43 protein-coding genes, 1 tRNA gene and 3 pseudogenes are annotated in these 47895 nt (G+C 61.3%); 18 read left to right on the top strand and 29 right to left on the bottom strand.

Annotation, left to right across the window (positions count from 1 at the left end):
• Positions 1–112 precede the first annotated feature (112 nt).
• Positions 113–313, top strand: a complete 201-nt coding sequence (locus LAN70_03305) for a hypothetical protein (GenBank protein MBZ5510177.1) — start codon at positions 113–115, stop codon at positions 311–313.
• A gap of 211 nt (positions 314–524) precedes the next feature.
• On the opposite strand, the gene LAN70_03310 is transcribed toward LAN70_03305, so the two are convergent.
• The 6 genes from LAN70_03310 to LAN70_03335 form a co-directional block, all read right to left on the bottom strand.
• Entirely contained in the window at positions 525–2264 is a 1740-nt protein-coding gene (locus LAN70_03310) for a chloride channel protein (GenBank protein ID MBZ5510178.1), read from the bottom strand.
• A 50-nt stretch (positions 2265–2314) separates the two neighbouring features.
• The gene (locus tag LAN70_03315; protein ID MBZ5510179.1) at positions 2315–3643 is read right to left on the bottom strand and encodes an amidohydrolase; all 1329 of its coding nucleotides are present in this window, start codon (positions 3641–3643) and stop codon (positions 2315–2317) included.
• Between the two features lie 52 nt (positions 3644–3695).
• The gene (locus LAN70_03320; GenBank protein MBZ5510180.1) at positions 3696–4163 is read right to left on the bottom strand and encodes a DUF1801 domain-containing protein; all 468 of its coding nucleotides are present in this window, start codon (positions 4161–4163) and stop codon (positions 3696–3698) included.
• Positions 4163–5248 carry an energy transducer TonB gene (locus LAN70_03325; GenBank protein MBZ5510181.1) on the bottom strand — a complete coding sequence of 362 codons (1086 nt, stop codon included), beginning with the start codon at positions 5246–5248 and terminating at the stop codon, positions 4163–4165. The genes LAN70_03320 and LAN70_03325 overlap by 1 nt, the downstream gene beginning before the upstream one ends.
• A 75-nt stretch (positions 5249–5323) precedes the next feature.
• Positions 5324–5764: an OsmC family protein gene (locus tag LAN70_03330; protein MBZ5510182.1), complete on the bottom strand. Its 441-nt coding sequence runs from the start codon at positions 5762–5764 to the stop codon at positions 5324–5326.
• 134 nt (positions 5765–5898) lie between these two features.
• Entirely contained in the window at positions 5899–6303 is a 405-nt protein-coding gene (locus tag LAN70_03335) for a nuclear transport factor 2 family protein (protein MBZ5510183.1), read from the bottom strand.
• A gap of 170 nt (positions 6304–6473) precedes the next feature.
• On the opposite strand from LAN70_03335, the gene LAN70_03340 reads away from it, so the two are divergent.
• Both LAN70_03340 and LAN70_03345 read left to right on the top strand, forming a co-directional pair.
• Complete coding sequence (locus tag LAN70_03340; GenBank protein ID MBZ5510184.1) at positions 6474–6653, top strand: hypothetical protein; 180 nt, start codon at positions 6474–6476, stop codon at positions 6651–6653.
• Positions 6654–6728: 75 nt separating this feature from the next.
• On the top strand, positions 6729–7586 hold the full coding sequence (locus tag LAN70_03345; GenBank protein ID MBZ5510185.1) for a hypothetical protein: 858 nt from the start codon (positions 6729–6731) through the stop codon (positions 7584–7586).
• 180 nt (positions 7587–7766) lie between these two features.
• Here LAN70_03345 and LAN70_03350 read toward each other — a convergent pair whose 3' ends face one another.
• The gene (locus tag LAN70_03350; GenBank protein MBZ5510186.1) at positions 7767–8348 is read right to left on the bottom strand and encodes a TraR/DksA C4-type zinc finger protein; all 582 of its coding nucleotides are present in this window, start codon (positions 8346–8348) and stop codon (positions 7767–7769) included.
• Positions 8349–8522: 174 nt separating this feature from the next.
• Positions 8523–9200 (bottom strand): hypothetical protein, encoded by a 678-nt coding sequence (locus LAN70_03355; GenBank protein ID MBZ5510187.1) that lies wholly within the window; start codon positions 9198–9200, stop codon positions 8523–8525.
• 150 nt (positions 9201–9350) lie between these two features.
• Between LAN70_03355 and LAN70_03360 the strand changes: the two genes are divergently transcribed.
• Positions 9351–10331, top strand: coding sequence for a response regulator (locus LAN70_03360; protein MBZ5510188.1), 981 nt, complete (start codon positions 9351–9353; stop codon positions 10329–10331).
• A 229-nt stretch (positions 10332–10560) separates the two neighbouring features.
• Here LAN70_03360 and LAN70_03365 read toward each other — a convergent pair whose 3' ends face one another.
• A complete protein-coding gene (locus tag LAN70_03365; protein ID MBZ5510189.1) occupies positions 10561–10827 on the bottom strand; it encodes a hypothetical protein in 267 nt (88 codons plus the stop codon).
• A gap of 344 nt (positions 10828–11171) precedes the next feature.
• On the opposite strand from LAN70_03365, the gene LAN70_03370 reads away from it, so the two are divergent.
• The 3 genes from LAN70_03370 (at position 11172) to LAN70_03380 (ending at position 14120) form a co-directional block, all read left to right on the top strand.
• Positions 11172–12887 (top strand): M20/M25/M40 family metallo-hydrolase, encoded by a 1716-nt coding sequence (locus LAN70_03370; protein ID MBZ5510190.1) that lies wholly within the window; start codon positions 11172–11174, stop codon positions 12885–12887.
• Positions 12888–13237: 350 nt separating this feature from the next.
• Positions 13238–13696 (top strand): hypothetical protein, encoded by a 459-nt coding sequence (locus LAN70_03375; protein MBZ5510191.1) that lies wholly within the window; start codon positions 13238–13240, stop codon positions 13694–13696.
• A gap of 109 nt (positions 13697–13805) precedes the next feature.
• Positions 13806–14120, top strand: coding sequence for a transposase (locus LAN70_03380; protein MBZ5510192.1), 315 nt, complete (start codon positions 13806–13808; stop codon positions 14118–14120).
• Positions 14121–14143: 23 nt separating this feature from the next.
• On the opposite strand, the gene LAN70_03385 is transcribed toward LAN70_03380, so the two are convergent.
• The gene (locus tag LAN70_03385) at positions 14144–15028 is read right to left on the bottom strand and encodes a ChbG/HpnK family deacetylase (protein MBZ5510193.1); all 885 of its coding nucleotides are present in this window, start codon (positions 15026–15028) and stop codon (positions 14144–14146) included.
• A gap of 79 nt (positions 15029–15107) precedes the next feature.
• On the opposite strand from LAN70_03385, the gene LAN70_03390 reads away from it, so the two are divergent.
• Together LAN70_03390 and LAN70_03395 are read left to right on the top strand one after the other, a co-directional pair.
• Positions 15108–15183: transfer RNA gene (locus LAN70_03390), tRNA-Ile, on the top strand.
• 956 nt (positions 15184–16139) lie between these two features.
• Positions 16140–18701: pseudogene (locus LAN70_03395) on the top strand (hypothetical protein).
• Positions 18702–18839: 138 nt separating this feature from the next.
• Here the strand turns inward: LAN70_03395 and LAN70_03400 are convergent.
• Both LAN70_03400 and LAN70_03405 read right to left on the bottom strand, forming a co-directional pair.
• Positions 18840–19190 (bottom strand): annotated as a pseudogene (locus LAN70_03400) (MBL fold metallo-hydrolase).
• 26 nt (positions 19191–19216) lie between these two features.
• Positions 19217–20428, bottom strand: a complete 1212-nt coding sequence (locus LAN70_03405; protein MBZ5510194.1) for a PLP-dependent aspartate aminotransferase family protein — start codon at positions 20426–20428, stop codon at positions 19217–19219.
• A 229-nt stretch (positions 20429–20657) separates the two neighbouring features.
• On the opposite strand from LAN70_03405, the gene LAN70_03410 reads away from it, so the two are divergent.
• Positions 20658–21863 (top strand): aminotransferase class V-fold PLP-dependent enzyme, encoded by a 1206-nt coding sequence (locus LAN70_03410; GenBank protein ID MBZ5510195.1) that lies wholly within the window; start codon positions 20658–20660, stop codon positions 21861–21863.
• Positions 21864–21885: 22 nt separating this feature from the next.
• Here the strand turns inward: LAN70_03410 and LAN70_03415 are convergent, their stop codons facing one another.
• The 9 genes from LAN70_03415 to LAN70_03455 all read right to left on the bottom strand — a co-directional run bounded on the left by LAN70_03415 (position 21886) and on the right by LAN70_03455 (position 28327).
• On the bottom strand, positions 21886–22281 hold the full coding sequence (locus LAN70_03415) for a rhodanese-like domain-containing protein (protein MBZ5510196.1): 396 nt from the start codon (positions 22279–22281) through the stop codon (positions 21886–21888).
• 45 nt (positions 22282–22326) lie between these two features.
• Positions 22327–24009 carry an FAD-dependent oxidoreductase gene (locus LAN70_03420; protein MBZ5510197.1) on the bottom strand — a complete coding sequence of 561 codons (1683 nt, stop codon included), beginning with the start codon at positions 24007–24009 and terminating at the stop codon, positions 22327–22329.
• A gap of 215 nt (positions 24010–24224) precedes the next feature.
• Positions 24225–24704 carry an OsmC family protein gene (locus LAN70_03425; GenBank protein ID MBZ5510198.1) on the bottom strand — a complete coding sequence of 160 codons (480 nt, stop codon included), beginning with the start codon at positions 24702–24704 and terminating at the stop codon, positions 24225–24227.
• The gene (locus LAN70_03430) at positions 24701–25417 is read right to left on the bottom strand and encodes a putative zinc-binding protein (GenBank protein MBZ5510199.1); all 717 of its coding nucleotides are present in this window, start codon (positions 25415–25417) and stop codon (positions 24701–24703) included. Before LAN70_03430 ends, LAN70_03425 begins: the two co-directional genes overlap by 4 nt.
• Positions 25410–25838, bottom strand: coding sequence for a putative zinc-binding protein (locus LAN70_03435; GenBank protein MBZ5510200.1), 429 nt, complete (start codon positions 25836–25838; stop codon positions 25410–25412). The genes LAN70_03430 and LAN70_03435 overlap by 8 nt, the downstream gene beginning before the upstream one ends.
• Positions 25835–26293 carry a glycine cleavage system protein H gene (locus LAN70_03440; GenBank protein MBZ5510201.1) on the bottom strand — a complete coding sequence of 153 codons (459 nt, stop codon included), beginning with the start codon at positions 26291–26293 and terminating at the stop codon, positions 25835–25837. The genes LAN70_03435 and LAN70_03440 overlap by 4 nt, the downstream gene beginning before the upstream one ends.
• Before the next feature lie 113 nt (positions 26294–26406).
• Positions 26407–26820, bottom strand: a complete 414-nt coding sequence (locus LAN70_03445; GenBank protein ID MBZ5510202.1) for an arsenate reductase ArsC — start codon at positions 26818–26820, stop codon at positions 26407–26409.
• Entirely contained in the window at positions 26817–27929 is a 1113-nt protein-coding gene (gene arsB / locus LAN70_03450) for an ACR3 family arsenite efflux transporter (protein ID MBZ5510203.1), read from the bottom strand. Before arsB ends, LAN70_03445 begins: the two co-directional genes overlap by 4 nt.
• A complete protein-coding gene (locus LAN70_03455; GenBank protein MBZ5510204.1) occupies positions 27926–28327 on the bottom strand; it encodes a metalloregulator ArsR/SmtB family transcription factor in 402 nt (133 codons plus the stop codon). The genes arsB and LAN70_03455 overlap by 4 nt, the downstream gene beginning before the upstream one ends.
• 121 nt (positions 28328–28448) lie before the next feature.
• On the opposite strand from LAN70_03455, the gene LAN70_03460 reads away from it, so the two are divergent.
• The 8 genes and pseudogenes from LAN70_03460 to LAN70_03495 all read left to right on the top strand — a co-directional run bounded on the left by LAN70_03460 (position 28449) and on the right by LAN70_03495 (position 39086).
• On the top strand, positions 28449–28883 hold the full coding sequence (locus tag LAN70_03460) for an arsenate reductase ArsC (GenBank protein ID MBZ5510205.1): 435 nt from the start codon (positions 28449–28451) through the stop codon (positions 28881–28883).
• A gap of 205 nt (positions 28884–29088) precedes the next feature.
• Positions 29089–29859: a sigma-70 family RNA polymerase sigma factor gene (locus tag LAN70_03465; protein MBZ5510206.1), complete on the top strand. Its 771-nt coding sequence runs from the start codon at positions 29089–29091 to the stop codon at positions 29857–29859.
• A 108-nt stretch (positions 29860–29967) separates the two neighbouring features.
• Positions 29968–30408 carry an OsmC family protein gene (locus LAN70_03470; GenBank protein ID MBZ5510207.1) on the top strand — a complete coding sequence of 147 codons (441 nt, stop codon included), beginning with the start codon at positions 29968–29970 and terminating at the stop codon, positions 30406–30408.
• On the top strand, positions 30405–31769 hold the full coding sequence (locus tag LAN70_03475; protein ID MBZ5510208.1) for a TolC family protein: 1365 nt from the start codon (positions 30405–30407) through the stop codon (positions 31767–31769). Before LAN70_03470 ends, LAN70_03475 begins: the two co-directional genes overlap by 4 nt.
• On the top strand, positions 31769–32878 hold the full coding sequence (locus LAN70_03480; protein MBZ5510209.1) for an efflux RND transporter periplasmic adaptor subunit: 1110 nt from the start codon (positions 31769–31771) through the stop codon (positions 32876–32878). The genes LAN70_03475 and LAN70_03480 overlap by 1 nt, the downstream gene beginning before the upstream one ends.
• Before the next feature lie 8 nt (positions 32879–32886).
• A pseudogene (locus LAN70_03485) lies at positions 32887–36128 on the top strand (efflux RND transporter permease subunit).
• Positions 36125–36346 carry a DUF2892 domain-containing protein gene (locus LAN70_03490; GenBank protein ID MBZ5510210.1) on the top strand — a complete coding sequence of 74 codons (222 nt, stop codon included), beginning with the start codon at positions 36125–36127 and terminating at the stop codon, positions 36344–36346. The pseudogene LAN70_03485 and the gene LAN70_03490 overlap by 4 nt, the downstream one beginning before the upstream one ends.
• Positions 36347–36524: 178 nt before the next feature.
• The gene (locus tag LAN70_03495; GenBank protein ID MBZ5510211.1) at positions 36525–39086 is read left to right on the top strand and encodes a DUF3536 domain-containing protein; all 2562 of its coding nucleotides are present in this window, start codon (positions 36525–36527) and stop codon (positions 39084–39086) included.
• On the opposite strand, the gene LAN70_03500 is transcribed toward LAN70_03495, so the two are convergent.
• The 8 genes from LAN70_03500 to LAN70_03535 form a co-directional block, all read right to left on the bottom strand.
• The gene (locus LAN70_03500) at positions 39077–39556 is read right to left on the bottom strand and encodes an NUDIX domain-containing protein (protein MBZ5510212.1); all 480 of its coding nucleotides are present in this window, start codon (positions 39554–39556) and stop codon (positions 39077–39079) included. The genes LAN70_03495 and LAN70_03500 overlap by 10 nt on opposite strands.
• A 213-nt stretch (positions 39557–39769) precedes the next feature.
• The gene (locus tag LAN70_03505; GenBank protein ID MBZ5510213.1) at positions 39770–41230 is read right to left on the bottom strand and encodes a CHAD domain-containing protein; all 1461 of its coding nucleotides are present in this window, start codon (positions 41228–41230) and stop codon (positions 39770–39772) included.
• Positions 41231–41299: 69 nt separating this feature from the next.
• A complete protein-coding gene (locus LAN70_03510; protein MBZ5510214.1) occupies positions 41300–42049 on the bottom strand; it encodes a nucleotidyltransferase family protein in 750 nt (249 codons plus the stop codon).
• Complete coding sequence (locus tag LAN70_03515; GenBank protein ID MBZ5510215.1) at positions 42046–43473, bottom strand: phosphotransferase; 1428 nt, start codon at positions 43471–43473, stop codon at positions 42046–42048. The genes LAN70_03510 and LAN70_03515 overlap by 4 nt, the downstream gene beginning before the upstream one ends.
• 81 nt (positions 43474–43554) lie before the next feature.
• Entirely contained in the window at positions 43555–43767 is a 213-nt protein-coding gene (locus LAN70_03520) for a hypothetical protein (GenBank protein ID MBZ5510216.1), read from the bottom strand.
• Positions 43768–43808: 41 nt separating this feature from the next.
• The gene (locus tag LAN70_03525; GenBank protein MBZ5510217.1) at positions 43809–44147 is read right to left on the bottom strand and encodes a P-II family nitrogen regulator; all 339 of its coding nucleotides are present in this window, start codon (positions 44145–44147) and stop codon (positions 43809–43811) included.
• 22 nt (positions 44148–44169) lie between these two features.
• A complete protein-coding gene (locus tag LAN70_03530) occupies positions 44170–45876 on the bottom strand; it encodes an ammonium transporter (GenBank protein ID MBZ5510218.1) in 1707 nt (568 codons plus the stop codon).
• A gap of 407 nt (positions 45877–46283) precedes the next feature.
• Positions 46284–47519 carry a porin gene (locus tag LAN70_03535; protein ID MBZ5510219.1) on the bottom strand — a complete coding sequence of 412 codons (1236 nt, stop codon included), beginning with the start codon at positions 47517–47519 and terminating at the stop codon, positions 46284–46286.
• Positions 47520–47895: the final 376 nt, after the last annotated feature.

A 47895-nucleotide genomic window follows, 5' to 3' on the forward strand; every position in this document is an offset into this window, starting at 1 on the left:
CGAGTCGCGAGCCAGCAGCGGAGGTTTCGTTCTTAAACTCGCGACTCGGGACTCGGGACTTTTTTCTGAACTTGCTGGACCGGCGCACGTATCTACGAGCAGGAGATCGACCGTGCTGACATTCATACTGTGGTGCATTCTTTTCGTGTTCTGCTGGCCGGTGGCGCTGCTGGCGCTGGTGCTGTACCCGCTGGTGTGGCTGCTGCTGCTGCCGTTTCGGATTATCGGCATCGCGGTGGACGGGGTGCTGAAGCTGCTGTGGGCGATCGTCACCTTCCCCGCCCGGCTGCTGGGCGCTCCGGGGCGGGTGTGACACCTCCCGGGGCTAAAGCCCCGAATATGGCCAACGAAATTCGCCGGGCTGAAGCCCGGCGCTTCCACCCTTCCCCGAGCTGCGGCGCTTAGCGGAAACCGTACAACTTCGCCGCGTGATCGTGCAGCACCATGCGCGCAAGTTCCAGGGCACGCGCGCTATCCGCCAGACAGTCTACCCCGGTGAGCCTCGGCTTCGAAGGCGGGTAAGCTTAGGCCCGGTCAGGCGGGCTGACGCCGTATGAATCCAGGACATCGCGCAGGGTCAGGATTCCTTCCAACTTGTGGAGATCGGCACGGCTCACTACCGGTAGGATTTCGATCTGGCTTGCACCCATGCGTTCGAGCGCCAAAGCAAGCCCTTGGTCCGGGTGGACGTGCGGAAAAGCACTGGCATTCACCAACTCCCCCAGCTGCTTGGCAGCACCCACTGCTACCTCTCGTTCGAGAGTCAGGAGGTTGATAACGCCAACTACGCCTCGTCGATCAGTTACTAGCCAGGTTCGGAATTCACTCGGGCGAACCCGTTCCAAAGCCTCCTGAACCGTGATCTCGGCTGGCAGTAGCTCAGTTGGAGTGCGCATGACTCGGACAACCAGACGGTGACCATGTCGTTGGTGAGTTTCCGGCCCGGGAAGGTGTATGCCATCCTGCACTGCCAGAGCTTCGTAGATGGGCTGCCGCTGCAGCCGTGAAGAAATGAACAGGCTCACCAAATTTGAAATCATCAGTGGAACGATAACCTCATAGTCCTGCGTCATCTCGAAGATCATCACCACCGAGGTCATGGGAGCGCGCACGATACCGGCGAAGACCGCGCCCATCCCGACAAGCGCGTAGGCGCCCGGTGACGCCGTGTAGGCGGGTAACCAATGATGTGCCAAGGTCCCCAGAGAACCTCCCAACATGGCACCAATGAACAGGGCTGGGCCGAAGATGCCGCCGGCATTGCCGGAAGCATAGCTCGTGGTCACCGTTACGACCTTCAGAACCACCAGTAGCGCCATCAGCTTTAGAGCCATGTTTCCATTAAGGGCGTAGCCCACATATCCATAACCCACGCCCAGGACCTGGGGCACAAACCATCCTGATAAACCGACTACCAAGCCGCCGGCCAAAGGTTGAAACCAGAGTGTCTTTTGCGGGAAGCGGAGAAATCGTTTCCGCATGCCGAGCAGAAGTTTCGTGAAGGCGACCGAAACCAGGCCTCCGGCGACTCCGAGCACGGCATAAACGGCAAATTCCGCGGAATGGACCAGTTGGTATTGCGGAACTTTGAATAGAGGGCTGTTACCGAGCAGCAGGCGGAGCACCCCCCAAGAAGTAGCCGACGCCAGCACCACCGAGCCTAGCACCGGCGCGTGAAGGTCTCCCACGATCTCTTCGAGCGCAAACAATACTGCCGCCAACGGCGTGTTGAATGCGGCGGCAATGGCTGCTGCCGCACCGACAGGTAGAAGCGCCTTCACCTTTTCGGGACGCAGCCCCAAGGAACGCCCGAGCACTGAAGCAATACCCGCGCCGACTTGAACGGAGGGCCCTTCGCGTCCGAGGGGGATTCCGCTAGCCAGTGTCGCGGAAGTACAAAAGAACTTTCCCAGCACGGTGCGCAGCGCGATACGCCCTTCGCGCGCATATAGCGCAGCCTTGGTCTGGGGTACTCCACTGCCTCGCGCATCAGGAAAATAGCGGAACAGGAGGTAGCCGATAGCAAGGGAGCCAGAGACCGGGAACAAGAAACGCCGCCACGGAGCACCGCCCGCCGGATACAGCCGCATCCCCATTCGTTCCGTCAGCAAGATGAAAGCGACGACCGCCAAGCCTGTGAATGCGCCTATAACCAGCGCCAGGACCAGAAATACCTGATCTTCATGTTGTTGCAGTTTGCTCCAGCGATGTAACAGCGGGGGTTTCCACGAAGTCTCGCTCGCTCGCTGGCCAGTTTCGCTCATCTCTCGAATGCCTCCAAGAGCATACCCAACTTGCGTCGGAACACGATACATCACTGGATTCCGTACAGCTTCGCCGCGTTATCGTGCAGCACCATGTGAGCGAGTTCCAGGGCGCGCGCGCGGGTGATTTCTCCATCCTCGATCATGCCGGCGAGGGCCACGGCCAAGGCCCAGCGCGCGCCTTGCGAGGTCTGCCAGCCCACCTCTTCCCAACCGATTTCCGGCGTAGCGGCGTACAGGTCGGTGCCGAACAGGATTTTCTCCGGGTACCACTCCATCCAGCTCCGCATGTAGTTGGCCAGTTCGTGGGGCGAGATCATCCAGCCTTCGGACGTGTCCGCCCACACGTTGGACTTGCCCATCAGGAACGCCGTCTCGCGGGTGAACGGCCAGCCGGCATGCAGCAGGACGAAATTCGTTTTTCGCAGCACAGGATCGTCGAGGTCGGCTTCCAGCAGCAGCGGGTTGGCGCCGCCGATTTGGAAGTACCCGCCACATCCCGCGCCGGTATGGAGGTGCACGGGCATGCCGAGCCGTCCAGCTTCGGCGGCGATCACGTGGAACAGGTAATCCTGCAGGATTTTGTATTCGGCTTTTGTGGGCGCCGGAATGAGCGACGACGGCCGGGCATCGCCCATCTGGCGAAAATAAATGCTTGCCGCAGCGTCATGAGGAGCGGGCGCAAAGTCCAGCGCTCGCAGGTATGCCGCCTCGAATTTCACCGCCACGGCACCGGCCTTCTTTTGACGTTGCAGCGTCGGCAAAACAATGCGGGACACATATTCATCCAGCGACACGGGCAGGCGTTTGATCTGCAGGTCCGACGCGTATCGCTTCAATAGAGCCTCTTCGCGCGCGAAGAAGATTTTTCGATCGGGCGTGTCGGCCATGGCCGCATTGTTCAAGGGAAACAGCAGCGCGTCGTCGTAGGGCACCCAGCGGAAGCGTGGCGGGGTGAGGCCGGGTCCCATGGCAACCCGGTTGGCAAGCATGGTTTCAATGCCGAGCCGGTCCAACACCCAAGTGGGAAAATTTTCGCCTTGCTGGCGGCGTACTTTTTCTTTTGCGGCCGTCAGTACCCGCAGGTGCTGCGGCGCCGCGTCGTCGTAGGGATAGCCGTACAGCTCTTTCCAGGCCTTGAGGAACGCGGGATTGTCGGCGCGCGTCATGGTGGGTGCGCCCGACGGCTCAAGAGGATCGCAGGGCAGCGCGTCGAATTCGGTGTCCTGCTGCCCAGGTTCAACGACCTTCATCACGTGTGTGTGGTTATCAATCGCTTTGATCTTCTGGATTTCCGCTAGCAAGACGGGGTCAGGCTGGGTTTGCGCAGCGGCACAACACGCGCACAACACGAGAGTGGCAATCATCAGGCGACGCATAGGTCAGTTGATATCACACTGGAGCAGGCATTTTTCGAGGCAGTTCAAGATTTCAATTTTGCCGCGGCCGGCGAGGCCGCTGTTTGGCTGAAATTGATCGGATGACAAGGCGGCGCCGGCAGCGGCCGTCAATGGGATTTGACGCGCGCCGAACGGCCTGGTCGATCAATTTGCGAACCTCCGGTTCGTCCAGTTCGCTAGCATCGCGCAGCACGGTATTGCGGACGAACTTGCCATTGCCCCGAAGACGCCTGTCAGGATCGGGGAGTGTTGCACCCTGGAGGAAGAACAAATTGACCCAGCGCGGGTAGAGTGCGACGGAGAAGATGGCCTCGGAGGCGCGCTCGCTGGGACCGAACCCGATCACCAGGGCATTGTAGTTGTCGTAAACCAGTTCCACCGCGCCCGGCAAACGGCGGCGCATCGTGGCGAGCGCGCGGCGGGCGCAGGCCGCCACTTCAGGCGTGTACCGGGAGATGAACGCTTCGAGTTGTTCTTTCCCGGTCATGGCCGCTGCCATCAGCCTCCAAACCGCACGTTGATATACCACTGCCTCTGCTGGGGAACGCCGTTCTCTTTCTGCGGCGAATAACTCGCTTTCCTGACCACGTCGAGTGCCTGCCGGCTAAGCACGGGATTGGAATCCTGGAGCACCTCGGCTTCCAGCACCTTGCCGTCTTCCCCGACTTCGACAACCACGATGACCGGCTGAACGGTGCCGACCGGGCCGATGGACAGCGGAACCGAGAGCGGAAACCGTCTGGGCGTCATCAGCATCGCTCCCGGACCGCGCGCCTTCATCTGTTCGGTGGGCGCGAAGTAGGCGGCATCGCTGGAAACCGGGTCGGTGATGCTGTCGAGCCGCGCCGAGATGACGGCGGTTTCGCCTTCCACAACCGTAACTTCCCGCGGCAGCACGCGGTTGTGGAAGTGCAGCGCGTCGCGGTAGTCATAGGTGATGTAGATCCCGGGCGCCTCGGAATAGAGCCGCAGCAGGCCGTCGTTCGTATCAATGCAATACTCCATCTCCTCCCAGCGCCGTCCCTGCGTTGCCGTAGCAGGGTTGCCCTGGCGAGAGAGCAGCACGCACATGAGATCCAAGCCATTCCATTTCGTGGAAGCGATGCGGATCAATGCGCCCGGCGAGAAACCCAGCACGGGCCAGAACACCGCCGTACGCAGCATGTGGATGCGCATGGGGATGGGGCCGGGCGTCTTCTCGTCGTACGCGACACCTCCGCCGCCCATGCGGACCATGGAGAAGCTGCCCAGATGCGCCGACCAGCGCCACCTCCGCCCTGACAGCCAGGTTTCTTCCATGTCGCCGGCGCCGGTGTAGCTCGACTGCCCGCCGGCGTTGAACGACAGCTTGAGCGTAAACGGCGACATGGTCGCCATGTGCAGATCGCTGTTCTGGCGCGCGCGTTCGACCAGCGACAGCACCAACGCGCGCTGCTGCGGAGTGTCGGGAACGAAGGTCGCGCCGGTGGAAGGCTCGAGTGGATCGCGCGGCGGAGACGCCACCTGCGGCGGCGCCTGACACATGGCGACCGTGGTGACCAGGAGCGGAAGGAGCAGCGATGAAACGCAGCGGACAAATTTCATACACACCTATCCCCTGCCCCAAGCAGCGGAGATTGTAGGACGGAGGGATCAGTGTTTCAACCAGTTGTCGACCGGTTAGTCCGCTGCCCGCGACTCTTCCAGCTTGGCGTCCAAGGTGATCTTGGCGTTCAGCAGCTTGGAAACGGGGCAACCGCTCTTGGCATTGTCGGCCGCCTGGCGGAAAGCTTCCGGCGAAGCTCCCGGAATGCGCGCCGTGGTTTGCAGATGGACCTGCGTAATGGCGAAGCCCGACTCCAGTTTCTCCAGCGTGACTGTAGCCTCGGTGGCAATCCGCTCCGGCTTCAGCCCGGCGTTGCCCAACTGCGCCGAAAGCGCCATCGAGAAACAGCCGGCGTGCGCCGCCGCGATCAACTCCTCGGGGTTGGTGCCCTTCTCGCCTTCAAATCGCGTGGCGAACGAATAGGGAGTGTTCGACAGCACACCGCTGGCGCTCGACACCGTTCCCTTCCCGTCTTTCAATCCACCGTTCCACACCGCACTGCCTTTGCGCTGCATGATGTCTCCTCTCTGAACTGTGATGGAAGTTGTGCATCGGTCAATCGGTCTGTCGGTGATTCGATGCGGGACGGCAGCGAATCGACCGAAAGACTGAGAGACCGATTGACCAAGCTGGCGACCAGCCGCTAGCCCTAGCCGGCAGCCGGTAAGTCGCTCGACCAGGTATCGGCCACGATGAGCCATTCGCCCTTGGATTGGCGACGCCACACCGTGAGGTATTTCCCGCGCTCCTGGCGCTTGCCGCCGGCACGCGGCACCGACATCGTATAGCGCCCGACGTCGTAGGCCAGGTCCCCGGAATGCTTGACGAAGGTGACCTCATAGGTGAGTTCGCCGACACCGTGCTGCATCGGCGTTTTCAGGTATTCATAAATGGCATCGCGGCCGTGCACGGCGGCATGATGGGGCGGCATGTAGACGGCATCGGGCGCGAACGCCTGGATGAGTTTGTCCAGGTCGCCCGCGTTCCAGTTCCGCGCCCATTGCTCGCCAATCTGGGTGATGTGTTGTTCCACTGCGTCGACGGTAGTTGGCATGGCTGGACCTCCGAAACGTGTAGCAAGCTCGCTTGCGAAAGGCGCCTGTGCCCGCATTCGTGGGCAGCGCCCCGAACAAATCAGATTGTACTGAAAATTCATGCTGAAAGTTGTCGCCGTTCAGGTATGCTTTTCTGCCCAAATCCCAAGCCCAATTCAGGAGGCTCTCAATGAAGTCCGCCATTCGTGGTGCCATTGCCGTCTTAATGCTGCTCGGATTGTCAGCCGCTGTGATGCCGAAAAATACCAAGCAGAATGCTCCGATCATGGTTGCCGGCGGCGGCGGCCCCATGCCGGTGTGCGATCCGGCCGACCCGAAGTGCCCGCCGGTGATGGCGCCGCCGCAGTAGTACTTACTGCGGTAACCGGAGGCCAACAAAAAGCTTGCTCGCATGGGGCGGCGGAGCTATGCTCCATTCCGACCCATGTCACGCGAGCTTGTTTACTACACATTGTGGATCACGCCGGCGGCCGGGTTTGTGTGGCTGTCGGCCATGATGCTGCGCCGGAAACTGCAAAAAGAACTTCCGCTGTTTTTTGCGTTCGTCGTTTTCCAGGTCGTGACCTTTGCTGTCGACTTCTATGCCTATAACCGCTCGCCGTCCCTCTATTATTTCTATGCATATTGGACGACGGCGGGACTCGGCATCGCCATCAGCTTTGGCGTGCTGTACGAGGTTTTCACTGGTGTTTTCCGCCCGTTTGTGGGCTTGCGTGAATTCGGAACCATAGTTTTTCGCTGGGCCGCCCTGATTCTAGCGTTGGCGGCAATTCTTCTCGCGGCTAGCTCACGACCGGTCCCGGGCAGCACCCAGTTGTTTACCGTGATTATGAATTCGATGCGCAGCGTGGAGCTCATGCAGTGCGGGCTGGTGTTGCTGATGCTGCTGTGCTCCAGCTATTTGGGAATCACGCTCCGCCACCGCATCTTCGGCATCGCCCTGGGCTTTGGCATCATCGCCGCTGTGGACTTGATCGTGGTCGCTGTCCTGTCCAATTTTGGTTTGCAGGCCAAGACGTTCGTTCAGGTTAGCAAGATGCTGGCCTACAACCTGTCCGCGCTGTTGTGGATGGGATACGTCTACGCCGGCGAGGTGGAGCGCCGGCCGGAGAAGCAGCTCATCTACGCGGAACGCTGGAACTTCGCGCTCGCCGCGGCCATGCATCCGGGGAACGACGCGGCTTCGCTGCCGCGGATCGAGGACACCGTGGAACGTGTGTGGAAGCAGGCGAACGGCCACTCCAAAAAACCGAAAGGTCCTGCGCACGGCGCCGATCAGTAGAAATCAGAACAACTCAGGAAGAAGCCGCAACGCGAGCACGCCAGCTTGCAGGTGAAACCCGCACTCATTGAGTGATTTACTGATTTGTGATTTGGTGATTCTCGGAGTTTCGCGTGGGTTCCGCAGGCAAATCACTAAATCAGCAATCACTAAATCAAGAATGCAACACACGCTCTTACGCTACGCGGGCCGGTAATACGCCTCTCCGGCGCAGGCCCGGCACAGCACCTGGTTATCGCGCACCACCTCGCGGCGGAAGTTGATGCCCTCGCCGCAGCGGGCGCACACGGCGCGCTCGCCCTTGTAGCCGGGAAATTCCTCAGGCGGAAGTTCCACGGTGACGGCCTGCACGTCGAACAGATCGTCATCCGCCATTTCGCGGTAGGCGAGCATCTGCTGCTGGTTCTTGTTTTCGATCTCGGGATGCAGGCTCCGGGCCAAGGCCTTGGACGATTCGCGGGCGGCAATGCGATAGGCGCGGCCGGCGGAGAGGTCAACGAAGGTGGCGGCGACCTTGCCCCAGTCGCGAAATTTCAGCGCGCGCTTGCCCAGGCGGCAGCCGGTCACGACGGCGACGGCGTCGGTGGCACAGCGGTCAATCTCGACGAAGGTCACGAGCCGCTTGCGGTCTTTGCCGCGCGGGTCCTCGATGCCCAGCTTCTGCAGGCCGAGCATCGCCATGCGCACGCCCAGCACCTGCCCGGCACAGAGGTGGCCGTGGGCAACTTCGGCTTCGCGGAGATACTCGTCGAGGGATTTCATGAGAGTTTCAGTTTCAGTTTCAGTTTCAGTTTCAGTTTCAGGTTGTCGGTTTTCGGTTGTCGGTTGTCGGTTGTCGGTTCTATTTCCAGATTGCTAGCTAGAGCGACGATTTCCCAGGCTCCTCCGGCCAATAACCCTCGTCCTCTTCAGGAAACACAACCACAGAGGATTTCATTATTTGTCTTCTTCACCGGACTCGCTCGTCATCGGCGCGAGATCGGCGGCGTGGCCGCGGATATTGAATGTCAGCTTCGCGGCGCCGGCGGGGGAAAACGTCACCCGCACCGGCTGCCGCTGCCAATCGGGCGCGAGGCACTGCGCGTCAGGCATGTCGGCGTCCTTCGCCGCCCCAAGCTCGCGCTTCAGGATTGGCTTCTTGCGTCCCAACTGCGCCACGATGGCGAACACCTTCGCGCCGTCGTCGGAGACACCACAGTAGGCGGCATAATCACGATACCAGCTTGCCAGGGAATAGAACGCATCGAAATTCGGCAGGTTGAGCTGGCTGATCCGTCCGCTGTCGCGGTCCACCAGCAACCACCCGCCGCGCTGCCATTTCCACTTGTGCGCCGTGCCCTGGTCCGACGGGAGCCAATCGTTCAGACGGTAGGCGCGGCGGACGACGAACATGCGCTCCGTGATGTCGTGCGGATCACCAGTGGTGAATTCCCGCAGACGGCCATCCACGTACAAAGACCGGACCTTCAGGTCCATGGCTTTGTCCTCGTCGGGACCGAGGAATAGTTGCACCGGCATCCACTTGCCAAAGGTGACAACGTGCTGCCGGGGCGCGGCCGCGGCGATCACTGCCAGGACGAGGCAGGCCACGGTGATGAAGCAAGCATGGCGCATGCGCAAAGCCTAGTCCCGGGCGGAGGAAATCCGCAAGTTTTACAGCGTGATCCAGCGCGGGAGCATAGAATTATGATCGGGAAAGAAATCGCACCGCGCGTGACAGGGATGCAACCAAAACCAGTACTCCTGTCGTCAACTACAGAACACATGAATTTCGTTCTCCAGCAGAAGCGCGTGGCGCGCATCCTGGTGGTTGATGACCACGTGGAAAACGCGTCGCTGATGGCACAACTGCTGCAGACGCGCGGATACGTGGTGCGCGTCTCGCACAACGCCGGCGATGCCGAACAGGAAATCCGCTCCCATTTGCCCGACCTGATCCTGCTGGACGTGATCATGCCGGGCAAGTCCGGCTACGATCTGTGCCGCGAGTTGAAGGCCGATCCCATGACCCGCCTGATCCCGCTGGTCATGATCACCGGCCTGACCGAACGGGAAGACAAAATCCGCGGCATCGAGGCCGGCGCCGACGATTTCCTGAACAAGCCCATCTTTCCGGAAGAGCTGTTCGCGCGCGTCCGTTCGTTGCTCAAGCTCAAGGAATTCACCGATGAGCTGGAGAGCGCCGAAGACGTGCTGTGCACGCTGGGGCTGAGCGTCGAGGCGCGCGACCCCTACACCGAGGGCCACTGCGAGCGGCTGGCGCGCTACGCCAGCGAGATGGGGCGCCACCTGAAACTCGGCGAGGAGGCGGTGGTTGCGCTGCGCCGCGGCGGGTACCTCCACGACCTGGGAAAGATCACCGTGCCCGACGAAATTTTAAAGAAGGGCACCGACCTCACGCCCGAGGAATGGCAGATCATGAAGCAGCACCCGATCACCGGCGAAACCATCTGCCAGCCGCTGAAGTCGCTGCGCCTGGTGCTGCCCATCATCCGCAGCCATCACGAACACTGGGACGGCAGCGGCTATCCCGACGGGCTCGGCGGCGAAGACATCCCGCTGCTGGCGCGTATCCTGCAGATTGTGGATGTCCACGATGCGCTGATCACCGCGCGCCCCTACAAACCGGCGCTGCCCCACCAGCAAGCGGCAGAAACCATGCGCCAGGAGGCTGCGGCGGGACTGTGGGACCCGAACCTGGTCGACGAATTCTTCCAGATGCTGCGCAAGGCGCAGGCGGCGTAGTTCCGCAAGAAATCGCGTGGCTTGTCTTCACCAGGGGAATGGACCGCCAATCGGTGGAGGCCCGGACAACAGTCCAGGGAGATCACACTTTAGGACTCCACGTTTTGGGAATGATCGCCATTGTTGCATAGCCCAGAAACAATGGATGACCCAATTCGCCGTACGCAATCCGAGTTGGACCCCATCAAGAGATTCTTCTGATCAATAGGGTACACGCGCCGGGTTGGCCCTAGGAGGCGGCGGCTTGGCGAGTGACCGCGGCCGGCAGCGGCACCATGACCACGCCTTTTCCGCGCTGGAAGGCAAGCGTCATCGTGGATGAACACTCGGCGCAGAGCCAGAAAAACTCGACCCGGTGAGGCTGCCCGGGTTCGGCGACCAATTGCGGCCCCGCGCTCTGCGGGCGGTTGAGCGAGGTGTCAATCTGGAACAGCTTGCCGTCGCGGAGATAGTGGAACGGCGTGGTGCACACGGGGTTGGCGCATTTCGACAGCATGGAGGTCTCCGACATCATTGGGGAACCGAAGCCTCAGGACCGGAGTTATTCCAGCCCCACTCGTTGCGAGAGCGAACCCTCCTAGAATGCACCCATTTTGTTCCGGAGGAGCAGGATAGTTTTCCACAGAAAATGCCGGCATGCCCAGACGGGCACACTTCCCAATCAGGGCCAGTTTGCACAATCGGTGATGCAAATTGAGTCGCGTAAACAGCGTTGCCGCAAACCGAGTTGCTGATTAACATCGTTGCTTCACGTCGGCACCGCATGATGAAATCAGGCCCGACGCGGGCCCCAAGCGATATTGTGCATTCTGATTGAACCGAAGCGAGGGACGATTGATGATGCGAAGCAAGCTCTCCTACACGGCCGCCGCGCTGGCGGTCGTCATCACCGCCGCGATGGCGATTCCGGCCATCGGCGCGGCCACGGCGACCACTGAATCCGTTGACCTGGAAACCATCACCAGCATCCGGCAAGAAGGATTCCGCAATTCCAAGGTGATGGACACGCTGAGCGAGCTGACGGACCGGATCGGCCCGCGGCTGACCGGCTCTCCCAACATGAAGCGGGCCAACGACTGGACGCGCGAGCAATTGGAAAAGTGGGGACTGGCGAACGCTCACCTGGAGAGCTACGGCCCGTTCGGGCGCGGGTGGTCGGAGGAATCGGTGTTCGTGCGCATGGTGTCGCCGGATGTGGCGATGCTGATTGCGCAGCCGGAGGCGTGGACGCCATCGACGCCGGGGCTGCTGCGCGGACGAGTCGTGCGCGCCAAGCTCGAGCGCACGGAAGATTTCGAGAAATATCGCGGCAAGCTGGCGGGCCAGATCGTGCTGCTGGGCGAAATGCGCGACGTGAAGCCGCACGAGGACGTGGAAATGCAGCGCTACGACGACAAGCGCCTGGAGCAGATTTACCTGTACCAGGCGGCGATGCGGCGCGGATACGAGAGGCCGTCACGCGAGGAGATGGTCCGGCGCCTACAGTTCCGCAAAGAGCTGGTGAAATTCCTGACCGACGAAAAGGTTGCGGCGGTGATCAAACCGAGCAGCGGCGACGGCGGCACCATCTTCGTCCAGGGCACGCAGGCGTACAAGAAAGACGAGCCGATGGGCGTGCCCAGCCTGGTGATGTCGATCGAGCACTACGGGCGCATCCTGCGATTGATGGATCGCGACGTGCCGGTGGAGCTGGAAGTTGAAGTCAAGACAAAGTTCTACGATGACGATCCGATGGCGTACAACACGGTGGCGGAGATCCCGGGCACGGATAAGAAAGACGAGATCGTGATGCTGGGCGGGCATCTCGACTCGTGGCACACCGGGACGGGCGCCACCGACAACGGGTGCGGCGTGGCGGTCGCCATGGAGGCGGTGCGCATCTTGAAATCGCTGGGCGTGAAGCCGCGGCGGACCATCCGCATCGCGCTGTGGAGCGGCGAGGAGGAGGGCTTGCTGGGCTCGAAGGCGTACGTGACGCAGCACATCGGCGAACGCCAGCCGCCGCCGAACCAAAGCCCGAGCGAAGCCGCGCTGCCCTCCTATATGCGGCGCGAAACCGGGCCGGTGGTGACCAAGGCGGAGTGGGGCAAGGTGTCGGCGTACTTCAACCTGGACAACGGGTCGGGAAAAATCCGCGGCATCTACACCCAGGAGAATGCGTCGGTGCGGCCGATCTTCGAAGCGTGGCTGGAGCCGTTCCGCGACCTGGGCGCGGGGACGGTGACGATGCGAATGACCGGCGGGACCGATCACCTGCCGTTCGACGCGGTGGGCGTGCCGGGATTCCAGTTCATCCAGGACCCGCTGGAGTACGAGTCGCGGACGCACCACTCGAACATGGACGTTTACGAGCGGGCGCAAAAGGACGACCTGATGGAAGCGGCGGTGATTATGGCCTCGTTCGTGTACAACGCCGCGATGCGCGACCAGATGATGCCGCGCAAACCGTTCGGGGCAGACACGAAGGTGATCCGCGCCGAAGAAAAACCCGCTGGCGACAAGGCGGTGGCAGAAAGGGGCGGGACCAAGGTGAAGAAGGCGGCGAAGAAGGAATAGGTTCAGTTTCAGTTTCAGACCAGTCTCAGGGCACGGCGAAGGCAGTGCCCTTTTTCGGCTGTTCACCGATTTGGGTACAGTGATCTGCGGTAGCACTCGGCCGCCTGAGCGGACCGCTGGGTGGGGTGGGCGGTCTGCTCGGCGGCCCCTGCGGGACTACCCGACGGCGGGACGAACAGGATTGTTTTCTCAGCGAAGAGAGTAGAATCGTTAACTTCTCAAGGAGTCTTCGCGTGAAATCGCTAGCGTCGGCGCTTTGTATCGGGATCCTGTCACTGTGTGGTCTTGCTTTTGCGCAGGACTCTTCGCGGGGGCAAGAAGCAAACCCCTCGACGACGTCGGACGCACAAATGTCATTCGGTGCGTTGAAGAGGCTGGCGGGCACGTGGACCGGCCGAGTCACGACCGATCCGCGTAATCCCGAGATAGATGGGGCCATCCAAGTCACGATGCGCGTGGCCTCCCGCGGAAACGTCTTAGTGCATGAGATTGCGCCCGGCGGAGTACCAGAGCCGACTGTGATTTATCTGGAGGGTGATCATCTGACGTTAGTTCACTACTGCGAAGCCGGCAACAGGCCCCGAATGGTGGCTCGCAAGTCGCCGGACCAGAAGACGGTGGAGTTCGATTTCGTCGACATTTCAGGTAGCACAAGGCCTGCATACCTGCATAACTTCGTGTTCACGCCCATCACCTCGGACCACCACACCGAAGACTGGACGTTCATGCTGCCTGGCGACAAGCTGCTGCGCGCGCACTTCGATCTGAAGCGAGCAAAGGAAAGCGTTCCGCCGCCGGCCGGCAAATGACGGAGCCCAGCCGATCCACAGTTGCGGGAACGGTCGAATCTAGGGTGTTCACCGATTGAGTACAGCGATCTGAGGCAGTACCCGGCCTCCTGCGCGGACCGCTATTGGGGTGGCGGTCTGCTCGGCGGCCTGGACATCGAAACGCGATCCCACGTGGCCATCCGGCTTCCCGAGATGGAGCGACTGGGCGACTTCCTTCTCAAACATATCGAGGGGCATCGCCGCTTACTGTGATCACGCGGTTCGGTTCGGCGTGGTCGAATCGATCAACACGACCATCAAAGCCGTGCTCCGCCGCGCTCGTGGAATGCGAGATGAAGAGATGCTGCTCCTGAAATTGAAGTGGGCCACCGCCCACCCCATTCGGTCCGCTCGAGACTTGATGCGCTTTCTGACCCTTCAACCGCTGTACTCAAATCGGTGAAGACCGCCTTTTTCTTGCGCGGGTCAGGCTCCGGAGGCTGTGGCGACAGGGACCAAGTCGCGGTAGGAAATTAATTCAACACCACATTCCTTCAAAAGGTCGCGAGTGCTGGGCGAGGTCAGCAGCGCAAGCTCGGTTTCGCACGATGCGGTGAGGGCGCTCAGCGGACGCAACGCGGGGTCGTTATAGCCGGGATGGGTGACCAGTTCCCAAGTGCCCTCCGGAATGCGGCGAATCAGCGTGTCCAGCCGAGGCCGGTTGAGAGAGCCGGTGAGGACGATCCCAACGGTGCCGTCGGTGGTGACGAGGCCCTCCGCCTCAACGATGCGGCGAAACTTCCCTGCCATGGACTGAAATGCGCGCACCGCACAATAGCGGCTGAACAATTTGGGCCGCAATAACACCCGGGAAAACCGGGCCCCGGGGCCGGGTTCGAAGGGGTTGCGCACCGCGCGGATGCCGCGCATTTTTGCCGCCGTCAACAGAGGGCGCAGCACGCGCGGAAACAGATGGGTGTGCTTGTGGGTGTCGAAATGGGTGAGCGCGAGGCCGGCGGATTGGAGCTTCGCCATCTGCGCCGCCGCTTCGGAGGTGATTTCGGCGGCGGAGAGGCGGTTGCGCAGGGCGGCACGCGCAAAGCGCACGAACCCAGGCCGGAATGTCGCGCCGTGGGTGAGCGTCGGAATCTGTCCGGGCGCGGACACGGGACTAAGCTGGATCAGATCAACATGACAGCCAATCGAAAGCTGCGGCAAAGTGCGGGCAAGAGCTACGGCTTCGTCCAATTGAGCGCCCCCGGCCATCATGCTGGCGGAGGTGACGACGCCGCGCTGGTGCGCTTCGGCGATGGCACGGTTGACGCCCGCGGTGAGGCCGAAGTCGTCGGCGTTGATGATGAGGCGCTTCACCCGGAAGCAGTGTAACCCGGGGCGGGGCGTGGGCAGCGAAAACGAAACGCGGCGTGAGATGTGCTAGATTCTGGCTGGAGGGCCCGTAGCTCAGCGGTTAGAGCAGTGGACTCATAATCCATTGGTCCCAGGTTCAAATCCTGGCGGGCCCACCAAGGAATCAATCGCTTACCTCAGTGGGACTTTTTGAGGTGTGCCGTAAAGAGCCGTCAGGTCGATTGGTCTCAATTCAAATCCTGGCGAGCCCACTGCTCTTCAATCACTCACCCGGGTTGTGTTTCTGGGTAGGCCGCAGGAATTTTTCGGCACACTGCGCCCCCGGTCGCGTTGCTGAGACCGGGTTCAGTGCGGCGCACACGACCTCGAACTCGTGTGCTATTACTGCATCGCGGTCCTCACATCCTTGTACCCCATGGTGTTCGTCACGGCCGCCAGCTTTCCCGTCTGCTTCGAACTCGCGTGCCGTAGTCGTGCCGCCCGCAATGTCGGATGATTTCAGCAGTCGGCAAGTCTGTCACGCACGGGTCCGAATGTAGCGTTATCCGCACTTGCCGCTACTCAGGCAGGAACTCTTACGGCAAATTAAACGAGGTGGTTGCAGGGTCGCCGTGCCGGATCTCAGGATCTGGCGAGTGGAGGATTGGGGAAACAAGAAGGTCGTTCGCATCTGCCAGACTGAGATCACCGGGAACCGCGCGGAAATTGGATCGGACCTCGTATCGCTGTTTGTTGATTGTCTTGAAGAAAATCAGACGCCCTGACAATTGGATGTTGAGCAAAGCGGTCTTCCATTGTGAGGGTCCGACCTGAACGCGCCCAACTTCGATTGTGCCGCCGTTGTCGATGTGCCCGAAGATCCCCCAACCAAACTGCACACTATTGATGAGCCGACCGGAGAGTTTTGCCAAGCGTTGCTGTTGCGGATCGATCAGCACTGTTCCGGCAAGGCCATGAACCACCCGAGCCTCGTAGTTCGGGGGTTTGTAGCTGGGGTCGGGACGGAATTTGAGCCTGACAAAATTTCCGTCAACGCCATCGTAGTCGTAGAGAAATGCTTGCGGCATCATCCGCATGAGGATCTCCAGCATCTGCTCGTCATCGTCGTACGTGGCTGCGTTCGCCTCTGGAACCGTCAACTTCAGCAAGGCAATGTTGCGGAGCGCCTTATTCCAGTCTTCGGGTTTCTTCTTCGCGAAAACCGGAACATTCGTGGTGCTGTAGAATTTATCTCGCGGTTTTGAGGCCTTCCGCCTTGGCTTGTGCTGGGCCCCTACTCGCACTATGGCTCACTTCGCCGGTCATTGCATGGTGGATCAGCCGCCCGCTGGCCCACCACCGGGCACGGCTGACGGCTGACCAGACCGTGTTTCTCCGAAAACTGTCTCGCAAGACCTGGGGGTTCTTCGAGACCTTTGTCGGCCCCGAGGATCATTGGCTGCCGCCCGATCACTATCAGGAAAACCCTGTCGCTGTAGTCAGCCATCGCACCTCGCCGACCAACATGGGGCTGGCGCTGCTGGCGAATTTGTCCGCCTACGACTTCGGCTACGTTTCCGCTGGACAGCTCATCGAACGCACGGCGAATGCGCTGCACACGAGGAGAACCCTGCAACGCTATCGCGGCCACTTTTTCAATTGGTACGACACAAGATCTCTTAAACCCCTGACACCGAGGTACGTTTCGACCGTGGACAGCGGCAATCTCGCCGCAAGCCTGCTGACGTTACGCTCCGGACTGCTCGCCGTTGCCGATGACAAGATCCTAGGAGCGCGGTTGTTTGCCGGGCTCAGCGACACCCTTGCGGGCCTGCAGGACGTTGCTCGTGGCACGTCCGCAACCCGACTCGCGCAACTCCAGAATGAGTTGGCATGCCTCTGCGAATCACCCCCGGTGACGCTCACCGCCGCCCGGTTGAACATTGAGGCGTTAATGTCATCCGCGGCGAATGTGATCGCTGCCCTCGGGCCCGGCTCCGACAGTGAAGCGAGCAGGTGGGCCAGTGCTTTCATTGGCCAATGCCGGGCCGCCGGCGATGAACTCGCGTTCCTCGCTCCGTGGTCCGCGCTTCTAACTACCCTGGAGTGGCGCAGCGACTGCCCCGAGCTTTCCAATATCCCCACGTTGCGCGAACTGGCAACCCTTGAGGTGGACGTACTAACCGCCCTCGAAGCGAGCACCGGGCCGGCTGAGCTCCGATCACTCATCACGCAGGCTGGCGAGCGAGCCCGGACAAGAATTTCGGCCATAGAAACACTTGCCCAACAATGCGGAGAACTCGCCTGCTTTGAATACGACTTCCTCTTCGACAAGACACGTCATCTCTTGGCGATCGGATACAACGTCGGCGAAAGCCGGAGGGACTCGAGTTTTTACGACCTGCTGGCCTCGGAAGCCAGACTGTCGAATTTCGTCGGCATTGCGCAGGGGCAACTGCCGCAGGAGAGCTGGTTCGCCCTGGGCCGATTGCTCACCAATTCTGATGGAGAGCCAACCCTGCTCTCCTGGAGCGGATCGATGTTCGAGTACCTGATGCCGCTACTGGTAATGCCAACCTATGACAACTCATTGCTCGATGAAACCTACAAGGCGGCCGTCCATGGGCAAATCGAGTATGGAAAAGGGCGCGGCGTGCCGTGGGGTATTTCGGAATCGGGCTACAACACGACAGACGTTCACCTCAATTATCAGTACCGTGCCTTTGGCGTTCCCGGTCAAGGTCTGAAACGTGGCCTCGCCGAGGATCTGGTGATTGCGCCGTATGCCTCGGCGCTTGCCGTGATGAGGAGAGCGGCCACTTCTGGTCGCCCACACCATGGCCCAGCCGCGGCGCCACGCCCTACATCAGCCGGCACGGATTCGGCTACAGCGTCTTCGAACACACCGAAAGCGGCATTCGCTCGGAGTTGTGGGTTTATGTAGCGTTGGATGCGCCTGTCAAGTTCGCGGTGTTGAAGGTGCGAAACCAGTCGGAGTCGATCGCGCCGACTCTCCGTTACGGGATATGTGGAATGGGTCTTGGGTGACCTGCGGCCGAAAACGTCGATGCACGTTACCAGCGAAATTGCCCCGAATAGCGCCGCCCTGTTCGCGCGCAACCCGTACAACACGGAGTACGCCGGCTGGGTGGGCTTCTTCGCCGCGGACGCTCCCAAGCAAACCGTGACGTGCGATCGGGCTGAGTTTCTCGGACGCAATGGCACACTTCGAAGTCCGGCTGCGATGTCCCGGTCGCGGCTCGCCGGCAAGGTGGGAGCGGCGTTGGATCCCTGTGCGGCGATCCAGGTTCCATTCGAACTTGCCGGTGGGCAAGAACGCGAAATCATCTTCACGCTCGGCATGGGGCAAGACGCCGAGGATGCGACCAGCCTGGTTCGCCGGTTCTGCGGGTCGGGTGCCGCCCGAGGCGCCCTCGAAGCTGTGTGGCAGTACTGGACGCACACCCTCGGCGCAGTGCAGGTGGAGACACCCGACGCGTCTCTCGACGTGCTCGCCAACGGCTGGCTTGTCTACCAGGTTTTGGCGTGTCGTCTTTGGGGACGCAGCAGCCACTATCAGCCGGGCGGCGCTTTCGGTTTCCGCGACCAACTGCAGGATGTGATGGCGCTCATCCATGCTCAGCCGCGCCTCGTGCGCGAGCAACTGCTGCTGTGCGCGTCCCGTCAGTTCCAGGAAGAAAGCTCCACCGGTATCCTCAAACTCCGTCCGGCGCGGGATGGCGCCGGTCACGATCACCCCGGGAGCAATTTGGGTTGGCGCCGACGAGTCGATCAGTTCAACGTCGTGGCGAAGCGCTTCGACGCACTCGGCCGGCATACCTTTCAGCCGGACACCCGAGTCCTTCTCGCGTTGATATTTCTTCGCAAACGCCGCCGGATTCGCAAACACTTTGCCGTGAAAACCACTGGCCATCAGCGCCGCGATGCCCCCGCTGTGGTCGGAGTGGCCGTGGCTGAGAACCAAGGCATCCGCACGGCTCAAATCGACGCCGAGCAGCCGTGCATTGTCCACCAACGTTCGGCCTTGTCCGGTGTCGTAGAGAATGCGGTGCTCATCGGCTTCGATCCAGAGCGAAAGTCCCCACTCGCCCAGCAGGTCGAAGTGACCGGCGGTGTTTTCAACCAGGGCCGTAATGCTCAGTTTCTGGATCACAGCAGCTCGCATACATCTGGAGGAATTTGCGCTTGCCGCTAGCGAGCAGCAGCGACTTCTATTTCCATCGCGACCGCGTCGAGCGCCTGGCGGAGGTCGGCGATGAGATCTTCCACATCCTCGATGCCAACCGAGTAGCGAACCAGGCCGTCGCTGAATCCCGCCGCTCGACGATCCTGGGGCGAGATGCCCGCATGCGTCATGGAAGCCGGATGCTCAATGAGGGTCTCTACGCCGCCCAGGGAGACGGCCAGCGTGGCCACCTTGACCGCGTTCATGAGCCGGCGCCCCGCCTCCATTCCGCCCTTGAGCTCGAAGCTGATCATCGACCCGAAGCCCCGCATCTGCCGCTTAGCCAACTCATGCTGCGGGTGCGATTCCAGGCCGACGTAGCGCACAGTCTGAACTTCAGGCTGCGTCTCCAGCCAGCGCGCGATCTCCAGTGCGTTCCGCTGGGCCCGCTCGATGCGAACGCCCAGCGTCCTGAGTCCGCGCAACACCAGGAAGGCCTGGTGCGGATCCATGTTGCAGCCGAAATTAACCATGACGCTGCGCAAAAGCTTGTAGATCGACGGGTCCTTCGCGACCAGGATTCCGCCTACCACATCGGCGTGGCCATTGATGAATTTGGTCACCGAGTGAAGCACCACGTCGGCGCCGAGATCCAAGGGCTTTTGCAGATACGGGCTGGCGAAGGTGTTATCCACGGCGATCAAACAGCCGTGGGCATGCGCCAGCGCCGAAACCTGCGCGATGTCGGTAAGCTGCATCGTCGGATTGGACGGCGTCTCGACGTACACCAGCTTGGTCTCGGGACGCAGGGCATCCCGGACCCGGGCCAGGTCCGAGGTATCGAGGTAGGTGGATTCGACTCCGAAACGCGAAAAGTGGTTCTCCACCAGTCCGCGGCTGGGTCCGTAGACCGATGCCGTGCTCACCATGTGAGCGCCCGCGCTCAACAGCGCTACGTACAAAGTCGAAACCGCGCCCATGCCGGAACTGGTGGCAATGCCGCCGCAACCGTTCTCCAGTTCGGCCACGCTCTCCTCGAGTGCGCGGATGGTGGGATTTCCAATGCGGGTGTAGATGTAGCCGTCCTCTTGCCCGGCGAAAAGCGCGGCCCCGTGTTGGGCATCGCGGAAGGCAAAGGTGGAGGTCTGGTAGATCGGAACGTTGATTGCGCCAGTCGGGTCCGCCCGGTGGCCGGCGTGGATCAACTTGCTATTGATGCCGAGATGCTTCGTGTCCATGGGTTCCGGCTCCCCTCTCGAACAACGTCGAGCACATCCACGTGCTGCCACTAGTGTCGGCCAGCGCGGGCGCGGGAACAGTGATAAGCCGCACTCATTCCGGTGACAACTGCATCCGGGCCTGAAGACGACTCTGTGGTCTTTGCCGTAGCAGGGTGATGATCATCACAGCCCGAGGGCGCAAACGAAGTTAGGCTAGTCTGAAAGCGCGCTGCGCTCAAGGACCCGCATGGAACAGGATCTGATCTATTTCGATAACGCCGCCACGGCATGGCCCAAGCCGGAGGGCGTATACCAGTTCATGATTGATTTCTACCGGAGCAGCGGTGTGAACCCGGGCCGAAGCGGTTTCGACCTGGCGCTGGAAGCGGGCTCGCTGCTCGATCGCTTGCGCAAGCGGTTAACGAAATTCTTTGGCGGCGATGAAGACGCGCCCGAACGGCTGTGCTTCGGCTACAACGCCACCGACGCGCTGAACCTCATCATCGCCGGGTCATTGGCATCCGGCGACCACGTCATTACCACGAATCTGGAACATAATTCCGTCATTCGCCCCATCAATCACCTGGTGCGCGACGGCGGAGTTACGGCGACGTTTGTGCCGTTTGACGGCGCTGGGTTCGTCAATCCGGACGATATTGCTAAGGCGATCCGTCCGAATACAAGGCTGGTCATTGTCAATCATGGATCGAATGTCATCGGGACGGTTCAGCCGGTCAAGGAAATCGGACGCATTTGCCGAGAACGGGGCATCACTTTCGCCATCGACACCGCCCAGACCGCCGGAGTCATTCCCATCAACATGAAAGAGATGAACGTCGACGTGCTGGCCTTTACCGGTCACAAGGCACTGATGGGCAGCATGGGCATCGGCGGCCTCTGCGTGCGCAAGCACGTGCAACTCGGTCAGACTCGCAGCGGAGGCACAGGCGTGCGCTCGGCGTATCCCTACCATTTGGAGGAGTACCCGTGGAGGATGGAATTCGGCACGCCGAACATGGTGGGCGTGGCGGCGCTGTGGGCAGGCCAGGATTGGCTCGATGAAAACGGCGTCGAAGCCATCCACGCGCGGGAAATGCGCCTGGCCCGAAAGCTGGTCGAGGGACTGCGCCAGATCGAGCGAGTGCGACTCTACAGTTGTGACAAACTCGACAACCATCTCTCCACGATCACGATGAATGTGGAAGGCCTGGAAGCCGGCGATGTCGGCATTATGCTCGACGTTGACCACGACATTGCGACCCGCACCGGACTGCACTGCGCGCCGCTCGTGCACCAACAACTCGGAACCTTGGAGAGGCACGGCGGAGTCCGCTTCTCAATCGGGGCGTTCAACACCGAGGAGCAGGTGGACGCTGCCATCCATGCCGTTGGCGAGATCGCTCACTGGGCTGCCGCACGCCGTGAACGAGCAGCCACGCTACCGGCCTCTTGAACGGAAGCCGTGGTTGCCGGGGCTACTCCTTGTCAGCGGAAACAACCGGGCCTCCGGCCTCCTTCCATGCCTTGAACCCGCCGCCGACGTGGGAAACTTTCTCGACTCCCATCGTCTGAGCTGTGGAAGCCGCCAACGCAGAACGTCCGCCGCCTGCGCAGTAAAAAACCAGTCTCTTGCCGCTGGAAAACACCGGGTTGTGAAAGGGGCTCGCCGCATCGACATAAAACTCCAGCATTCCGCGGTTGGCATGGACAGCGCCGGGAATCTTCCCTTCCCGCTGCAACTCGGCAGTGTCCCTCAAATCGATAAAGGCGACGTCGGTTTCCCAGTTCTTCAGCAACTGGATGGCTTCAGCGGCTGGCAATGTAGTGACCTTGGAATTCGCTTCGGCGACAAGTTCTCTTACGGATTTCATTTTTTCCTCTCAGGGTGGAATCGAACGACAATCGGTGACTTTTTATCAGTCTTGACTACTGACAGCGGCCGGGATCGACCTCAGATGCGGCCGGAAGTACCCATAGGTCTTGAATCCTCCGGACAAATTTCTGACGTTGAACCCGTGTTGCAGCAAGATTCGCGACGCGTAGTAGGAGCGCTGCCCGACACCGCAGTAGAGCCAGATCTCGCGATCTCGCGGTAGCTCATTGATTCGATCGCGGATCTGCGGCAACGGCACGTTCACCGCGCCCTCAATGTGGCCGGCCGCGTACTCAGACGGTTCCCGAGCATCCACGAGCATTGCGCGCGTGTCGGAGAGTGCTTCCCAAAGCGCCAGGGGAACATCTCCCCGCAGCACGTTGCCGGCGATCATGCCGGCCATGTTGACCGGGTCTTTCGCAGCGCCGAATTGCGGGGCATAACAGAGTTCAGCTTCTTCGAGATCGAACACTGTGGCATTCTTCTGAATCGCCATCGCAATCACGTCAATGCGCTTTTCCACGCCTTCCTGGCCCACCGCCTGCGCGCCGAGGACGCGGCCGTCCTCAGCCGAAAACAGCACTTTCATGTGGATGGGCCTGGCGCCCGGATAGTAGCCGACGTGGTGGCCGGGATGCAGATAGATCCTCTCGTAGCTTTGGCCGACGCGGCGAAGCGTTTTCTCGTTGGCGCCGGTGGTCGCGATCGTCAGTCCGAACAGACCACATACTGCCGTGGATTGCACGCCGCGAAAGTGAGCCGGCCGGCCGCAGATCGAGTCGGCGGCGACGCGCCCCTGACGGTTCGCAGGTCCCGCCAGTGGCACCACATTCCACTCGCCGGTGACCACGCCCCGCGTCTCGACCGCATCGCCGACCGCCCATATACGAGGGTCGCTGCTGCGCATCGCGTCATCCACTCGAATGCCGCCGCGCTCCCCAATCGCAAGACCGGCCTCTTTTGCCAGCTTGGTTTCCGGTCGTACTCCGATGGAGAGGATCACTAAATCCGCCGGAAATGTCGCGCCCGAGCGCGTCTGCACTTCCAAGCCGGCATTGGAAGTCTGGACAAACCCGGCCACTGCGTCCTGCAGGTGAAGCGAGACACCGTTCTGCCGCAGGTGTTCCTGGACCGGCTCCGCCATTTCAGGATCGAGCGGTGGAAGAACCTGGTCCAGCATCTCGATGACCGTCACCTTGATGCCGCGGCTCGCCAGGTTCTCCGACATTTCGAGGCCGACCAAACCTCCGCCCACAACGACGGCGCTTTCGATTTTTCGCCCTTCGATCCAGGACCGGATTCGCCGACTATCGGGAATGGTGCGCAAAACGAAAATGCCAGGTAGATCGATTCCGGGAAGATCCGGGCGGATTGGCGCCGCACCCGGCGAAAGCACCAGCGCCTCATACTTCTCGCGGTAAACCTCGCCGGTCGCGAGGCGCTTCACTACGATCTCGCACTGATCGCGATCAATCGCCATGACCTCATTCTCGGTACGTACGTCGATCCTGAAACGCGTCTTGAACAGGTCCGCCGAAGCGACCAGGAGTTTCTTCTCGTCTTGAATGACGTTGCCGACGTAGTAGGGCAGGCCGCAATTCGCGAACGAAACATAAGGCCCGCGATCAAAGATGACGATCTCCGCCTCTTCGCACAGTCGCCGTACCCGTGCCGCACAGGACGCTCCGCCGGCAACGCCGCCAACTACCAGGATTCTTTTCCCCATGGACACGCGCACTCCTTCTTGAAGCCTCGGCTAGTTTGCTGCCTGGATGTCATTGTGACAAATGCAAATGGCGAACTGATCGTTACAGAGATTCGACGGCAGATACCGTGCGCCGCACCTCACGCGCCCTGGGCTCGATGTTGCGGCAAGAGATCGCCGGCCCACTTCAGGGAGGGCGTCGGCGGGAATCAAGCGCACTTTGTTGCTTTCAACAGCTAGGACCCGGCCTCATGTACCGCGGCGCTTTCCATCACGGTGATTTCTGCGTCAATAACGACCTCGGACTTCACGGAATTCGCGACCAGGCTGTATTTTTGCGCGGCCTGCAAAGCACGCCGTGTGCGGGCCTCCACGACCTCCTTCTGGCCGGCACCGCATGCGACTCGGACTACGGGATGGAAATCGAGCCGGGTAAAGATCTCGGTGCGGTCCAGCTCAATCAATTTTGTGCCCACGGTGCGGCACTCGTAGGACAGCAAGTTGAGCTGGAATCGCTCCGCCGCCCAAATGAACATCAGCATCACGCACGTGTTCGCCGCAGCAACGAACGCATCTTCCGGGGTCAACACGCCGGCGTGGCCTTGCGCATCGGGAGGAGCGGAGAACTTCATTTCAGGGCCGTTGCCCAGGGCAAGGTGGCCCCAGTGTTCACCCGTCCATTTCACGTCCGTGTGATACGTCGCTGTCCGGCTCATGGCGCCACCTCCTGACAGAAGGCGGCATATGCGCGGGTAATCGCCGCGCGGTAATCCTCTTCTTCCCCAGGCGGGACGGTGTTGTAGATCTTCACCGCTGCGAGCAGCTCGTCCGCGGCGGCTTCGGGCGCACGCCCAAGCTCATGGAGTCGCTGGAAAATCAGCGGCAGGGCAAGCACCTCTACGGTCTTATCCCCAATGCTGAGTTTGCTGGTTGGAATGCCGGAGCCGCAGGAACAGCCCGCCGGCTTGGCCAGCCGTGGCCGCGGCTCCGCAACCACGTTGTTGAGGACCGTGAGCCTGGGAGAGCCGAGGATTTCATCGACAAGCGCTGTCAGGCGCTGCGCGGCGAGCTCGACCGCTTGCTTGCCCGCTGCATTGAGCTGCCGGCGCCCTTCGATTTCATTCAGTCCATGCTCGGCGACGAGATCGCTGATCACGATGCTCGCGGCTGGCTTGCCCGAGTACATCTCGGTCCCGCGAGCTGCACAGCGGAGATGGCAGCCGTCAATCGTGATGGTCGGATGAAAGCGCGCAAAGGCGCGGTCTCCCTCGCCGCCGGCAAGAAATAACGGCAGGCAAATGGTGACGGTTTTGCCCGGACGCGATTCGTGCAGCACCTTCAGCGCAGCCAGGCGCGCTACTGTGCCTTCAGCCAATTCCTCTCCGGAGCAGGACACGATGCCGACCTTTCGCTCGGGGAGATTAGGCATGGTGTCCTCCTTCTTCAGCGGCGAAATGGAGGTGATCGAGTTGTTCCGCGATTTCCTCGGCCAAGACGCGCGCCAACTGCTTTCCTTCCGGGTTTAGCTCGGCGATGCCCTCGGGTTTGAGGTCCTTGTGATCGCGGAACGCTTCGAAGACAGCGACCTCACGGGAAACAGTGCCGCCGCTATATTTCACCAGCTTGGCAGCGCACATCTGCTTGCAGCCGTCGATGGTCACCACCGGGCTGGTGCGCACTCGTTCGCGCGCCGGTTCGTCGCCCAGAACCAATTTCGACAGGGCCACCAACTGGGTGTCGTCAGGGCGTAAGTTGTCGCACAACTCGTACGCTGCCTCGCGGCTCACGGTGCCCAGCGATTTACCGATGCCGCTGCACGGAACGATGACGATGCGTTGATCGCGATTCATGATTGCAGCTCCTGCTGTGCCTGCAACTGCATGACTGCGAGGTAGGATTGCGCGTCCAGCAACTTGGCGCGTTCGGCATCCCAATCGCCGGCCTCGATCTCGGCCAGCCAGCCTTTGTCGTACGGGTCCTGGTTGATGACCTCGGGCGTCACCTCCAGCGCCTTGTTGACCGCGACGATCTTTCCGGAAACGGGAGAGGGCAGGCCGACGTTGACTTTCATGGTCTCCAGTTCCGCACAATCGTCCCCGGCTTTGAGCGTTGTGCCCTGCGGTTTGACGTTGGCAAAGGCAACGTCGCCATTGTGCTGCTGGAGGTAATCCGTAACTCCGATCCGGACGCGGTGGGAGCCTTGGGACGGCTCGGCAAGTACCCATACGCCATCGGAGGTATAAAGCCGGTCCGTCGCCACCCGGAATGTGAACTTATCAATCGTGGTTTGAAGGTACTCCGCCATCTTGCCTCCTTCGACCGGCACTGCGGGGCGTGACCGGGAGCCCTACTGCTTGACTGCGGCGGTCGCCAGCCAGGTGGAGATCTCCGCCGCATTCGGAATTCGACCTGCCGACTTCACCTCGCACTTGCGGCAAACTTCTCCGCCCAGGCGCGAATCTGATCGCGAACCTTGCCGAAAACCGCGAGTTGCTGCTCCGGTGGCGCGGCGGCCGGATCTTCGAAACTCTGGTGAAGGCGCTTGCCGGATCCAGGGAAAACCGGGCAAGACTCCCGTGCGCTATCACAAACCGTGAAGACGTAATCGAACTGCTGGCCGGCAAACTCATCCACGGACTTGGAGCGGTGAGCGGAGATGTCGATCCCGACCTCGCGCATGGCCTTCACCGCATTCGGGTTCAAACCGGCTGGCTTCGTTCCTGCACTGAAAACTTCGAAGCGATCTCCGGCCAAATGGCGAAGGAGCCCTTCCCCCATTTGACTCCGGGCAGAATTACCAGTGCAGAGGATCAGGACGCGCTGCTTGCTCACCGAACGCCCCTTCCGTAGGGGTCACAAATGGCGACGACTGGGGTGCCGGTCGCTTCTCCACCGAAGTATCGGCGCTGGAAGTAGAACGCGACGTTGACTAAACCGATCATCACCGGCACTTCAACCAGCGGCCCAATCACTGCCGCGAACGCCGCCCCGGAGTTGATGCCGAAAACCGCGACCGCCACGGCAATCGCCAACTCGAAGTTGTTTGAGGCCGCCGTGAAGGCAAGCGTGGTCGTCTTCGTGTAGTCGGCTCCGAGCTTCCTCCCCATGTAGAAGGAAACCAAAAACATGACTACGAAATAGATCAGCAGCGGAACGGCGATACGAACGACGTCGAGCGGGAGACGGACGATGTACCCGCCCTTGAGGGAGAACATGACGAAAATCGTGAACAGCAGTGCGATTAACGTCAGCGGGCTGACCCGCGGCACGAAGTTGTGGTCGTACCACGCCCGGCCCTTGGCGCGCATCAGCGCCGTTCGGGTCAGAAAACCGGCCAGGAACGGGATCCCGAGGTAAATGAAAACGCTCTTTGCTATCTCTCCAATGGATACGTGGACGACCGCGCCATGCAGGCCGAGTTTAGCGGGCAGTACGGTGATGAACACCCATGCATAGAACGAATAGAAGAACACCTGAAACAAGGAGTTAAAGGCGACCAGCCCTGCTGCATATTCGGTGTCGCCCTTGGCAAGCTCGTTCCAGACGATGACCATGGCGATGCACCGGGCCAGGCCAATCATGATCACCCCAGCCATGTATTCGGGGTAGCCGCGCAGGAAGACGATGGCCAGCACGAACATAAGGATCGGGCCTACGACCCAGTTCTGCACGAGGGAAAGACCGAGCACGCGCTTGTTACGGAAGACCTCGCCCAATTCTTCGTAGCGGACTTTGGTGAAGGGCGGATACATCATCACGATCAGCCCTGCCGCGATCGGAATCGAAGTCGTGCCCACGCTGAACCGGTTCAGAAAAGGCACGATTCCGGGCGCCAGCCAGCCGGCGATCACGCCGACGGCCATGGCCGTGAAGATCCACGCGGTAAGGTAACGATCCAGAAAGCTCAGGCGCGAGGAGACTGTGTTTGCCATTCTTGTCATGCCCTCGAGGAAATCGCTGTCTTGGGCCGCACCAGCGCGGAGTAGGGCCGCCACTCGCTGGCCGTGCAGGAGCCGCTCTGGATCGCCTTCTTTAATTTGTGCGAGTCTTCTGCGAGAGCTTCCGACGATGGGAAGAGGCCCCGAAGAAATCCGTAGAGCAGCTTGTGCACACCCTCGGTCGGCTGGGCCAGCCGGTAATACATCCGCACCCCTTCCCGCCGATCCAGAACCAAGCCGGAGTTCTTCAAATAGGTCAAGTGACGGGACACGTTCGGCTGCGACGACTGCAAAACGTACTGGATGTCGCATACGCACAACTCACCGTGAATCAACAGGTTCAGAATGCGAAGCCGCGTCTGATCCGCGAGCCCCTTGAACAACTGCTCCAAATCCTTCATGCGGTATCTCCTGGCTCGATTCTATCAGTATTCATTTATATCTGTATACGCTTATACATGTATGATAGGATAACAGCCGTGATGCAGAACACACTTCCCTGTGATCCGCCTGGTGGTGTTGATGAGACCGAAAGTCCTGTTCCTCTGCACTGGTAATTCAGCCCGTAGCCAGATGGCAGAAGGCTATCTGCGTCACGCCGCCGGGGACCGCTTCGAGGCCACGAGTGCCGGCATCGAGCCAAAGGGGCTGAACCCGCTCGCCATTGAAGCCATGCGCGAGATCGGTATCGATATATCCGGACAGACGTCGAAGGACGTGGTCAGCCTCCTGGGTCAACATGTCCCTTACGTCGTTACGGTTTGTGACAACGCCAGGGAGCGCTGTCCGATCTTTCCCGGTACCTGGAAGTTTCTGCACTGGAGTCTCGAAGACCCTGCCGCAGCGGAAGGAACGCCGGAGGAACGGCTAGCCGTTTTCTGTAGGATCCGCGACCTGATCATCGCCCTCATTGACCGGGAATTCGTTCAGGGCGGCATAACACGAAAGCAAGCGTAACTAGAGTGCCTCCCCGAGCGGTTACAGCCACGGCTTGGCTGATGCCGGTGTGCTGGGCCTGCAGGAAGCGTGCCGGCAGCACCGGATGGCCGGCTGACTTCGGCTGCCGAATCGGCTACCCTGATCTTGCGTGCGACCTGATCTGCAAAAAGCAATTGCCGAGTTGAAAGCGGGTGAGCCGCATTCCATGGAGCGCGCTCTCGCCTTGGTGCAGCAGACCGCCTTCTCCTTCAGCATGAAGGTCTGTGGCCACCGTGAGGACGCAGAGGATACTGCTCAAGAAACGCTGATCCGCGCCGTCCCCGAACTGTCCAACTTTGACAGCCCGGAGGCACTCGCGGTATGGCTGTACAAGGTCGCCCGCAGCCGCTGCCTGATGAGCCGGCGGCGCAGCCGATTCGCCCCCAAACAAACCCTCTCGCTCGACGATCTTCTCCCCGACCGCAGCCAACTCGAGGCGCTCACCGCTTCCCGCGAAGGCGGCCCGGAACAACAGCTCCTGCGCGCGGAGAACCGCGAAGAATTGCAGCGCGCGGTCCTGAAAATCCCGCCGGACTATCGCATGGTTTTGGTCCTCCACGACATGGAAGAACTCTCCACCCAGGAAGTCGCGCGCATCACCGGGCTTCGCGAAGGCACAGTCCGCGTCCGCCTGCACCGCGCGCGGGTGTTCCTGCGCAACCAACTGGCGCGCAAGCCCAAGCCGGCCACCCGATCCAAACAGCAGCCCTCGGCGCGCTGCAAACGGCTATTTGCTCTGCTCTCCGATTTCATCGATCAGGAAGTCGACCCGTCGCTGTGCGCCGACGTTGAAGGCCACCTCGGCGACTGTTCCCCGTGCAAGGCCTATCTGACGAGCCTGGAAGAAACCGTCCGCCGTTGCCAGCGCCACTGCACCGAGGAAGTGAAAGCCAAGGTCCGCGCCCAGGTTCGCAATCTGATTCGGGAATCGGCCGCCGCAAAAGCCGCCCGCTAGCCGTTTGAAATCACTGACGGGGCACCCAATCATCCTGTAACAAATCTCCGTAGGATTGCATTTATCCCTGTGCCCTTATGGAGGTTTGCCTTGATCCAGGCTTCAGTAGTGCTGGCCCAACCAACGGGAACGGGCCGCCAATTTGTGGTCACCACCGGCAGCGGCCATCACCTGATTGTTGACGACGCCATCGGCGCCACCGGCCCCAAGCCGATCGAATTGGTTGCCGCCGCGCTGGCAGGTTGCACTGCGTTCGACGTCATCAACATCCTGCGCAAGAAGCGCCAGCACATCACCGCTTACGAGGTGCACGTGGAGGCCGACCAGGCTTCCGAACCCCCGCAGGTGTTCACCAAGGTGCGCATTCGGCACATTCTGACCGGCGTGAACGTGGACCGCGAAGCTGTTGCCGCCGCGATCCACCTCTCCGAGTCGAAGTATTGCTCGGTGGGTGCGATGGTGCAGAAGTCGGCCGAGTTCACAACTTCATTCGAAATCATCCCCGCCGAAGTGGCGGAGCTTGTGGCAGCCGGGGTCCACGGGCAATGAGGTTCGATAGCGCAATCGGCCGCATCGCGCTGCTGCTGGCCGCCCTGGGGCTGCCGCTGTCCGCAATCGCGCAAACCACCTTGACGCTCCCGCAGGCGGTGACCACCGCGCTGGAGAAGAATCCGGCGCGGAAAGCGGCGGTGTTCGAGAAGAACGCGGCGGCGGCCGATATCAAGCTCGCGCGCTCCGCACTGTTCCCGCAGATCAAGTTCACGGAAGCATACGAGCGCGGCGATGACCCGGTATTCGTATTTGGCGGCAGGCTGCGCCAGCAACGATTCGCCGCCTCCGACTTCGCGCTCAACCGGCTCAACACGCCCACTCCGTTCGGCAACTTCGCCACGCGCTTTTCCGGCGGCTGGCAATTGTTCGACTCTGGCGTGAGCTGGTTGCAGCTTCGGCAAGCCAGGCGCATGGACGACGTCGCGCAGCGCAAGCTGCAGCGCGGCGACCAGGAATTGGTGATGCGTGTCGTCAACGCCTATGCCGGCCTGCTGCTTGCGGTCAAACAGCAACGCGTCGCCGAGGATGCTCTCCAAACTTCTCAGTCAATCCTCGACCGCAGCCGGGCCTATGTGCAGGCCGGGATGGTGGTCGAAAGTGACCTGCTGAGCGCGCAGGTGAACCATGCTTCGCGGCAGGAAGAATTGATTCTCGCGCGCAATGCGGTGGCGCTGGCGCGAGCCCAGCTCGACATCGAGATGGGCATTTCGCCCGACACGCAATTCGAGCCTGCCGATCTGGCGGGCGAGAAGCCGCTCCCGGTTGTCACCCTCGACGAACTGGAAAAACGCGCACTGGAGCAGCGTCCCGATCTTCAAGCCGTAACTCTGCAGCAGACCGTTCAGGCCGACGGCGTGCGCGCGGCCAAAGCGTCATTCGGTCCGCGGTTGAACGTCATCGCGGACTGGCAACTCGACAACCCGCGCTTCGCCGGAGGCGGCGGCAACAACTGGATGGCCGGCTTGGAGCTCCAGGTCGATCTTTTCGACGGCGGCGCCAAGCGCGCACGCCTGGCGCGCGAACACGCGCTGAAGGGCCGCATTGACGCGCTGCATGATGCGGCCGCCAGCGGCATTCGCCTGGAAGTCCGAAAGGCTTATCTCGACTTCGACACCGCCCGGCAGCAGGTCGAGGTGGCGCGCGCGGCCGCGAGCCAGGCGCAGGAGAGTTTGCGCATCGGCCAAAACCGCTACGAAGCCGGCCTGAGCACCATCACCGACCTGCTCCGCATGCAGGAAGCGGCTCTGCGCGCCCAAACCGATTTCTGGCAGTCGTCGTACCGGCTGCAAACCAGCTACGCCAGCCTTGAGTTGGCGACCGGCGCGTTGGACCTCAACTCGCCCGTGGTGAAGCAATAATGATGACGAGAAGGATCATTTTCGTTCTTGCCGTCCTGGCAGCGCTGATCTCGCTCGGCTGCAGCGACAAGAAAACGCCTGGCGCACAATCGCCGGAAGTCGTGCGCGATGTTTCGATGTTGGAAGCGCAACGCAAGACGGTGCCGGACTCCCTCGAAGCGGTGGGCACCATCCGGGCGCTGCAAACCAGCCAGCTCTCGGCGCAAATCTCCGGCGTCATCGCCTCCATCCGCGCGCAAGAGGGACAGCGTGTTCGCCGGGGCGACGTGCTGATCGTGCTCGATGACGCGCAGCAACACGCGGCGCTGGAGCGCGCTGCTGCCGCCGTGAATGCCGCCCAGCAAGATATTGCCGCCGCCGACGCGGACTATGGCCTGCAAAACGCGACGCTCACCCGTTATCAGAGCCTGTACGAAAAAAAATCGGTGAGTCCCCACGAAATGGACGAGGTGCAAGCCCGCCAAAAATCCGCCGGCGCCCGGCGCGATCAGGCGCAGGCCGGCATCGCACAAGCTCGCGCCATGGAAGCGCAGGCTAGGGCGGGGCTCAGCTACACGCGCGTCCGGGCTCCGTTCGACGGGGTCATCACGGCCAGGCTGGTGGACACGGGCGCGCTCGCCTCGCCCGGCGTTCCGCTGATCACCATCGAGGACACGCAGCGCTTCCGCCTGGAAGCTTCCGTGGATGAAAGCGACATTCGGTTTGTGACTCTGGGCGCCAGCGCTCGCGTGTGGGTGGATGCCCTCGGAACGGACCTCAGCGCCAAGGTCGTTCAAATCGTTCCCGCCGCCGATCCGGCCAGCCGCAGCTTCGTCGTGAAACTTGAACTCTCTCCCGATGCCCGCCTTCGCTCCGGACTGTTCGGGCGCGTCCGATTCCCGCGCGGCCAGCGCGAAGCCATCGTCATCCCGCGAACCGCCCTGCTCGAACGCGGCCAGATGCATGGCGTGTACGTGGTCGCCGCCGACGGCCAGATCGGATTGCGATACGTCACGCTGGGCAAGCCGGCCGGCGATGACGTCGAGATTCTCTCCGGCCTTTCCGACGGCGAGCGCCTCATCAGCTCGCCCGGAAGCCGTGACCTGGCCGGCAAGAAGGTTGTGAATTGATGGCGGCCATGGATCCAAAACTCCGGGCCGCCGGCAACATCGCGCACGCGTTCATTGCTTCCAAGCTCACGCCGCTGGTCATCATCGGCGCGCTCCTTCTCGGCGCCTTCGCCATCTGGCAGACGCCACGCGAGGAAGAACCGCAGATCGTCGTCCCCATGCTCGACGTCTTCGTCCAGATGCCGGGCGCCTCCGCCGCCGAAGTCGAGCAGCGCGTCACCATTCCCATGGAGAAGCTGCTGCGCGAGGTGCCCGGAGTCGAGTACCTCTACTCCATCTCGCAGCCCGGGATGAGCATGGTGATCGTGCGCTTCTACGTCGGGCAAAAGGAAGAGGACGCGATTCTCCGCACGTACAACAAGCTCTATGCCAACTTCGATCGCATTCCGCCGGGCGTCTCCCAGCCGCTGATCAAGGTCCGTTCCATCGACGACGTCCCCATCATGGCGCTCACGCTGTGGGGCAAGAATTACGACGCCGCCTCGCTCCGCCGCATCGCCGGTGAACTGGAGAATTCCCTCAAGCAGCTCGACGATGTTTCCGAAACAAGAATTATCGGCGGGCTGCCACGAAAAGTTCGTGTCGTGCTCGACAGCGGGCGGCTAGCCGCCTATGGTCTTTCGCCGGTCCAGGTTACCGCCAAGTTGGAATCCGCCAATCAGAAGGTGCGCGCCGGCGAGTTTGCCCGCGATAATCAGGAAATCCTGGTGGATGCCGGCCGTTTTCTCTCCAGCCCGGATGAATTGCAGCAGGTCGTCGTCGGCGTGCACAACGGCAGGCCGGTGTATCTGAGCGAGGTGCAGAAAATCGAGGACGGTCCCGCCGAGGCCGATAATTACGTGCTCTTCGGCAACGGCGAAGCAGCGGGTGACCCGGCGCAATATCCCGCCGTCACCATCACGCTCGCCAAGCGCAAGAACACCAATGCCAGCGTGATCACCGAACGCGTGCAGGACAAGATCGGCTCGCTTCGCGGCTACCTGCTCCCCGCGGACCTGAATGTCACCGTCACGCGCAACTACGGCGAGACCGCGAAACAGAAGTCGAACGAATTGCTCAAACACCTGCTGCTGGCGACCATCTCGGTGACGCTGCTGATCGCCTTCGCGCTCGGCTGGCGCGAATCCGGCGTGGTGCTGGTCGCGATTCCGGTAACGCTCGCCCTGACGCTCGCCATCTTCTATTTCTTCGGCTACACCCTGAACCGCGTCACCCTGTTCGCCCTGATCTTCTCGATCGGCATCCTCGTGGACGACGCCATCGTCGTGGTCGAAAACATTGTCCGCCACCTGCGGCTGCCCGAAAATCTCAGTCGTCCCCGGATGGATGTTGCGGTCGAAGCGGTGGACGAGGTCGGAAATCCCACCATTCTCGCCACCTTCGCCGTGATCGCCGCCATTCTTCCCATGGCCTTCGTTCGCGGCCTGATGGGGCCTTACATGCGCCCCATTCCGGTCGGCGCCTCGGCGGCCATGATCTTCTCGCTGATCGTAGCCTTTGTGGTTTCGCCCTGGGCCGCGCTACGCTTTCTCGGCGGCCACGTCAGCCTGGCGCCGCCAAGCACGAAACCGAAGGCTGGACGACGCGCCTCTATCGCGGTGTGATGAATCCCCTGATTGCGGACCGCCGCAAGCGCGCCCTGTTTTTCGCCTCGGTTGTCATCCTTCTTCTGCTCGCCGCGCTGCTGGTCCCGCTGAAGCTGGTTCGCGTGAAGATGCTGCCCTTCGACAACAAGAGCGAATTCCAGGTGATCATTGATATGCCGGACGGCACGACCCTGGAGCAAACCACCGCTGCCGCGCAGGCGCTGGCCGCGAAGATCGTCCAGGAACCCGAAGTCGCGAATTACCAGATCTACTCCGGCGCCTCGGGCCCGTACAATTTCAACGGCCTGGTGCGTCATTACTTCCTGCGCCGCGGCCCCAATCAGGCCGATATCCAGGTCAACCTGCTGCCGCGTGAGGACCGCAAGGCACAATCCCACGACATCGCCAAGCGCATCCGGGGGAGATTGCAGCCCATCGCGCAGCAGTTTGGCGCGCGCATTAAAGTTGCCGAAGTGCCGCCCGGCCCGCCGGTGCTGCAAACGCTCGTCGCCGAAGTCTACGGCCCCGACTACCAGCGCCAGATCGAAGTCGCGCGCCAGGTGAAAGACGTTTTCCAGCGCGCGCCGGGCGTGGTGGACGTGGATTGGTACGTCCAGGATCCGCAGACGCAATACGCGCTCAAGGTGAACCTGGACAAAGCCGCGCTGAACGGCGTCTCTGCCGCCGACGTCGCCCGCACCATGCAGATCGCCCTCGGCGGCAGCAGCGCCGGCCTGCTGCATCGGCCCGAAGCGCGCGAGGACGTTCCCATCGAAGTGCGCCTCTCGCGGGCCGCGCGTTCCGGCATTGAGGACTTGCGTAATCTCAAGGTTCCGAACGCCGCCGGCAGCATGGTTGCACTCGGCGAAATTACGGACGTGGAGAAAACCGCGCTCAGGCCCTACATTTACCGCAAGAATCTGCGCCCGGTCGTCTACGTCACCGGCGACGTCGCCGGCCAGGAGGAGAGCCCGGTGTACGCCATCCTGGGCATGAAGGAGGCGGTCGGCAAGATCAAGCTCCCCGCCGGCTATTCCATCGAGCAGGACATGGGCACCGCGCTGCCGGAAAATTCCGAGCGCTACGCCTTGAAATGGGATGGCGAGTGGCACATCACCGTCGAGGTCTTTCGCGACCTCGGACTGGCATTTGCGGCGGTACTGGTTCTGATCTACGTGCTGGTGGTCGGCTGGTTCGGTTCGTTCAAGACGCCGCTCGTCATCATGGCGCCCATCCCGCTGACGCTGGTCGGCATCCTGCCGGCGCATGCGCTGCTGGGCGCATTCTTCACGGCGACCTCCATGATCGGCTTCATCGCAGGCGCCGGCATCATCGTGCGCAATTCCATCATCCTGGTTGACTTCATTGAGCTGCGCCGCGCCCAGGGCATGGCGCTGGAGGAAGCCGTGGTGGACGCCGGCGCGGTGCGCTTCCGCCCCATGTTGCTGACCGCCGCCGCTGTCGTCGTCGGCGCCAGCGTGATCCTGTTCGACCCGATCTTCCAGGGACTCGCACTCTCGCTCATGGCCGGCGAGGTTGCGTCCACCGTGCTTTCGCGCATGGCGGTGCCGGTGCTCTACTACATGAGCCAGAAGCGGAACGGCCGCGGCATCCCGAAGTCCGCCGCTTCCTCCGCACAAATTCATGAGGAGGTTTCGGAATGACCATAGATCGTTGGCTGCGCCTGATAGCGGGCACGTTCGTGGCCGCATCCGTTGCCCTGGGCTACTGGGTGAGTCCGTACTTCTTCCTGTTCACCGCGTTTGTCGGATTGAACCTGTTCCAGTCAGGCCTGACAAACTGGTGCCCGATGATGACATTCCTGCGATGGCTAGGGGTGCCGGCGAGTGCAGGTCAAACGCGGCCCAGGTGCGACGGCTGACATCAGCCAACTGCGTGTTCCCTTACAGCGACGGCGATGAGCCACCGCCCTCCGGGCTCATCCCGCATGCGAGGTCCTGCATGTACCAAGACGGTATCTCCCTTCTCCACAGGACTCGGCGCTATGGTGTGCTGCAGGCGACGCAAGAGCAGTACAGCTTCCGGAGGCTACCGGCCGAATGGAGCGTTACGTCTGTATTCATTGTCATTTCTACCAGCCGCCGCGGGAGAACCCCTGGCTGGCAGCGATCGAATTGCAGGATTCCGCCTCTCCCTACCACGACTGGAACGAGCGCATTGCCGCGGAGTGCTACGCGGCCAACAGCGCCTCGCGCATTCTCGACGGGCAGGGGCGGATCGCGAAGATCACCAACAACTATGCGCGCATCAGTTTTAACTTCGCCCCCACCCTGCTCTCCTGGCTGGAGGGGAAGGCGCCGTGGACCTACGAGCAGATCCTCGCTGCCGATCGCCAAAGCCTTGCGATGTTCTCCGGGCACGGCGCCGCGCTGGCGCAGGCCTACAACCACCTGATCCTGCCGCTGGCCAGCCCGCGCGACAAATACACCCAAGTCCTGTGGGGCATCCGCGACTTTCAACACCGCTTCGGGCGCGACCCGGAGGGCATGTGGCTGCCGGAGACAGCAGTGGACGTGGAAACCCTGGAGTGCCTGAGCTCGTTGGGCATCAAGTTCACGATCCTGGCGCCGCATCAGGCGCAGCGCTGGCGCAGCCGGCCCTGGGACGGTTGGACAACTCTGAATGGCGCCGCCATCGATCCCAGCCGCGCCTACCAATGCAATCTGCCCTCCGGCCGGGGGATCAGCTTGTTCTTCTACGACGGCCCCATCTCGCACGCGGTGGCCTTCGAGAAACTGCTGTGCAACGGCGAGAATTTCGCTCACCGCCTGCTCAGCGGCTTCAACGACGCGCGGGACTGGCCGCAGCTCATGCACATCGCCACCGATGGCGAGACCTACGGACATCATCATCGCCACGGCGACATGGCCCTGGCGTACGCGCTCGATTACATCGAAAGCAATCGCCTGGCGCGGGTGACCAATTACGGCGAATTCCTCGCCCAGCATCCTCCCACCCAGGAAGTGGCGATCGCGGAGAAGACCTCGTGGAGCTGCATGCACGGGGTCAGCCGCTGGGAAGCCGATTGCGGCTGCAATTCCGGCACGCACGCTTCCTGGAACCAGCAGTGGCGCCGCCCGCTGCGCGACGCGCTGAACTGGCTGCGCGACTATCTGGCGCCGCTCTACCTTGAGCAGGCGCAGCCCCTGTTGCTCGATCCCTGGGCCGCACGGGATGAGTACATCCGCGTGGTGCTGGATCGCTCCCCGTGGAACGTCGATGCTTTTCTGGCGCGGCATGGCTTTCCCGGGCTGTCGCGCGAAAACCAGGTGCGCGTTCTGAAGCTGCTGGAAATGCAGCGCCACCTCATGCTGATGTTTACCAGTTGCGGGTTTTTCTTCGACGAGCTCACCGGCGTGGAGACGGTGCAATTGCTGCAATACGCCGGCCGCGCCGTGCAGCTCGCGCAGGAATTGCTCGCCGTCGATCTCGAGGAAGAATTCCTGCAACGGCTGGAGCAAGCCTGGAGCAACATTCCCAGCTTCGGCAACGGCCGCCAGGTTTACGACCGCTTCGTGCGGCCCGCCATGCTGAACCTGAAGGAAGTGGGCGCGCACTACGCCATCAGTTCGCTGTTCGACGGCTACCGCGGGCGCAGTTACGTCTACTGCTACAGCGTGGATTTGCTGGAATCGCGCGTGCTGGAGTCGGGCAAGGCGAGGCTCGCCCTCGGCCGCGCCGACATCAGTTCCCGTCTCACTCGCGAGCAGTTGACGGTCAACTTCGGGGTGCTTCATTTCGGCGATCACAACCTCACCGCCGGTGTCCGCCCCTGCTCCATGGAGGAGGACTTCCGCACCCTGGTGGCGCAAACCACGCGCGCCTTTCAGTCCGCCGATTTGCCGGAATGCCTGCGCGTCCTTGACCGGCACTTCCAGGGCGCAACCTATTCGTTGAAATCGCTGTTTCGCGATGAGCAGCGCCGCATCGTCTCGCAAGTCGTCAGCTCCACCCTCAGCGAAGCCGAGTCGGCGTATCGCCAGGTTTACGACCAGCACGCCCAGCTCATGTGCTTCCTATCGGATTTACAGATGCCGCTGCCCGGCATCCTGCGCGTGACCAGCGACTTTGTCCTCGACCGCTCGGTACGACATGCCCTGAACGATCGCGACGTGGACCTGGAGCGCATCCGCACTCTCGTCGAAACGGCCTCGCGCGACAACATCCAGCTCGATGTCCCGGCGCTGCAATTCGCCTTGCGCGAACGCCTGAACGCGCTGGTAGACCACTGGGCGCTGAAGCCCGGCGATCGGGATCTGCTGGAGATGGTGTCCGCCGTCGTCTCCCTGGCGCGTGTTTTGCCCTTCGATGTGGACCTGTGGAAAGTGCAAAACGTTTACTATCGGCTGTTGCAGGGCATCTCCGCCAACGCCATGACGCACGACACTTCCGCCTTATGGCTCGAGCAGTTCCTGCACTTGGGAGAGCTCCTGGGGGTCATCGTACCCGACAGCACCTTGCTCCGCCCGCGTCTCCCGGACCAGGTGGAACCGGCCGCCAGCGGCGATGCCTCCTGCCGCAGCATGACCTGTCTCTCACCCGCCACGCACCTCCGCCATCGTCGAGCGACCATGAAAGATTCCAGATCTGCTCACTCGTAGGAGTGTTTGCGCGCGATCTGCTGCAGAGCCGAATCGAAGACCCGCTCCATGCCGCGAAGGTATTTCTCGGGACGGCGATTGGCCAGGCGCAGCTTCGCTTCCGCGGCGGAGAACCAACGCGGCGTACGGTGCGATTCGGCGGGCAGGGCGGATTTCTTCACTTCCAGGATGAAAGCAAGAACCGTCACATCCTTCGATGCGCCGCGGAGTGACTCCTTCCGGTGCAGGTACTTCCCGACCGGACGCGGATGGACCTTGCCCTCAACGCCACCTTCTTCGAATGCCTCCAGGGCCGCCACTTCAGCGAGCGAGAGCCCGTCTTCCAGCCGGCCCTTGGGAAACGTCCAGCGGCCGCTGCTGGTGCGCACCAGCAGGAACTTGGTTGAGCCTGCGTCATGGCGATAACAGACGGCAGCAACTTGAACGGGCGTAGCTTCCCGGGTGCAGATCCGTCCTCGAAGTTTTCGCATTGGCTCCTCGCTCGACGAGTCCTTGTCAAGCACAGGCTATGACAACCTTGTTAATAGAGAATTAAAATTTGCACCAAAAACGGTGCGCTTGTATCCGGAAGGTCAACAGCTAAAGTTCAAGAGCCGGGACACACGGTTCAACCGCAGGTTGTCGTGCGTAGGGTCATTCCAGATCAGCTATGAATGTGCTGCTTTCGCTAAAGAACTTGCAGACTAGCGCGGTGGAGTCGGGCGGATCAGAATCGGGATACCCTCAGCGACCTCAAACAGATGACGAGCCGACGCCAGTTCAGCCGCGTGAGGGCTGAGCAAATCAAGGCCATCTACCAAGATTGTAAGTACGCCTGCAATTGTGCGTACCTGCAAATTGCGCGCCCCGGAAGGGTGGCTCACCTCGATTCCCTCGGCGAGCCGCAGAATGCCGGCAAGCCGCATCACCCGTTGCTGCTGAGAACGAGGCAGTGCAGAGAAGTCCTTGTCGGCCGAGCACGGCAAAGCTCCGCGGCAGTAACGGGAGAGCAGCCGGACCAGGCGCATCTCTTCCTCGCTCCACCCGACCGGGACTGCAAGCTTGCCCATCATGGCCGCCCGATACGAATTACGCTTCTTCTTGCCCTTATCGGCGCCGACGCTATGCAGGAGCGCGGCGGCCCGCAACAGGACAGTCGTGCGCCGGTCGAAGGGCCATGCCAACTCACTGCGCAGGGCGCGCCACAGCTTGACACTGGTCTGCGCGACGCGGCGCGAGTAAGCAGGATCGGGATCCAGCGCTCGCGACCAGCACCGCAGCTTGGCATTGACGGCTAGAGTCAGTTCGCGCCCGCTGGGAAGGCCCTGCCGCCATTGCTCCCAGAGGGAGTCGGGACCCGTCGTTCTGGCCGCGTACTCAGCCACGCGTTTAGATCTCTCGAGGTGAATACGCGAGTTCAAGTGTTCTACGGCAGCCGGTATGCCGGGCTGGAGTGCGATCTCCGCCAAAAGCACGTCGAAGTCATGAACTTCGCCCAGCAGGTCCTGCATGCGCTTCAAATCCTTGCTCCAGCGCCGGTGGTGGTAGGGAAGGAAATTTTCGACGGTATAGCGGAAGCGCTTGATCCCAATGCGCAACTGGTGGAGATCGTCGGCACGACGCGTGCGCATTGCGGTCTGGTGCAAACCATATGCGTCGACCCATCGCTCCAACGCGAGATGCTGAAAAACACGGCTGCCCGGCGGCAGCTTGCCCGAGCGCTGATCCAGTTCATGCGCCATCTTCATCCATCGCTTGGCATTGAAACGGTTGAGGGCCTCATGGGCCGCGAGTTTCTGCTCGCTTTCGCGAGCGGAAAGCGCCCCCGCAAGGCGGGCGCGGAGAGGGTCACCTTCGGTAGCGAAAAGCGCTACCCACCCTTGCATGACTTGCGTATCGCGCAGATTGCCCAAAGCCGAGAACAGCGGTTTCGCGAGGGCGCGGAATTGTTTCCATCCGGGTGCGGGATCGATGGTGCGGAGACCTTCAGCGATTGAGCGGGAGCGGCGAATTGCAACTCGCAGGTCGTGCACGGGATCAGCTTCGAGACTCAGACCTACCCGATTCAGTTCAGTGACCGTGCGCTTGGCCCAGTGCAGCAGGCCGATGCGGCCGGCTTTGGCGTGACCGCGAGCGGATAGCGCCGATCGTCTTTTTTGTCGCATGTGGGATGTGATTCCTGAAGATTAGCACGCGAGCAGAAACGGTACATTCGGGGCAGACATTGCGTGCGCTCAGGACGAAAAGATTCCTTGCTTTAAATCCCGGGCGGCTTGCGCGATGTGGTCGGCGGTGCCGAGGTCGCGCCAGTAGTAATCATCCGCTCGGAAGCCGACGATCCTTTCTCCGGCGGCAGCCAGGCGCAGATAGCAGGCAATGATCGAAAACGCGCCGTCTTCACTCATCTTGGCAAACAGACGAGGCGAGATCACGTGGATGCCGGAAAAAGCCAGCGCCTTGGACTGCGTTGTCGAGCGCACCATTGCGGGGCTCTGATCGATGCCGGAACGCCGGCCGCATAGTTGACTCTGCTCGTCGAAGAGCAGGTAGCGCGAGGTTGTTCGGTCCTGCACCGCGAGCGTGGCCAGAGCCTGAGATTGATTGTGAAATTGCGCCATGCGCCGGAGATCGATGGTGCTGATCACATCTACATTGTGCACAAGGAACGGCTCATCGGAAGGGTTGGAATTCTCCCGGAAGAACCAGGCAGCTTTTTTCAGGCCGCCGCCGGTGTCGAGCAGGACCTCTTCGCGCGAGACCTGAACGCGCATGCCGAAATTTTCATTGGCTTGCAGATAGGCGACAATCATGTCGGCAAAGTGGTGGGCGTTGACGATCACCTCGCGGATCCCGAAGCTGCGCAGGCGCGAGAGCGTGATCTCCAGCAGGGTGCGGCCGGCGACCTCCACCAGCGCCTTGGGGCAGTTCTCGGTGAGCGGGCGCAAACGCGTCCCCAGGCCGGCGGCCAGAACCATCGCTTTCATTCGCCCGTATTCTCCAGCGCAAGATGCCGCACCACGACATCCACGCCGTTTTTGGTGCGCAGTTGTTTCGCCAGTTGCTCGGCCAGGTACACCGAGCGATGCCGGCCGCCGGTGCAACCGAACGACACCATCAGGCTCTTGAAACCGCGGCGTTGATAATCGCTGACGCTGGCGTCCACCAGCGCGGCTGCGTTGGCGAGAAACTTGTGCGCGCTTTCCTGCTGCTCCAGATATTCGGCGACCGCCCGGTCTTTCCCGGTTAAAGCCCGGAAGCGCTCTTCGCGCCCGGGATTCGGGATGCTGCGCGTATCGAAAACGAAGCCGCCACCGTGCCCGGTGTCATCTTTGGGCAGGCCAATGTGATACGAAAAACTGAAAATCCGGATCACCAGGTTTGGGGAACCGGAGGCCACCGCCTGCAGTTGCTCCGATCCCAGCATGCTCTGGAAGGCCTTCATCAACGCGGGCGCGGCAAAGGGCAGCTCGGTATTGTGCAGCAACCAGCGCAGGTTCTTCATGGCATAGGGCACGCTTTGCAGAAAATGCGGCTTGCGCTCGTAAAACCCGCGAAACCCGTACGCGCCCAACGCCTGCATGATGCGGATGTACACGTACGCATAATAATGCTGCATGAAAGCGTCGCGGGTGAGTTCGACGAATCCGCCCAGCGTTTCCAGATAATCGCCGAGCAACTGCTGCCGCAGTTCGGGCGGCAGGTCGGCCTTGGCGTCGTATAAGAGTGAGGCGATGTCGTAGTGCAGCGCGCCTTTGCGGCCGCCCTGGTAATCCAAGAAACAGGGTTCACCGCCGCGCAACATGATGTTGCGGGACTGGAAATCGCGGTAGAGGAAGTAGTCGCGGTTGGCGCTCAACAGGAACTTCGTGAGCCGTCCAAAATCGTCCTCCAGCGCCTGCTCATTGAACGGGATGCCGGCGAGCCGAAGGAAATAATATTTGAAGTAGTTCAAGTCCCAGGCGATGGACTGGCGGTCGAAGCTGCCGCGGGGATAGCAAAGCTTGTAGTTCAAGTCGCGGCCGGCGGCGACCTGGAACCGCGGCAAGACGGCGACGACTTTGCGGTAGGCTTTCACCGCTTCGGGACCAATGTTTTCGCCGTCTCGATGCTCGCAGAGAAACTGGAACAGCGTGGTGTCGCCGAGGTCTTCTTCCAGGTAGGCGCCGCGGTCCAGGTCTTCCCCGTAAACTTGCGGCACCGGCAGCCCGTGCCGGCGGAAGTGGCGGGAGAATTCGAGAAAGGCTACGTTCTCCTCGCGGACGTCGTACAAAATTCCGATCGCGCTGGCGTTATCGCCGGAGAGCCGGATGATGCGGCGTCCGGAGCCGCCGAGTTGTCCCTGCAGCGGCTGCACTCGCGACACCGGCGAGTGGAAGTGCTGCTCAAAAAGTTGGTCAAGGATGTCCATGGATAATGACGGGACAAAGATATCACCGGAATGGGCTCCCGTGACGGTCAGGCGTGGTGGAAGCAAGGCAGCGTTGGATTACTAGAATTCAGCAGCTTCCGGGTAGGCTCCGGCGCCCAATTCGCGCAGATCCATGCCCTTTCGTTCGCCCTGGAGAGCGACCCGATGTGGGTAGAGGCGGTTGAGAATCCAATTGAGCAGGTAGGCCAGCGGCAGCACGATTCCGATCACGGTTGTCACTCCGACAAGCTGCGCCAGCCACTGGCCGGAAATGCCGGCGGGAGAACGTCCCAATACAGCAACCGCGACCACTGCCTGTGGAATCGCCTTCGAAGTCAGAGCGCCGTGTCGCCACGCTCGTCGTTGCGGATACGTACGGCTTCTTCGATCGAGAAGACAAAAATCTTACCGTCGCCAATTTTTCCGGTCCTGGCGGCGGTGCTCAGTGTTCCCACAACCTGTTCCGCGCGTGCATTCGGCACGACAATTTCGATCTTTATTTTAGGAAGGAGGTCTACGGTGTATTCCGACCCACGATACGTCTCGGTATGGCCTTTCTGGCGACCGTGGCCACGCACGTCGGAGATCGTGAAGGCCTCCACGCCAATGCCGTAAAGGGCTTCCTTTACCTCGTCCAGCTTGTTCGGCTGGATAATTGCTTCAATCTTTTTCATATGGTTTCCATTCTGGGGTCGCTTAGGATTTTGTAGCGTAGATGGCATCCTCGGGATAGCCTTGGAGTCCAAACTCGGGGACATCTAACCCTTCTTGTTCGACCTCTTTCGAGACACGCATCGACTTCACCGCATTCACCACTTTGAAGACCAGGAAAGTGGCGCCGAATGCCCACGCCGCGCAGATCACAGCACCCATCACCTGGACCAGAAACTGCTTGGTATCGCCGTAGAACAACCCGGTGACGCCCCTTCCCGCCTGCCCCAGATAGCTCGTGGCACCCACGCCGTTCCATCCAGCGCCATAAGTGCCATCGGCAAATAGTCCAAGACAAATGGCCCCCAGCACGCCGCAGAAGCCATGCACCGAAATCGCGCCACAGGGATCATCGATCTTGGTCACGCTGTCATTGAACAGAACGCCCAGACAGACCACGAAGCCCGCCAGAATGCCGATAATGAACGCCGAAGTCGGCCCGACAAATGCGCACGGCGCCGTGATCGCAACCAAGCCGGCCAGCATGCCGTTGCAGGCCATGGTGATATCCGGCTTCCCAAATTTCAGATACCAAAAGAGCAACGCGGTCGCCGAGCCCGCGATCGCAGCCAGGTTCGTGTTGATCGCGATGACCGAAATGCGAAGGTCTGTCGCGCCCAGGGTCGAACCCGGATTGAAACCCATCCAGCCGAAAAGCAGAACGAAGGTTCCGATCACGACGTAAACGAGGTTGTGAGCCGGAAACGCGCGCGGCTTCCCGTTCGGTCCGTACTTGCCAAGGCGAGGCCCCAATATAATCGAGAGTGCCATGGCGCAGAAACCACCAACGGCATGCACGACGGTAGAACCCGCGAAATCTACGTATCCATGTCCCCAACCCATTGTGTTGCCGAGCTGCGACATCCAGCCCCCACCCCACACCCAGCAACCGAAAACCGGATAAAGAATCGCGCCTACGAACAGTTCACAGAGCAGGAACGACCAGAAGGAGATCCGTTCGCAGATGGCACCGACGATGATGTATCCTGCGGTCTCCATGAACACCACTTCAAACAGGGCCAGGACGTTGCTGCCGGCGTCATAGGCAGGCCCGGTCATGAAGAAGCCTTTGCCTCCCAGAAACCCCCACAGGCCTTTTCCTAAAAGAAAGTGATTCAACGTCGGAGTTCCACCTAGATTCGAAGGCGCGGCATTGATGGCTACGGCTCCGAACTGGAACGCATATCCAACCGCGTAATATGCGATAAAAGCGAAGACGTAGGCCGCGAAGTTCAGCATCATCAGGTGGGCGGCGTTCTTCTTTCTCACCAGCCCGCAGGTGAGCAGCGCGAAGCCGGCCTGCATGAAGAGCACGAGATACCCCGTGTTGAGGGTCCATGCAAAATTGGTGGCCACTCGGATGTGGCCCGTTGCGTCGGCGAGTTTCACCGCGAGCGGTTCTTTGGCCGCTTGGGCCTGAAACTCGTCGAAGTCCTTCTTTTTCTGCGCGTAGTCGGGAGCCGTTTTGTCGGTGGGTTCAGCAACAGCGAAGGAGTTGCCCCCGGCGTCAACTACGGTCGTCTTGTCCCCGGTTGCAATGCCTGCCGGATCCGGCTTCGGTGCTTCCTGGGCCCTGCAAGGCATCAGCGCCGCCAGGATGCAGGCTGTTAGAACCAGCACGGCACTGCCTGACGGAAACACCTTGCCGAAAGACTGACGGCGCGATCTTTCTGTCTGCTTCTGTGACTTCACAAATCAGTCTCCTATTTGAATTTGTCTACAGCAATTACCGGAATGCAAAGCGCGGACTTAAACGATGCGCTTGGTACTATGGGGAAACTGAATGGGGCACCGATCCAATCACAGTTTCTAAAGAGCTATGACATGACAGGGGGTGGCCACCTTCGTATACGTTGCCGATGCGCTGCCATCTCGAGTTCTCCTTGAGAATCTGGTCCGGGTCCGCGGCGCGGGTGCTGGTCGTTCGGGGTTGATTTTTTCCCATGCCGCGATCCCCGGGTGTTGGCTGCCCCCCAAGACAGCCGCGTGGCCCTTCTACTGCTTCCACAAACCCTGCTTCACGGTTCCGATAAGCCCTGCGATCAACATCCCCGCTCCCAGCAGGCAGAGGAGAACGCGCAAAGCAACGCCGTGCGCAATCATTGCTTGGTTTCACGCGAGTCAAAGGAGTACACGAGGCCGGCCGCCATCGTGTTCTGTCCCATGACCGGCGTGGCGCCCTTGGTGAACACAGGGCGGTTGGAGAAATCACGGCGGAATTCCAGCCGGGTGATCAGGTGGTGCGCGACGAGGCGCTGGAATGTGCCGGTGAATTCGTTCAGGTGCTGCGGGGTCCCGGTGGTAAAGCCGTCGTGATCGTTGTAGTACTCGTACCGGGTGGACACCGCGTACAGGTCGTTGAAGGCGTACTTGACGTAGCCGGCGATACCGGTCCAGAACACCGGGGTGGGAATTCCCGTCACGCGATCGCCGCGGCCGTAGTCGAAGTTCAACATCGTGGTCAGCCGGCCTGTCGGCGAGTAGGTCACCACCGTGTCGCTCAGTTGCCGCCAGTGTGCGTTCGTCCCCCCCGTCTCCGGGCCGAACATGTAGCCCTGCGCAATGCTGATCTTCTTGGTCGGGTTCCAGCCGAAGGTGACGCCGTAGGTTTTGCCGGTATTGTTGTCGTAAATATCATTCCAGCCGTTCACCACGAAGCCGGTGACCGAGTACTTGTCGTTGAACGAGTACTTGGCGCGCAGACCGTAGTGGTAGTACGGGATGGCATAGCCGAACAGCAGGCCGCGCGAGTAGTTGAAGTTGTCCTTGGTTTCGATGACCTCGGCGCCGTGCGGTGTGACGAACTTGCCGAGGTCAACCTGCAAGCCTTTTCCGACCGGGGCCAGATAGGAGACGTAAGCTTCCTTCAGGTATTGCGCGAATCCCAGTCCGGCGGGATCGGTGGAATTCACCACGTTCATGGCCTGGCCAAATCCAAGCCCGAGGTGGTAACCGAGGCGGCTGTTGGTCGCATCCGGAGGTTTATCGAGGTTGAGTTCGATCAGGTTGAGCGCGAACTGGTTCGAGGGCCCGTCGAAGGAGCGCAGCGTGTTGGTCTGCGACGCCGGCTGGTTGAAGTTGTAGCCGTAGTAGGTGTCCACGAACCCGCTGACACTGGCGCCGGCAAACAACGTTGCGGCACCGGGTGTCGCGGTGGATACGGCCGCCGACTGCGGTGGCGGAGCCGCCGCGTCCGTTGCTGCCGCCGGCGCACTCTTCTGCTGCTTCAGCGCCGCGACTTCGGCGCGGAGGCTCACCACTTCTTTTTGCAGGTCGCGAAACTGCTGCATGAGTTCCGCCGATTTTTCTTGTTGTACGTCTGTCTGAGCCTTCATCGTCATTGGAGCCCCCACCACTGTGACCAGTACTGCCAGGGCGCCTACTTGAAGCAACTTCATGGGGAGCAACTCGCTTTCCCCCGCAAGACGCGTGCAATTCGGTTGTCAGAATTTTTGCGACTTGATAACCAGCAAGGCGAAAGTAGCCGGGCCTCGCGCCCGCCGTCCAACGCATACTTCCGGTCGCAGGCATCGAATTTACATTTACAAAAGAAATTTATGGCGGCGATAAGCCGAAGTTTTCCGGCGCGCATGTCCCTGGTCGCTGTTGTATCGTGTAGCGATATGTATTCGCGTCTCGCCAGTCGATGGATGGTGCCGGTGAAATGCGCCTTGCAGAGCGCCACCGGCGCCGGAACAAGCCGGTGAAATT

The organism is Terriglobia bacterium, from assembly GCA_020072845.1.
In the GTDB taxonomy this organism is placed as follows: domain Bacteria; phylum Acidobacteriota; class Terriglobia; order Terriglobales; family Acidobacteriaceae; genus JAIQGF01.

Bases quoted from the DNA above. Each gene is read 5' to 3' on its own strand.
- LAN70_03345 (MBZ5510185.1), top strand. From the start codon at position 6,729: ATGTCACGCGAGCTTGTTTACTACACATTGTGGATCACGCCGGCGGCC.
- LAN70_03355 (MBZ5510187.1), bottom strand. From the start codon at position 9,200: ATGCGCCATGCTTGCTTCATCACCGTGGCCTGCCTCGTCCTGGCAGTG.
- LAN70_03405 (MBZ5510194.1), bottom strand. From the start codon at position 20,428: ATGGACACGAAGCATCTCGGCATCAATAGCAAGTTGATCCACGCCGGC.
- LAN70_03375 (MBZ5510191.1), top strand. From the start codon at position 13,238: ATGTCATTCGGTGCGTTGAAGAGGCTGGCGGGCACGTGGACCGGCCGA.
- LAN70_03500 (MBZ5510212.1), bottom strand. From the start codon at position 39,556: ATGCGAAAACTTCGAGGACGGATCTGCACCCGGGAAGCTACGCCCGTT.
- LAN70_03310 (MBZ5510178.1), bottom strand. From the start codon at position 2,264: ATGAGCGAAACTGGCCAGCGAGCGAGCGAGACTTCGTGGAAACCCCCG.
- LAN70_03455 (MBZ5510204.1), bottom strand. From the start codon at position 28,327: ATGAAGGATTTGGAGCAGTTGTTCAAGGGGCTCGCGGATCAGACGCGG.
- arsB (MBZ5510203.1), bottom strand. From the start codon at position 27,929: ATGACAAGAATGGCAAACACAGTCTCCTCGCGCCTGAGCTTTCTGGAT.
- LAN70_03490 (MBZ5510210.1), top strand. From the start codon at position 36,125: ATGACCATAGATCGTTGGCTGCGCCTGATAGCGGGCACGTTCGTGGCC.
- LAN70_03370 (MBZ5510190.1), top strand. From the start codon at position 11,172: ATGCGAAGCAAGCTCTCCTACACGGCCGCCGCGCTGGCGGTCGTCATC.
- LAN70_03460 (MBZ5510205.1), top strand. From the start codon at position 28,449: ATGAGACCGAAAGTCCTGTTCCTCTGCACTGGTAATTCAGCCCGTAGC.
- LAN70_03495 (MBZ5510211.1), top strand. From the start codon at position 36,525: ATGGAGCGTTACGTCTGTATTCATTGTCATTTCTACCAGCCGCCGCGG.
- LAN70_03435 (MBZ5510200.1), bottom strand. From the start codon at position 25,838: ATGAATCGCGATCAACGCATCGTCATCGTTCCGTGCAGCGGCATCGGT.
- LAN70_03335 (MBZ5510183.1), bottom strand. From the start codon at position 6,303: ATGCCAACTACCGTCGACGCAGTGGAACAACACATCACCCAGATTGGC.
- LAN70_03510 (MBZ5510214.1), bottom strand. From the start codon at position 42,049: ATGAAAGCGATGGTTCTGGCCGCCGGCCTGGGGACGCGTTTGCGCCCG.
- LAN70_03320 (MBZ5510180.1), bottom strand. From the start codon at position 4,163: ATGGCAGCGGCCATGACCGGGAAAGAACAACTCGAAGCGTTCATCTCC.
- LAN70_03425 (MBZ5510198.1), bottom strand. From the start codon at position 24,704: ATGAGCCGGACAGCGACGTATCACACGGACGTGAAATGGACGGGTGAA.
- LAN70_03430 (MBZ5510199.1), bottom strand. From the start codon at position 25,417: ATGCCTAATCTCCCCGAGCGAAAGGTCGGCATCGTGTCCTGCTCCGGA.
- LAN70_03480 (MBZ5510209.1), top strand. From the start codon at position 31,769: ATGATGACGAGAAGGATCATTTTCGTTCTTGCCGTCCTGGCAGCGCTG.
- LAN70_03350 (MBZ5510186.1), bottom strand. From the start codon at position 8,348: ATGAAATCCCTCGACGAGTATCTCCGCGAAGCCGAAGTTGCCCACGGC.
- LAN70_03515 (MBZ5510215.1), bottom strand. From the start codon at position 43,473: ATGGACATCCTTGACCAACTTTTTGAGCAGCACTTCCACTCGCCGGTG.
- LAN70_03475 (MBZ5510208.1), top strand. From the start codon at position 30,405: ATGAGGTTCGATAGCGCAATCGGCCGCATCGCGCTGCTGCTGGCCGCC.
- LAN70_03535 (MBZ5510219.1), bottom strand. From the start codon at position 47,519: ATGAAGGCTCAGACAGACGTACAACAAGAAAAATCGGCGGAACTCATG.
- LAN70_03360 (MBZ5510188.1), top strand. From the start codon at position 9,351: ATGAATTTCGTTCTCCAGCAGAAGCGCGTGGCGCGCATCCTGGTGGTT.
- LAN70_03415 (MBZ5510196.1), bottom strand. From the start codon at position 22,281: ATGAAATCCGTAAGAGAACTTGTCGCCGAAGCGAATTCCAAGGTCACT.
- LAN70_03365 (MBZ5510189.1), bottom strand. From the start codon at position 10,827: ATGCTGTCGAAATGCGCCAACCCCGTGTGCACCACGCCGTTCCACTAT.
- LAN70_03330 (MBZ5510182.1), bottom strand. From the start codon at position 5,764: ATGCAGCGCAAAGGCAGTGCGGTGTGGAACGGTGGATTGAAAGACGGG.
- LAN70_03420 (MBZ5510197.1), bottom strand. From the start codon at position 24,009: ATGGGGAAAAGAATCCTGGTAGTTGGCGGCGTTGCCGGCGGAGCGTCC.
- LAN70_03525 (MBZ5510217.1), bottom strand. From the start codon at position 44,147: ATGAAAAAGATTGAAGCAATTATCCAGCCGAACAAGCTGGACGAGGTA.
- LAN70_03315 (MBZ5510179.1), bottom strand. From the start codon at position 3,643: ATGCGTCGCCTGATGATTGCCACTCTCGTGTTGTGCGCGTGTTGTGCC.
- LAN70_03340 (MBZ5510184.1), top strand. From the start codon at position 6,474: ATGAAGTCCGCCATTCGTGGTGCCATTGCCGTCTTAATGCTGCTCGGA.
- LAN70_03325 (MBZ5510181.1), bottom strand. From the start codon at position 5,248: ATGAAATTTGTCCGCTGCGTTTCATCGCTGCTCCTTCCGCTCCTGGTC.
- LAN70_03440 (MBZ5510201.1), bottom strand. From the start codon at position 26,293: ATGGCGGAGTACCTTCAAACCACGATTGATAAGTTCACATTCCGGGTG.
- LAN70_03410 (MBZ5510195.1), top strand. From the start codon at position 20,658: ATGGAACAGGATCTGATCTATTTCGATAACGCCGCCACGGCATGGCCC.
- LAN70_03505 (MBZ5510213.1), bottom strand. From the start codon at position 41,230: ATGCGACAAAAAAGACGATCGGCGCTATCCGCTCGCGGTCACGCCAAA.